The following is a 56,196-nucleotide window of genomic DNA, read 5'->3' on the forward strand; positions in this document are numbered from 1 at the left end:
GATCTCTCAACCACACTGGAGCGTTATGTCCTGCTCTACAACCAGCATCTGCCGCAGCTCGCCCTGCAGCACCGGACGCCGATTCAGGCCATGAAGGAATGGCAGAAACAGCGCCCAGATTTGTTCAAAAAACGCGTTTGCAATCGTCCGGGACTGGACACCTACCTTGCACCGCCGTTCTCCCATCCGGCTTTTACCTCACGTTCCCATTATTCCGTGAAGAACCACAAAAAAGGCAGCCCGCGGGCTGCCTTTTTCATCGCTGACGCAGGGCTCAGCTTTCGTGCAAGAGCGAGTGCTGGATCTCGGAGAAGGCCTGCGGCACGCGGATGAAGTTCAGCGAGATGCCGAGGCGGCGCGCCATCTGCGAGGTCGAGAACAGCCCGCACACCTCGTAGTGGCCGGTGTCGCGGTTCATCTCGACCACCAGCGCGTGCTGACGGCCGAGGCGCTTCATCGTCGCGACCATGTGGCCGACCTTGGCGTTGGCGATGTCGTCGAGCTTGAGCGCCTCGAGCTGCGCGCGCGGCGTCATCACGTCGCGCACCAGCACGTCGCTGTGGCGCTTGCCGTGTTCGAGCATGCACTGCATCGGACGCTCGCCGAGCACGTCGGTCGCGGTCATCAGGCCGGTCAGGCGACCGTCGTCGTCGGTGACGAACAACAGGCGGATGCCGCGGCTGACCATCTCGCGGTGGGCGTCGTCGAGCGGGGTATCCTCGTGGACGCTGACCGGGTCGACGGTTTTCAGGTCGGTCATCACCTCGAGGGCCGGGCTGTCCATCGCCACCGAGCGGCGCGGACGCGCGTCGAGGCGGATGAGGTCGGTCTCTTGCGGAAGGGCGATGGTGGGCAGGGACTGGAACTGGCTTTCCATGAGGGGTCTCCTCTGCGTATTTGTGGTTTTATCGCGGCCGGGTGCCGGGGCACCGCATGCGCCTGCACACCTGTCACGGCGGGGCTTTCGCCGGCACAACCGTGAAGACGCCCTCATTCTATGCACGTTTCCCGCCGGCATGAAAGCCCCCCCGGCGCGGGTGATTGTTACGAATTGACCAAACGCAAAAAACCCCGTCCCGCCTGGCGGCGGCAACGGGGTTGGCCCAGCTTTTAACCGCTCAGCGGCTGATCGGCTTGTAGCGGATGCGCTTCGGTTTCGCGCCCTCTTCGCCGAGGCGCTTCTTCTTGTCGGCTTCGTACTCCTGGTAGTTGCCGTCGAAGAAGGTCCACTGCGAGTCGCCCTCGGCGGCGAGGATGTGGGTGGCGATGCGGTCGAGGAACCAGCGGTCGTGCGAGATCACGAACACGGTGCCGGCGAATTCCAGCAGCGCGTCTTCCAGCGCGCGCAGCGTTTCGACGTCGAGGTCGTTCGACGGTTCGTCGAGCAAGAGCACGTTGCCGCCCTTGAGCAAGGTCTTGGCCAGGTGCAGACGGCCGCGCTCGCCGCCCGACAGCATGCCGACCTTCTTCTGCTGGTCGGCGCCCTTGAAGTTGAAGCGGCCGAGGTAGGCGCGGCTCGACATCTCGAATTTGCCGACGGTGACGAGTTCCAGCCCGCCGGCGACGTCCTCGAACACGGTCTTGTCGGCGTCCAGGCCTTCGCGGCTCTGTTCGACGAAGGCCATCTGCACCGTCTGACCGATCTTCACCGTGCCCGAATCCGGCGCTTCCTTGCCGGCGATCATCTTGAACAGCGTCGACTTACCGGCGCCGTTCGGGCCGATGATGCCGACGATGGCGCCGGCCGGCACCTTGAAGCTCAGGTTGTCGATCAGCAGGCGGTCGCCGAAGCCCTTGGAGACATTCTCGAACTCGATCACCTCGTTGCCGAGGCGCTCGGCGACCGGGATGAAGATCTCCTGCGTCTCGTTGCGCTTCTGCGTTTCGTAGCTCGACAGCTCCTCGAAGCGGGCGAGGCGCGCCTTGGACTTGGCCTGGCGGCCCTTGGGGTTCTGGCGCACCCATTCGAGTTCCTGCTTCATCGCCTTGATGCGGGCGCCTTCCTGCTTGGCCTCGGTCTCGAGGCGGGCTTCCTTCTGCTCGAGCCACGACGAGTAGTTGCCCTTCCACGGGATGCCCTCGCCGCGGTCGAGTTCGAGGATCCACTCGGCGGCGTTGTCGAGGAAGTAGCGGTCGTGGGTCACGGCGACCACGGTGCCCGGGAAGCGCACCAGGAACTGCTCGAGCCATTCGACCGATTCGGCGTCCAGGTGGTTGGTCGGCTCGTCCAAGAGCAGCATGTCGGGCTTGGACAGCAACAGCTTGCACAGCGCGACGCGGCGCTTCTCGCCGCCCGACAGCGGGCCGATCTTGGCGTCCCAGGGGGGAAGGCGCAGCGCGTCGGCGGCGATCTCGAGCTGGTGCTCGACGTTGTCGCCGGCGCCGGCCGAGATGATCGCCTCGAGCCGGGCCTGTTCCTCGGCCAGCGCGTCGAAGTCGGCGTCCGGTTCGGCGTAGGCGGCGTAGACTTCCTCGAGGCGCTTTTGCGCGCCCATCACGTCGCCCATGCCCGATTCGACCTCCTCGCGCACCGTTTTTTCCGGGTCGAGCTGCGGCTCCTGCGGCAGGTAGCCGATCTTGACGCCCGGCTGCCAGGTCACTTCGCCGTCGTACTCCTTGTCGGCGCCGGCCATGATGCGCAGCACGGTCGACTTGCCGGCGCCGTTCAGGCCCAACAGGCCGATCTTGGCGCCCGGAAAGAAGGAAAGGGAAATGTCTTTGATGATCTGGCGCTTGGGCGGCACCACCTTGCTCACGCGGAGCATGGACATCACGTATTGGGCCATGTCTGGGAATTCCGTTTCGCTGACAGTTAAGCGCCCAAGTGTAACAAACGCCGTACGAAAGGGTCAGGCGCGCGCGCCGCTGTTGCAAAAAAGCGCGCGGCCGACGCGGCGTGATCCGCTATCTTTAAAGCCCGGGCCCCTGCCCCGCCTCGATCCCGTCCCAGCCATCCTGCCCCTCGACCGAGGCGCGGCGCGCGCCCCAGCCCCTTAAGTTGAGGAGGACAAGCCATGACAGACGCCAAAGCGGAACGGAAAAGCTTCGACAAACCGGACGAGGTGCGCGAATTCCCGCTCGGGCGGGTCGAGCTCGTCACCATCGGCGGCGCGACCGTCGGCCGCGCGGTGTTCCAGCCCGGCTGGCGCTGGGCCGAATCGGTGCAACCCCTGGTGCACACCAAAAGCTGCGAGGCGCCGCACTTCCAGTACCACGTCTCGGGCGTGCTGATGGTGAAGATGGACGACGGCACCGAGATCGAATGCCGGCCGGGCGACGTATCGCTACTGCCCTCGGGCCACGACGCCTGGGTGGTCGGCGACGAGCCGGCGGTGGTGGTCGACTTCCAGGGCATGATCGACTACGCCCGCGCCCGATGAGGCGGGCCATCCGACCAACGACCAGCCCGACGCGGACGCGCCGGGCTTTTTTGCTGCCTCAGGGTTGGCCGAGCGGCTCAGGCGACCGCGCGCTCGGCGGGCAGCGCCGTCCCGATCGCCGCACCGAGCGCGTCGCCGACCAGGATCAGCGCTGGCGCCGGCATCTTGGCGGCGCGGCAATCGGCGGCGAGTGCGCCGAGCGTGGTGACGAGCTTGCGCTCGGACGACGTCGACGCGCAGGCGACCACCGCCGCCGGCGTCGACGCCGGCAGCGCTGCCAGCAAGCCGTCGGCGACCTCGTCGACGCGGTTGAGGCCCATATAGACCGCCAGCGTGGTGCCGGCGGCGGCCAAGGCCGCCCAGTCCGGCGCGCTGTGGTCCTGGCGGTGCGCGGTGACGAAGGTGACGCCGCCGACGCCGAAGTCGCGGTGCGTCAGCGACACCGTCAGGCTCGCCGCCGCCGCCAGCGCCGAGGTCACGCCGTTGACCACCTCGACCGCGATGCCGTTGTCGGTCAGGTAGGCGATCTCCTCGCCGGCGCGGCCGAACAGCAGCGGGTCGCCGCCCTTCACGCGCGCCACCGTCTTGCCCTGGCGCGCGTAGCGGCGCATCAGCCGCTGGATGAAGTCCTGCGGCGCCGAGCGGCAGCCGGCGCGCTTGCCGGTGGTGACGACGCGCGCCTTGGGCGCGAAGCGCGCGACCGCCGGGTCGACCAGCGCGTCGACGACCAGCACGTCGGCGCTTTCGAGCACGCGCGCGGCCTTGAGCGTCAACAGTTCCAGATCGCCGGGGCCCGCGCCGATCAGCCAGACCTTGCCGTATGCGTTTTCCATGATGCGTCCTCTACTTCAAAGCTTGGCCGAGCCAACGTCGGCGATGAACTAAACCGGCACGGATTCGGTATTCGTCAGCGTCGCCGCGGCGAGCCGCTTGCACTCGGGCAGGCACGACCCGCAGGCGGTGCCGCAGCCGGTCGCCTGCTGCGCCGCCGCCAGCGAGCCGCCGGCTTTGAGCGCCGCGACGATCGCGGACTCGGAGACGCCGTTGCAGTTGCACACCATGCGAGACGGCGCCGGCGCGCCGGCGGGTGCGGTCGCGCTCGGCAGGAAGGCCCACGGGCGCGGGAAGGCCCAGCCGCCGCCCTGGCGCATGATCTCGGTCAACCACGCCTCGGCGGCGGTTTCGCCAGCGAGCCGGAAGGCGACGAGCCGCCCGTCGCGCCACTGCGCGCGCTTGTCGACGCCGCGCTTGTCGTCGCGGTAGCCGAGACCGTCCGGACCGCCCGACAAGCCCAAGGCCGCGTCGAGTTTTTCCAGCCAGCCCTCGGGCGCCGCCTCGTCGGCGACCGTCAGCTTCACCGCCGGCCGCTCGCGCCCGACCAGGCTCAGGCTCGCGTAGCGGCAGCCGGCCAACAGCGGGCGTAAGAGCGCGAACAGGTCCTGCACGTCGCCGGCGACCACCGCGATGCAGCGCCAGGGCAGGTCGAGCTTCACGAGCTTGACCGCCGCGTGCTTGAGTTCCGGCTGCGCCGACTTGTCGCAGCGCGCCGGCGAGGTCATCAGGTTGACACCAGCGTCCTGCAGGAACTGGCCGTTCCAGTGCATCGGCAGGAACAGGCTGCCCGACGGCGTGCCGGCGGCCGCCTCGACCGGCAACACCAGCGCGCCGCGGCGGCTTGCGACCGCGACCAGGTCGCCGTCGGCGAGGCCGCGGCGCGCCATGTCGCCCGGGTTCATTCCCAGCCGCGCCTCGGCGGCGTGCTCGAACAGCTGCGGCACGCGGCCGCTGCGGCTCATGCCGTGCCACTGGTCGCGCAAGCGGCCGGACAGTAGGCGGAACGGGTAGCGCGCGTTCGGCACCTCGGCGACCGGCAGGTAGGGTACGGCGTGAAAGCGCGCGCGGCCGGACTCGGTGTTGAACACGCGGTCGGTGTAGAGGCGCGCTCGGCCAAGCTTTTCCCCCGCCGGCAGCGGCCACTGCTGCGGTGCGGCCTCCAGCAATGCGTAGCTGACGCCGCCGATGTCGATGTCCCGCCCGACGGTGGTCGCGCGGTATTCGACGAACACGGCCTCGGGGGAGTCGAAGTCGAACAGCGCGGGCTCGGACGGCGCGAGGCGCGCCTGCAGCGCCTGCGCGAAGTCGCGCGCGATATGCCAGTCGGCGCGCGCCTCGCCGGGCGCTTTCACGGCGGCGCGCACGCGAGAAATGCGGCGCTCGGAGTTGGTGACTACACCCTCCTTCTCGCCCCAGGAGCTCGCCGGCAACAAGAGGTCGGCGAACGGCGCGGTGTCGGTGTCGGCGAACGCTTCCTGCAGCACGACGAATTCGGCCTTGTTGAGCGCCGCCCTCACCTTGTTCAGATCGGGCATCGAATGCGCCGGATTGGTGCAGGCGATCCACACCGCCTTCACCGTGCCCGCTTCGAGGGCGTCGAACAGTTCGACCGCCGTCAGCCCCGGCTTGGCCGGCAGTCGTTCGGCCGGCACGCCCCACAACGCGGAAAGCTCGTCGCGGTGCGCCGGGTTGGCAAGGTCGCGGTGCGAGGCGAGCATGGTCGCCATGCCGCCGACCTCGCGTCCGCCCATCGCGTTGGGCTGGCCGGTCAGCGAGAACGGGCCGGCGCCGGGCTTGCCTATCTGGCCGGTCGCCAGATGCAGGTTGATCAGCGCGAGGTTCTTGTCTGTGCCGTGGCTGGACTGGTTGAGGCCCATGCAGTACAGCGACAGCGCGGCTTTCGCGTCGCCGAACCAGTCGGCGGCGGTGACGAGGTCCGCCTCGTCGATGCCGCAGATCTCGGCGGCACGGTGCGGCGGGTAGGCGCGCACTTCGTTCTTGAGCGCGTCGAAACCCTCGCTGTGCAGGCCGATCAGATCAAAGTCGAGCCGGCCTTCCCAGATCAGGTGGTGCAGCATGCCGTTGAACAGCGCGACGTCGGTGCCCGGCTGGATCGCCAGGTGCAGGTCGGCCATCGCGGCGGTGTCGGTGCGGCGCGGGTCGATCGCGATCCACTTGACGCCGGGGCGCGCGGCGCGCGCTTCTTCGAGGCGGCGGAACAGGATGGGGTGCGCGTAGGCCGCGTTGCTGCCGGCGAACAGCACCAGGTCGGCGGCCTCGAGGTCGTCGTAGCAGGTCGGCGGGCCGTCGGCGCCGAAGGCGAGCTTGTAGGCCGACACCGCGCTCGACATGCAAAGGCGCGAGTTGGTGTCGACGTTGGCGGTGCCGATCAGGCCCTTGGCAAGCTTGTTGAAGACGTAGTAGTCCTCGGTCAGCAACTGGCCCGAGAGATAAAACGCGACGGCGTCGGGGCCGTGTTCGCGGATGACGGCGGCGAAACGGTCGGCGGCGGTGGCGATCGCCGTCTGCCACGATACCGGCTGGCGCGCGTCGTCGCGGCCGTCGCGCAACATCGGCGCAAGCACGCGCCCGGCGTCGCCGGTGGTGAGCGGCAGCGTGCGGCCCTTGGTGCACAGCCGCCCATAGTTGGCCGGGTGGGCCGGATCGCCGTCGATGCCGACGATGCGTTCGCCGTCGGTGTGGATCAATACGCCACAGCCGACGCCGCAGTAGCAGCAGGTGGAGCGGACGGTGTGGGTCATGCTGTTCTCCTCGCGGGTTGGCCGGGCTCGGCCAACCTGGTTGAAAACGGTCTGGCGCGACGCTGCGCCAAACCGTTTTTCCTCAGTGCCTTGCCGCTGATAAAGCAATTGGCGGGCCAGGTTCGCTGCTCACACCGGCGACAGCCACACGACGCCGTCGACCACCTTCACCGGGTGCTTGCCGGTGCAGCCCTCGTCCGGCGCGCAGGCGTGGCCGTCCGAGAACTGGATCGCCCAGCCGTGCAGCGGGCAGACCACCGCCTCGCCGACCACCAGACCCTGCGAGAGCGGGCCGCCCTTGTGCGGGCAGCGGTCGGTCAGCGCGAACACCGCGTCGGTCTCGGTGCGAAAGAGCGCGATGTCGTCGCCGGCGGCGCGCCTGACGACGCGGCTGCCGAGCTTGGGGATGTCCGCGAGCGCGCAGACGGCTTTCCAGTTGTTGTTGGCTTCCATCACAGCACCTCCAGCGTCTTGAATTCGTGTTGCTGCGCGCCCTCTACGCGCTCTTCCCACGGGTCGGGCAGGCCGTCGAGCGAGAACAGCAGCCGCTCGTACAGCGCCTTGCGGTTCTCGGCGTCGTCGATCACCTTCGCCTTCGCGTGCTCGAGGCCGACGCGCGCCAGGTAGTGCACGGTGCGCTCGAGGTAGAAGCCTTCCTCGCGATACAACTGCAGGAAGGCGCCGGCGTACTCGCGCACCTCGTCGGCGGTCTTCACCTTGACGAAGAACTGCGCGACCTCGGTCTTGATGCCGCCGTTGCCGCCGACGTAGAGCTCCCAGCCCGAGTCGACGCCGATGATGCCGACGTCCTTGATGCCCGATTCGGCGCAGTTGCGCGGGCAGCCGGACACCGCGAGCTTGACCTTGTGCGGGCTCCACATGCGGCCGAGCATGGTTTCGAGGTCGATGCCCATCTGCGTGCTGTTCTGCGTGCCGAAGCGACAGAACTCGGAGCCGACGCAGGTCTTCACCGTGCGGATCGACTTGCCGTAGGCGTAGCCGGACTTCATGCCGAGGTCCTTCCACACGTTGACGAGGTCGTCCTTCTTGACGCCCAGCAGGTCGATGCGCTGGCCGCCGGTGACCTTGACCATCGGGATCTGGTACTTGTCGGCGACGTCGGCGATGCGGCGCAGCTCGTCGGCGTTGGTCACGCCGCCCTTCATCTGCGGGATCACCGAGAAGGTGCCGTCCTTCTGGATGTTGGCGTGCACGCGCTCGTTGACGAAGCGGCTTTGCGGGTCGTCGACCGCCTCGCGCGGCCAGGTCGACACCAGGTAGTAGTTCAGCGCCGGGCGGCAGCTCGCGCAGCCGTTCGGCGTGCGCCAGTTCATCGCGCGCATCACGTCGGGGATGGTGGTCAGGTGCCGGTCGCGGATCGCCGCGCGCACCTCGCCGTGGGTGTGCTCGGTGCAGCCGCACACCGCGCGGGTCTTGGGACTTTCCTGGAAATCGCTGCCCAGCGTGTTCAAGAGGATCTGCTCGACGAGACCGGTACACGAACCGCAGGAGCTGGCCGCCTTGGTGTGCTTTTTCACCGCGTCGACGCTCATCAGACCCTGCTCGGCGATCGCCTTGACGATGGTGCCCTTGCACACGCCGTTGCAGCCGCACACCTCGTCGCCGTCCGCCATCGCCGCGACGCGGCTCATCCCCTGGTGGCCGGCGTCGCCCAGGTGGAAGGCTTCGCCGAACATCAGCCGGTCGCGCGTCTCGGCCAACTCGCGGCCCTCGCGCATCAGCTTGAAGTACCAGCCGCCGTCGGCGCTGTCGCCGTACAGGCAGGCGCCGACCAGCTTGTCGTCCTTGATGACGAGGCGCTTGTAGAGGCCGGCGGCCGGGTCGGACAGCACGATGTCCTCGCAGCCCTCGCCGCCCATGAAGTCGCCGGCCGAAAAGAGTTCGATGCCGGTCACCTTCAGCTTGGTCGACAAGAGCGAACCCTGGTAGGCCGCCTCGCTCGGGCCGGCCAGGTGCTGCGCCAGCACCTTGGCCATCTCGTACAGCGGCGCGACGAGGCCGTAGGCGACGCCGCGGTGGTTGGCGCATTCGCCGAGCGCGTAGATCGAAGGGTCGGACGTCCGCAGCGTGTCGTCGACGACGACGCCGCGGTTGCAGGCTAGGCCGGCCGCCTCGGCCAGCGCGGTGTCCGGCCGGATGCCTACCGCCATCACGACGAGCTTGGCCGGCAAGAAGCGGCCGTCGGCGAGCTTGACGCCGGCGACGCGGCCCGCGCCGTCGTCGACGATGGATTCGGTCTGCGCCTCGAGACAGAAGTCCATGCCGCGCGCGGCGAGCGAGTCTTCGAGCAGGCGGCCGGCGGTTTCGTCGAGCTGGCGCTCCAAGAGCCAACGCCCGAGGTGCACGACGGTGACCTTCATGCCGCGCTTCATCAGGCCGTTGGCGGCTTCCAGGCCCAGCAGGCCGCCGCCGATCACCACCGCGTCGCCGCCGGTGGCGGCCGCGTCCATCATCGCCTGCGTATCGGCGATGTCGCGGTAGGCGAGCACGCCGGACAGCTCCTTGCCCGGCACCGGCAGGATGACGGGCTGCGAACCGGTCGCGAGGATGGCGACGTCGTACGGCGCCTCGGTGCCGTCCTGGCCGCGCACGACGCGGTTCTCGCGGTCGATCTGCTCGACCTTGCAGTTCAGGTGCAGGCGGATGTTGTGCTCGGCGTACCAGGCGAGGTCGTTGAGCACGATGTCGTCGAAGTCCTGTTCGCCGGCCAGCACCGGCGACAGGAGGATGCGGTTGTAGTTCGGGTGCGGTTCGGCGCCGAACACGGTGACGTCGTAGGCGTCGGGCACGAGCGCGAACAGTTCTTCGAGCGCGCGGACGCCGGCCATGCCGTTGCCGATGAGGACGAGTTTCTTGCGATCCATGATGCTTCCTTTCGTCGCGGGCGCTAGCGGGAGAGCGCCCACAGGTAAAACAGCAAGACGTTGAGCGAGAGCGACACCAGCGCGATGCGCTGCCACAGCGCGAGCGCGACGCGGCGGGCCGGCGACGGCGCGGGCGGCGCGTCCGCGTCGCCCCGGGCGAGCGCGGCGAGCCAGGCGGCGGCGCTCGGGTAGCGGGCGGTCGCGTCGCGCGCGACCGCCTTGAGGATCTGCGCCTCGAACCAGGCCGGGATGTCCGGCCGGTAGCGCGACGGCGGCACCGGCTTGGCGTCGGGCGGGCGCTGGAAGGCTTCCAGTTCGCCGTAGGGGTAGTGGCCAGTCAGCAGCCAGTAGACGGTGACGCCGGCGGCGTAGACGTCGGACGCCTCGGACACCGGCGCGCCGTCGAACAGCTCGGGCGCCATGAAGCTCGGCGTGCCGGCGGCGCGCGCCGGCTCGATTAGCCCGGCGACGCGCGCGGCGCCGAAGTCCAGCAGGCGCAGCGCGCCGTCGTCGGCCAGGTGCAGGTTGTCGGGCTTGATGTCGCCGTGGGCGACGCCCTCGCCGTGCAGCCAGGCGAGCGACTTGAGCAACTTGCCGGTCAGGCCCAGCGCCTGCGGCACGCTCCACGCCTCGCGGCGCGCGCGGCGCTCGGCCAGCGTGGCGCCGGCGTGCTGCGTCATCAGCAGGTAGCGCGCGCGGCGCGGCGCGTGCGGCCGCCATTCGGCGACGCCGGGGCCGGCGAAGCGGCGCAGCAGCCATTCCTCGGCGTCGAGCCCGGCGAGCGCGGCTTCGTCGCCGGCCAGGCGCGGCGAGAGCGTCTTCAGCAGGCACTCGGCGCCGTCCTGCGCCGCGACGCGCACCACGCGGCCGCCGGGGCTGTCGTGCAGGCGCTCGCGCACCGTCAGGCCGTCGATTTGGTCGCCGACCGCCAGACGGCCCGGCAGCGGCGCCCCGCCATCGGGCGCGTCGCAGACCGGCAGCGACAGCACGGTCAGCACCAGCGCGCTGGCGTTGTCCTCGCCGCCGCCGGCGAGCGCCGCCTCGACCAGCGCGTCGGCGGCGGCCTGCGCGTCGGGCAGAGCGGACAGCTCGGCCAACCTTGCGGGTTCCAGCGCCGACCACACGCCGTCGCTGGCGAGCACGAAACGCTCGCCCGGCGCGACGTCGAACTCGCGGCACGCCGGCGCCAGTTCGCCGGAAAGTCCCAGCGCCTGCGTCAGCACGTGGCGCATCGCCGGCGACGCGTGGACGTGGTCGCTCGTCAGGCAGTCGCAGCGGCCGCCGGACAAGCGGTAGACGCGGGTGTCGCCGACGTGGACGACCACCGCGCGGCGCCCTTCGAGCGCCAGCGCCGCCAGCGTGCTCATGCCCGCGTTGTCGGCGGCGCACAGCCGCAGGTGGCGACGCACGAACAGGCGCGGCAACAATTCGGCGGCGCGCCAGCGCTCGGGCGCGGCGTAGAAGTCGGCGGCGAGTTCCCTGACCGCCTCGCGCGCCGCGCGCCCGCCGTCGGCCGAGCCGCTGACGCCGTCGGCCAGCAGCGCCAGCACGCCGCGCCGCGCCATCGTCGCGGTCGCCGGCTCGGCGTCCGGCTCGACGACGAACCAGGCGTCCTGGTTGACCGGCTTGGGGCCGGCGGCGCTGGCGACGCCCCAGGCGATCGCGGGCAGACGGGTGGCGGGCGCGTTCACGGTGCGGGTCCTTACACGCGGGCCGAGGTCAGTTCGGACGAGCCCCAGGTGGTGCGCCAGCGACGCTTCACCTTGGAGAGACCGATCCAGCCGGACAAGAGCAGCACCGCGAACAGCGCGAGGCCGAGCGTGTAGCCGCCGGTGTGCTGCTTGACGACGCCGAGGCCCGCGGCGAGCAGGAAGCCGCCGACGCCGCCGGCCATGCCGATCACGCCGGTCATCACGCCGATCTCGCGCGCGAAGCGCTGCGGCACGAGCTGGAACACCGAGCCGTTGCCGGCGCCCAGCGCGAGCATCGCGACGATGAACAACGCGATCGTCGCCGCCGCGCCGCCGGCGACGCTGGCGCCGACGATGGCCAGCGCCGCGACGCCGTACACGGCGAGCAGGCTCTTGATGCCGCCGACGCGGTCGGCCAGCACGCCGCCCATCGGGCGCATCATCGAACCGGCCAGCACGCAGGCGGCGGTCGCGTAGCCGGCCTGTACCGGCCCCATGCCGAACTGGTCGTGGAAGTAGCCGGGCAGCGACGACGCCAGGCCGATGAAGCCGCCGAAGGTCAGGCAGTAGAAGGCCATGAACCACCAGGCGTCCGGGTCGGACAGCACCGACAGGTACTGCGACAGCGACTTGGGCGGCGGCGCGTTGGGCGCGTCCTTGGCGGCGACGGCGAACACCAGGAAGGCGAGGCCCAGCGGGATCAGCGCGAGGCCGAACACGTTCTGCCAGCCGTAGGCGAGCGCCAGCGCCGGCGCGAACAGCGCGGCGAACACGGTGCCCGAGTTGCCGGCGCCGGCGATGCCGAGCGCCGTGCCCTGGTGCTCGGGCGGATACCAGCGCGACGCCAGCGGCAAGGCCACGGCGAACGCGGCGCCGGCGACGCCGAGGAAGAGGCCCAGCAGCAGCGCCGCCTCGAAGGAGTTCACGCCGATCAGCCAGGCGGCGGCGAGCGCGCCGATCACGATCAGCTGCGCGATCAGCCCCGAACGCTTGGGCCCGATCTTGTCGACCAGCACGCCGAACACGATGCGCAACAGCGCGCCGGCCAGCGTCGGCGTGGCGACCATCAGCCCGCGCTGCTGCGCGGTCAGCGCCAGGTCGGCCGCCATCAGCACCGCGAGCGGGCCGAGCAGGTACCAGACCATGAAGCTCAGGTCGAAATAGAAAAACGACGCCAACAGCGTGGGCGTGTGGCCGGACTGCCAGAAGCTCTTGTTCATGACGCTCTCCCGAAACGCACAGCAATGAAAAAGGCGCCCTTGCCGGGTTCTCGCAAAGAGAACCGGCAGGGACGCCGTTGTCCTGTCGGGTCCGCCGTTGGACCCTGTCGAATTGTGAGTGCGGCTCGCCGTTGAGCCGGTGCGAGGACGCCGCCATCCGCATCCCGACATCAGCAGAGGAAACGGGATCGATCGGTTCGGCGGCCTCGCCCTAGCTTATGCAAGCGCCGTGCCAGCCCGGCGACGCGCCGCCGGGCACGAAAAAGCCCGCCCCGGGGAGCGGGCGGGCCGTTGCGGTGCACCATCGGCGTGCGGACGGCGGGTCGCCTGCACCAGCGCGCAGCATCAGCGTGGGCCGCCGGCCAGCCGCCACGGCGAGGCCGGCGCGAGGATGCCGAGCGCGTCGGCGACCTCCGCGTAGAGCGCAAAGCGGCCGACGCGACGCGCCAGCGCGTCGGCGTCGACCGACTCGGGCAGCCAGCCCCAGCGCCGCCACTCGTCGAGAAACCAGCGCGCGTCCGACCAGTACGGCGGGTTGACCGCGCCGCCGTCGTGGAACAGCAGCGGGTGAGGCTCGCGCCAGCGCCGGCCGCGTCCGTCGTCGTAGTCGCCGGCCAGCCGCGCCGCGATCGCGGCGGCCGGCAGGTCGAGGTAGTCGGGGCTGGCCAACAGCTCGGCCAACCTCGTCTTGTACGGCAGCGCGTCGAGCTCTCGGCAGGCGGCCAGCACCGTCGCGATCAGCGCGCGCGCGGCGTTCGGGTGCGCGTCGAGCCAGTCCTCGCGCACCGCCAGCACCTTCTCCGGGTGGTCGGGCCACACCGCCGGGCTGGTGGCGGCGGTAAAGCCGGCGCCTTGCGCGATCGCGACCGCGTGCCACGGCTCGCCGGCGCAGAAGCCGTCGATCGCGCCGGCCTTGAGCGCGTCGACCATCGCCGGCGGCGGCAGCGTCAGGATCTCGACGTCGCGCGTCGGGCTGATGTCGTGTTGCATCAGCCAGCGACGCAGCCACAAGGCGTGCGTGCCGCCCGGGTAGGTGTCGGCGAAGCGCGGCCGCGTGCGCGCGCGGCGCAGGTGGGCGGCGAGCGAGGCGCCGTCGCTGACGCCGGCCTCGGCCAGCCGGCTCGACAGCGTCACGCCCTGGCCGTTGCGGTTCAGCCCCATCAGGATCGACGTCGGCACGGCCGGGCCGGACAGGCCGAGCGTCATGTCGAACGGCAGCGTGTACAGCGCCTGCGCGGCGTCGAGCGCGCCGCTGGCGAGCCCCTCGGCCAACGCGCTCCACGACGGCTGGCGTTTGAGCTCCAGCGTCAGGCCGAAGCGGCGGTCGAGGCCGAGCACGACCGCGGCGACCAGCGGCGCGCAGTCGGTCAGCGGCAGGAAACCGACCGTCAGCCGCGTCGCCTCGGACGGCGCGAACGGCGAGACGGCGGGACGGGGGACGAGCAGGAAATCGGCGGTCATGGCGTTTCTTTCAGGACAGCAGTTGCGAGGCTTCGACGAGGCGACGCGCGACCTCGGCGACGCGCAGGCCCTGCTCCATCGCGCTCTTGCGCAGCAGCCGGTAGGCGGCGTCCTCCGAGAGACCGCGCTTGGCCATCAACAGGCCCTTGGCCTTGTCGATCCACTTGCGGTCGGCGAGCTGGCGGCGCGCGGCGTCGAGCTCGGCGCGCAGCCGCTGCTCCTCCTCGAAGCGCGCGATGGCGACGTCGAGCACCGGCGCGAGCCGCTCGGGCGCGAGGCCGTCGACGATGTAGGCGGTCACGCCGGCCCTGACCGCCGCGCGCATCACCGCCGGGTCGCGCTCGCCGGTGAACATCACGATCGGGCGCGGGCTCTCGGCGCTGACGGCGCACAGGCCGGCCAGCGCGTCGCGGCTGGGCGAGGCGGCGTCGACGATGATCACGTCCGGCGCGTGGCGCGCGACCGCGGCGGCGAGCGACAGCGCCGAACCGAGCTCGGCCACCACCTCGCAGCCGGCGGCGACGAGCGCGGCCGACAGCCGGTCGATGTGGATGGGCGTGTCGTGGATCAGAAGGACGCGGGTCATGGTTCTGCGGACGGGGTTGGCCGAGGGACAGTCCATTTCAAGCAAGCACCGTGCCCGGCTGCGCGAGGGGTTGCTCCGCGAGGGTTAACCTGACGCGCGGCCGCGCGACGCCCGCTGCTAGAATCGGCGGCTTTGAATACTGGCTATAAGGAATCGCTGATGAGACCGACTTCCCGTTCGGCCGCGCTGCTCCTCGGCCTCGCCCCGCTGGCCGCACGCGCGGCGGTCGACGGCGCGAGCCTCACGCTGCCGTGGGCGCTGCCGTTCGCCGGCCTTCTGCTGTCGATCGCGCTGATGCCGCTGCTGCTGCCGTCCGTCTGGCACCACCACTTCGGCAAGATCGCCGCCGGCTGGGCGCTGGCGCTGATCGTGCCGATGGGCGTCTCGCTCGGCTGGGGCACGGTCGCGCACGAACTGGCGCACACGCTGCTGTTCGAGTACCTGCCGTTCATCATCCTGCTGACCGCGCTGTTCACCGTCGCCGGCGGCATCTACCTGCGCGGCAACCTGCACGGCTCGCCGTGGACCAATACGCGCTTTCTGGCGGTCGGCACGCTCTTGGCGAGCTTCACCGGCACCACCGGCGCGGCGATGCTGCTGATCCGCCCGCTGTTGCGCGCCAACGACAACCGTCGCTACAAGACGCACGTGGTGGTGTTCTTCATCTTCCTGGTCGCCAACGTCGGCGGTTCGCTGACGCCGCTGGGCGACCCGCCGCTGTTCCTCGGCTTCCTCAAGGGCGTCAGCTTCGGCTGGACCTTCACCCACCTGCTGCCGTTCACGCTGTTCGCCAGCGCGCTGCTGCTGGTGGCCTTCTACGCGCTCGACCGCCACTTCTACCGCAAGGAGGAAGACCTGCCGCCGCTGCCTGACCCGACGCCCGACTCGCGCGTCACGCTCGAGGGCAAGGTCAACCTCGCCTTCCTGGCCGCCATCGTCGGTGCCGTACTGCTGTCGGGCACCTGGAAGCCGGGGGTCGCGGTGCCGGTGCTGGGCATGGAGCTCGAACTGCAGGATCTGGCGCGCGACGCGCTCTTGATCGCAATCACCGCCGCGTCGCTGGCGCTGACGCCGGGCCGCTGCCGCGCCGCCAACGCCTTCAACTGGGGACCGATGCTCGAAGTCGGCAAGCTGTTCGCCGGCATCTTCGCGACCATGATCCCGGTGCTGGCGATGCTCAAGGCCGCCCAGGCCGGCGCATTCGCGCCGCTGGTCGCGCAGGTCACCGACGCCTCCGGCGCGCCGATCGACATCGCCTACTTCTGGCTGACCGGCATCCTGTCGAGCTTCCTCGACAACGCGCCGACCTACCTGGTGTTCTTCAACCTCGCCGGCGGCGACGCGGCGCAGCTGATGAGCCACGGCGCGACGACGCTGGCGGCGATCTCGGTCGGCGCGGTGTTCATGGGCGCCAACAGCTATATCGGCAACGCGCCCAACTTCATGGTCAAGGCGATCGCCGAGGAACGCGGCGTCGCGATGCCGTCCTTCTTCGGCTACATCGCCTGGTCGGGCGCGGTGCTGATCCCGCTGTTCGTGCTGATGAGCTTCGTGTTCTTCTGAGCCCACGCCGGCAAGCCCGCGCGGCCATGAAAAAAGGCTCGGCCAACCTTTATAAGGTTGGCCGAGCCTTTTGGGCGCGCCGGATCAGATCCGGTAGCTCGCCGTCGTCATCAGCTTCGAGCTCAGCTTCATCAGCCCCTTGACCGGCGCCGGCAGCGGCGCCGCGCCGAGCGCGTGCGCGGTCTTGGCGTGTTCGGCTTCGTCGTCGCGCATCTGCGCCACGATCGCGCGGCTCTTGGCGTCGCCCTCGGGCAGCGACGCGAGGTGGCTGTCGAGGTGGGCGCCGACCTGGTGCTCGGTCTCCTCGAGAAAGCCGAGGTTCCACTTGTCGCCCAACAGGCCGGCGGCGACGCCGATCGCCAGCGAACCGGTGTACCACAGCGGGTTGAGCAGGCTGGGATGGCCGCCCAGCTCCCTGATGCGGCGCTCGGTCCACGCCAGGTGCTCCTCCTCCTCGATCGCCGCGTGGCGCAGCGCCTCGCGCGCGGCCGGGTCGCGCGCGGTCAGCGCCTGGCCCTGGTACAGCGCCTGCGCGCAGATCTCGCCGCAGTGGTTGACGCGCATCAGGCCGAGCGCGTGGCGCTTCTCGGCGTCGGTGAGCTCGGCCTCGGGCAGGTGCGCGTCCGGGTAGGGACGGCGGCTCGCCGCCGGCGCGAACAGCGTGCGTACGCCCTTGTCGAATTCGATGATCAGCTTGTCGAGCATCTTGTCGTCTCGTCGCAAAAGGATGGCAAACATTATACCCGCGCCGGCGCGCCGCGACCCGCCCGCCGCACGGCGGGCCGGCGCCGGACAGCGCCGCGCAAGCTGGTATAATCGTGAGGTTAACCGACCTCAACACCTAGCGAGAGGACTTAAGTCAATGAATCTGGAACGCATCGCCCCGGGCAAGGACATGCCGAACGACTTCAACGTCGTGATCGAAATCACCGCCAACAGCGCGCCGATCAAGTACGAATTCGACAAGGACTCGGGCGCGATCTTCGTCGACCGCTTCATGGGCACCTCGATGATGTACCCGGCCAACTACGGCTTCGTGCCGAACACGCTGGCCGGCGACGGCGACCCGGTCGACGTGCTGGTGGTGACCCCGTTCGGCCTGCCGCCGGGTGTGGTGGTACGCTGCCGCGCGCTGGGCCTGTTGAAGATGGAAGACGACGGCGGCGTCGACGCCAAGCTGGTCGCCGTCCCGGTCGAGAAGCTGTGCCCGATGTACAAGGACATCCAGAAGCTGGAAGACCTGCCGCAGCTCTTGCGCGACCAGATCGTCCACTTCTTCGAGCACTACAAGGACCTCGAAAAGGGCAAGTGGGTCAAGATCCAGGGCTGGGACGGCATCGACGCCGCCCGCGTCGAGCTCGAAGAAGGCGTCGCGCGCTTCAAGGCCTGATCGCGCCGCCACAGCAAGCCCGTCAAGCCGGTCCCGACGACCGGCTTTTTCGTGCGCACGGGCAGCGGCGCGGCGCCGGTGCGGCGGCCGGGCCGCTTCGCTTATACTACGCAGGCAAGATGACGGGGTGGCGACAAGGCCGCGCCCCGCCCGCCTGGCCGCACGGCGCGGCGGTGCCGATCCGCCGCCACGCCCGCCAGCCCCTCGCACACGACGCATAGTGGACATCGCCGCCCTGGGCCACGCGCCCCCTCTCCCCTGGATCCGGAACCGCCTCGCGGCCCGGGGCTATACGCTGGTCGGCGCCGACGCGACGCTGATGCCCGGCCAGCCCGACTGGCAGGGCCTCGCCGCTCCCGGCCTGCTGATCGACCTGGACCGACCGTCGCTCGAAACGGCGCGCTACCGCGCCGCGCTCGTGCGCGCGGTGCCGGCCGCCTACGTCGAGCTCGCCGGCGCCTGGCATCCGCTCGGCGAACACTACGGCTTCATGATGTGCGCCGCCGGCGACCAAACCGCGCTCGCCGCCGCTCGCCCGCTGCTCGACGCGCTCTCGCCGCTGCCGGGCGCCTGGCTCGCCGCCGGCCCGGCCGGCGCGGCCGGCTTCGTGCAGCGCTATCTCGACGCGCTCGCGCGCGCCTGCCTCACCCTGCCGCAGGACGCGTCGTTGCCGCTGCCCGACTGGCCGCGTCTCTTCGACGCGCAGCGCGCGTTGGCCGGCGAACTCGTCGCGCTATCGGATGCCTACTGGCGCAGCCTCGACGAAGCCGGACCGCCCGACGCCGCCCTGCTGGCCGAATTCGCCACGCCGCCGGCGCTGCAGGGCCACTACGCGCGCGCGCTGGCCGGCGCGACGCTGTACGCCTTCGGCGAGCGCGGGCTGTTGTGCGACGTGCTCGACCGGCTCTGGGGCCGGCAGGCGCCACCGCCCTGACCCCCCCCATCGGGCAGCCCACCCTGCCCGCGCCCTTCGCCCCCGAGCCGGCGCCGCCTCCCGTCACGCCAGCGCCGGACAAAAGAAAAAACGCCGCGACGAATCGCGGCGTTTCGGGAGGATCAGACTGGCTGTTTCAGGAGGCGAGTTCGCCGTTCTGACGGACGGTGCCGTCGACGCGCTCCCTCAGCTCCTTGCCGGCCTTGAAGTGCGGCACGTATTTCTCTGGCACGGAGACGCTCGAACCCGACTTCGGGTTGCGGCCGATGCGCGGCGGACGGTAGTTCAGATCGAAACTGCCGAAGCCGCGGATCTCGATCCGCTGCCCACGGGCCAGGCTGCTGGCCATCGCATCCAGGATGGTTTTGACGGCCAGCTCGGCGTCTTTGTAGACCAACTCGGAATCGCGCTCGGCAAGGCGGTCGGCCAGCCTCGCAATCAGCTCAGACTTGGTCATGACGCAACTTACTCGTTGTTGCCGCCGGACAGCTTGGCCTTCAGCAGCGCGCCCAGGCTGGTGGTGCCGGCGCTGACGTTGGCGTCGCTGGCAGCCGCGTGCGAACGCAGGGCGGCGCTTTCCTCGGCAGCGTCCTTGGCCTTGATCGACAGGCTGATGTTGCGCGACTTGCGGTCGACGGCGATGATCACCACCTCGACTTCGTCGCCGTCCTTCAGCACCGAGCGGGCGTCTTCGACGCGGTCGCGCGAGAGCTCGGAAGCACGCAGGTAGCCTTCGACGTCGCCGTCCAGCTGCACCACGGCGCCCTTGGCGTCGACGGTCTTCACGGTACCCTTGACCAGGGCGCCCTTGTCGTTCATCGCGACGTAGTTGTTGAACGGATCGCCTTCGAGCTGCTTGATGCCCAGCGAGATGCGCTCCTTCTCGACGTCGATCGACAGCACGACGGCCTCGACTTCGTCACCCTTCTTGAACTTGCGCACGGCCTCTTCGCCCGCGTCGCTCCACGACAGGTCGGACAGGTGCACCAGGCCGTCGATGCCGCCCGGCAGACCGACGAACACGCCGAAGTCGGTGATCGACTTGATCGCGCCGGTGATCTTGTCGCCCTTCTTGTAGTTGTCGGCGAATTCGTTCCACGGGTTGGCCAGGCACTGCTTCATGCCGAGGCTGATACGACGGCGGTCTTCGTCGATCTCGAGGATCATGACTTCGACTTCGTCGCCGACCTGAACCACCTTGGACGGGTGAACGTTCTTGTTGGTCCAGTCCATCTCGGACACGTGCACCAGGCCTTCGATGCCCTGCTCGATCTCGACGAACGCGCCGTAGTCGGTCAGGTTGGTCACCTTGCCGAACAGGCGGGTGCCCGACGGGTAGCGACGCGACAGGCCGATCCACGGATCTTCGCCGAGCTGCTTGAGGCCCAGCGAGACGCGGTTCTTCTCCTGGTCGAACTTGAGCACCTTGGCTTCGACTTCGTCACCGACGGCGAGCACTTCGCTCGGGTGCTTGACGCGGCGCCATGCCAGGTCGGTGATGTGCAGCAGGCCGTCGATGCCGCCCAGGTCGACGAACGCACCGTAGTCGGTGATGTTCTTGACGATGCCCTTGACCACGGCGCCTTCGCGCAGGGTTTCCAGCAGCGCCTTGCGCTCTTCGCCCAGGGTCTCTTCCAGCACGGCGCGGCGCGACACCACGACGTTGTTGCGCTTGCGGTCGAGCTTGATGACCTTGAACTCGATCTGCTTGCCTTCGTACGGGGTGGTGTCCTTCACCGGACGCACGTCGACCAGCGAACCCGGCAGGAAGGCGCGGATGCCGTTGACCATGACGGTCAGACCACCCTTGACCTTGCCACTGATCAGGCCGGACAGGATGCTGCCGGCTTCCAGGGCTTCTTCCAGCTCGATCCAGGCGGCCAGGCGCTTGGCTTTCTCGCGGGACAGTTTGGTTTCACCGTAGCCGTTTTCGATCGCGTCGATCGCAACGGTCACGAAGTCGCCGATGTTGACTTCGATTTCGCCCTTGTCGTTCTTGAACTCGTCGGCTGCGATGAGCGACTCGGACTTCAGGCCGGCGTTGACGGTCACGAAGTTGGAATCAACGGCCACGACTTCGGCGGTGATCACTTCGCCGGTGCGCATTTCCTGGCGGGAAAGGGACTCTTCGAAGAGTTCGGCGAAGTTTTCCATGGTAAAGGTCGTCATTAACAATAACTCGCGGTGCGCGCCCAAGGTCACGCTAGGTTGGTTGAGTACGGCCGCCCCTCCTTGGCGGGGCGGCGGATGGCATGGCGTTCAGCAGGGCGAACGAGAAAGCGACTGGTACCACGTCAGGACCGTTTCCACCGCTTGCTCGATGGAAAGGGCCGTGGTGTCCAGCCGCTGGGCATCCGGCTCCTGCCTGAGGGGGGCCACCGTCCGCGCCGCGTCGCGCGCGTCGCGGGCCTCGATGTCCTCCAGAATCTGCTGGAGGTTAGCAGATTCCCCCTTGTCGATCAACTGCTTATAGCGTCTTTGCGCCCTTTCGCCGGCGCTCGCGGTCAGGAAAATTTTCAGCGTAGCGTCGGGAAACACCACCGAGCCCATGTCGCGCCCGTCGGTGACGAGGCCGGGCGCTTCGCGAAAGGCGCGCTGGCGCGCCAGCAGCGCGGCGCGCACCGCCGGGTAGGCGGCGATCTTCGACGCGCCCATGCCGATCGCCTCGGAACGGATCTCGTCGCCGACGTCCTCGCCGAACAGGAACACGCGGTCGCCGTCGAAACGCGCCGGCAGTTCGGCGGCCAGCCCGGCCAACTCCGCCTCGTCGTCCCAGGAAATTTCCTCCTCGAGCGCCGCCAGCGCGGTCAGCCGGTACAGCGCGCCCGAGTCGAGGTAGTGGAAACCGAGCGCGGCGGCGACGCGCGCGGCGACGGTGCCCTTGCCCGAGGCCGACGGGCCGTCGATGGCGATGACGGGGATGGTCATGACTGGCGTCTCCATGAGGACGAATGCAAACCCCGGATTGTAACCGCTTGGGCACGGGGGGAGGTTGGCGATATGATTGACCGCTGATCGCCCATCCACAGAACACGACAATCCCGAGCCCCAACCAAGACATGGAAACCCTGGACCTCTCCCCCATCGCCCGCGTCGCCGGCAGCGTGAAGCTGCCCGGCTCGAAGAGCATCTCCAACCGCACCCTGCTGCTGGCCGCGCTGGCCGGCGGCACGACCCGGGTGCGCGACCTTCTCGATTCGGACGACGTGAGCCACATGCTGTCGGCGCTAGGCCTCCTCGGCGTGAAGATCGAGTCCCTGGGCGGGCGCGACTTCCTGGTCCACGGCGCCGGCGGCGCCTTCCCGGTCAAGAACGCCGACCTGTTTCTCGGCAACGCCGGCACCGCGTTCCGGCCGCTGACCGCCGCGCTGGCGCTGATGCACGGCCAGTACCGGCTGTCGGGCGTGCCGCGCATGCACGAGCGCCCGATCGGCGACCTGGTCGACGCGCTGCGCGAGGCCGGCGCCGACATCGCCTATCTGGGCAACGAAGGCTACCCGCCGCTGGCGATCGCGCCGGCCGAGGTGCGCGCCGGCAAGACCATCCCGGTCAAGGGCAACGTGTCGAGCCAGTTCCTCACCGCGCTCCTGATGGCGCTGCCCTTGACCGGCGAGGCGGTCACTATCGAGGTGGTCGGCGAGCTGATCTCCAAGCCCTACATCGAGATCACGCTGAACCTGATGGCGCGCTTCGGCGTCAAGGTCGAGCGCGAGGGCTGGCAGCGCTTCCACGTCGCCGGCGGCCAGGCCTACGTGTCGCCGGGCGAGATCATCGTCGAGGGCGACGCCAGCTCGGCGTCCTACTTCCTCGCCGCCGGCGCGATCGCCGGCGGGCCGGTGCGCGTCGAGGGCGTCGGCGCCGCCAGCATCCAGGGCGACGTGCGCTTCGCCGAGGCGCTGGCGGCGATCGGCGCGCGCGTCGGCTACGGCGACAACTGGATCGAGGTGTCGCGCGGCGACGCCGAAAAGCTGAAGGCCTTCGACCTCGACCTCAACCACATCCCGGACGCGGCGATGACGCTGGCTGTCGCCGCGCTGTTCGCCGACGGCCCGTGCACGCTGCGCAACATCGAGAGCTGGCGCGTCAAGGAGACCGACCGCCTCGCCGCGATGGCGATCGAGCTCAGGAAGGTCGGCGCGACGGTCGAGGAAGGCCAGGACTACCTGACCGTCACCCCGCCCGAGCGGCTGACCGGCGGCGCGGCGATCGACACCTACGACGACCACCGCATGGCGATGTGCTTCTCGCTGGTCGCGCTCGGCGGCGTGCCGGTCACCATCAACGACCCCAAGTGCGTCGCCAAGACCTTCCCCGACTACTTCGACGTGTTCGCGACGCTGGCGCGCTAAGCTCGGCCAACGTCGACCAAACGGCCCCGCCCCGGGGCCGTTTTTTTGTGCTCCGTCAGAAAAAGCACAACATATTGTGTTTTTTACTGAAGAAAACGCAAAATATCTGTTTGAACAAGGAGCACCCCATGAGCGATTTCGTCGCCGCGCGCCGCGACTTCATGCGCCGTTTCGATCTGCCCGCGCCGGCCTCGCCCCGCTTCGAGCCGGCCGCGCTGGCGCTGTGGTCGACGATGCTGACCGAGGAATGGGACGAATTCCGGCAGGCGCTCGCCGACTACGCAAGGTTGGCCGAAGCCGGCGGGGACGACGCGCGCCGGCGGCGCGCCGAGCTGGCCGCCGAGGGCGTCGACCTGATCAACGTGGTCATCGGGCTGCTGCTGTCGCAGGGCCTGCCCGTCGCGGCGATGTTCGATGCGATCCACGCCGCCAATCTCGCCAAGTGCGTCGACGGCCGCGTGCTGCGGCGCGCCGACGGCAAGATCCTGAAACCGGCCGGCTGGCAGGCGGCCGACAAGGAAGGCGTGATCGCCGCGGCCGAAGCCGGCGACCGACGTTGAAGCGGCGCGGCCGATTGGCTAGGCTGTCGGGTTCAAAAAACCACCAGAGACCGTCATGACCGCCCCCGCCCCGTCCCGGCCGCTCAACCGCCGGGACTACCAGACGCTGTCGCTCGCCGCGCTCGGCGGCGCGCTCGAGTTCTACGACTTCATCATCTTCGTCTTCTTCGCCGCGGTGATCGGCGAGCTGTTCTTCCCGCCCGACATGCCCGACTGGCTGCGCCAGTTCCAGACCTTCGGCATCTTCGCCGCCGGCTACCTGGCACGGCCTCTGGGCGGCATCGTGATGGCGCACTTCGGCGACCTGTTGGGCCGCAAGAAGATGTTCACGCTGAGCATCGTGCTGATGGCGCTGCCGACGCTGGCGATGGGTCTCTTGCCGACCTACGCCGCGATCGGCGTCGCCGCACCGCTGTTGCTGCTGGCGCTGCGCATCCTGCAGGGCGCGGCGATCGGCGGCGAGGTGCCGGGCGCCTGGGTGTTCGTCGCCGAGCATGTGCCGGCGCGCCACACCGGTTACGCCTGCGGCACGCTGACCTCGGGGCTGACCGCCGGCATCCTGCTCGGCTCGCTGGTCGCGACCTGGATCAACACCGCGTGGACGCCGGCCGAGATCCGCGACGGCGCGTGGCGGCTGCCCTTCATCCTCGGCGGCGCCTTCGGCCTGATCGCGATGTATTTGCGCCGCTGGCTGCACGAGACGCCGGTGTTCGCCGAGATGCAGGCGAAGAAGGCGCTCGCGGCCGAGCTGCCGCTCAAGACCGTGGTGCGCGAGCACCGGCGCGCGGTCGTCGTGTCGATGGCGCTGACCTGGCTCTTGTCGGCCGGCATCGTCGTCGTGATCCTGATGACGCCGACCTATCTGCAAAAGCAGTTCGCGATCGCGCCGGCGCTGTCGCTCAAGGCCAACAGCATCGCCATCGTCTGCCTGACCGTCGGCTGCGTGGTCGCCGGCCTCGCGATCGACCGCCTCGGCGCCGGTCGCACCTTCGTGTTCGGCAGCCTGCTGCTGGCGGCGTCGAGCTACGCGTTCTACGCCTCGCTCGGCGTCGCGCCGGCGCAGCTGTTCCCGCTCTACGCGCTGGCCGGCTTCGCGGTCGGCATCGTCGGCGCGGTGCCGTGGGTGATGGTGCGCGCCTTCCCGGCCGCGGTGCGCTTCTCGGGGCTGTCGTTCTCGTACAACCTCGCCTACGCGCTGTTCGGCGGGCTGACGCCGATGGTGGTCACGCTGATGCTGAAGTCCGACCCGCTGGCGCCGGCGCACTACGTGCTCGCGCTGTGCGCGCTCGGCGTCGCGCTCGGCGTCTACCTGTGGCGCAGCGAGCGACGCGGCTGGCTCAAGGCAGCCTGAGACCGCCCCGGCACGACAAAGCCCCGCAGCGGCGGGGCTTTTGGCATGGCGGGGCGGGGTTGGCCGAGCTCAGCGGCTCGCCTCGAAGCGCTCGTGCCACTTGACGCGCGCCTCGCGCGCCTCCTCGAACAGCCGCTCCATCGCCGCCGCGTCGGCGCTCTCGACCAGCGCGGTCAAGCGCGCCAGCGACGCCTGGTAGCTCGCCAACTCGTCGAGCAGCGCGGCGCGGTTGGCGAGCGCGATGTCGCGCCACATTTCCGGGTGGCTGCCGGCGATGCGGGTGAAGTCGCGAAAACCGGTGGCGGCGAAGTCGAAGTAGCGCTGCGCGTGGGCCTTGCCCGACACCATGTCGACGTAGGCGAAGGCGAGCAAATGCGGCAGGTGGCTGACAGCGGCGAACACCGCGTCGTGCTCCTCGGCGCTCATCGTCTCGACGCGCGCGCCGCAGGCGCGCCACAGCGCGTCGACGCGTTCGAGCACCTCGGGCCGCGTCTCGGGCAAGGGCGCGAGCACCACCTTGCGGTTGCGGTAAAGCCCGGCGCGCGCCGCCGTCGCGCCCGACTGGTCGGAACCGGCGATCGGGTGCGCCGGCACGCACCATTCGAGATGGCCCGGCAGGTGGGCACGGAACAGCGCGGTGACGTCGCTCTTGGTGCTGCCGGCGTCGGTGACGACGGTACCCGGTTTCAGGTACGGCGCCATCGCGTCGAACAGCCGCGCCATCTGGCCGACCGGCGTGGCGACCAGCACGATGTCGGCGTCGGCGACCGCCGCGATGTCGTGGCTGGACGCGTCGATCACGCCCAGTTCGAGCGCGGCGTCGAGGTTGGCCTTCGAGCGGCCGATGCCGATCACGCGGTCGACGAGGCCGGCCTCGCGCGCTGCCAGCGCGAAGGAGCCGCCGATCAGGCCGACGCCGACCACGGCGAGGGTGGATGGGGGGTGCGACACTGTATCCCTTCTTTCTTTTCTGCCCTGTCTCTTGTCGTCCAGGGTCGGAGCAAGCAAAGTGCACATGATAAGCCATCGCGCCGCCGCCGACGAAGCCAAGCGGTGCCGCCCGCCAGGAGGAAAACGATGACCGCCAGCCTCTACGTCTACTTCAAGGTGCCCGCCGGCGTCGCCGACGAGGTCGCGCGCCGCCTTTTCGCGCTGCAACGGCGCCTCGCCGCCGAGACCGGCGTCGCCGGGCGCCTCTGCCGCCGCCGCGACGACGAGAGCACCTGGATGGAGGTCTACGAGGGCGTCGCCGACCCCGACGGCTTTGCGGCGCACCGCGACGCGCTGTGGCGCGACGCCGACCTCGACGGCTTCGCGCTGGCCCCCCACCTCGAATGGTTCGCCCCGCTGGCCGCGCCACGAGCGCCGGACCGGCGCTGACCCTGCAACGGAGACACCCCATGCCGTACCTGCCCGAAGACCTCGCCGCCACGCTCGCCGCCAGGACGCCGACGCTGTGGCTCAACCCGCGCCTCGAACCCGCCGCCGCCGCGCTCGCCGCGCTGCCGGTCGGCGAGGCCGACGTCGCCGCCGCGCGCGAGCGCCTCGAACGTTGCGCGCCGCTCTTGGCGCGGCTGTTTCCGGAACTTGCCGCCAGCGCCGGCCTGATCGAGTCGCCGCTGCTGCCGGTGTCCGCCTTGGCCGAGGCGCTGTGCCCGCAAGGTCACCTGCTGATCAAGGCCGACCACGCGCTGCCGGTCGCCGGCTCGATCAAGGCGCGCGGCGGCATCCACGAGGTGCTCGAATTCGCCGAGACGCTGGCGCTCGAACAGGGCTGGATCGCGCCGGACGACGACAGGACGAGGTTGGCCGAGCCCGCCGTGCGCGAACGCTTCGCGCGCTACACCGTCGCGGTCGGCTCGACCGGCAACCTCGGCTTGTCGATCGGCATCATGGCCGCCGCGCTCGGCTTCAAGGCGGTGGTGCACATGTCGGCCGACGCCAAGCAGTGGAAGAAGGACAGACTGAGACGCCGCGGCGTGACCGTGGTCGAGCACAAAGGCCAGTACGGCGAGGCGGTCGCCGCCGGCCGCGCCGCGGCCGACGCCGACCCTTACGCCTACTTCGTCGACGACGAGCACTCGCTGCCGCTCCTGACCGGCTACGCGGTCGCCGCCGGCCGGCTCGCCGCGCAGCTGCGCGACGCGAATATCGCCGTCGACGCCGAGCACCCGCTGTTCGTCTACCTGCCGTGCGGCGTCGGCGGCGCGCCGGCCGGCATCGCGCTCGGCCTGAAGCAAGCCTTCGGCGACGCGGTCAACGTGTTCTTCGCCGAGCCGACCGCTTCGCCGTGCATGCTGGTGCAGTTGGCCAGCGGCGGGCTCGAGCCGGTCAGCGTCTACGACATCGGGCTCGACAACGTCACCGAGGCCGACGGCCTCGCGGTCGGCGCGGCGTCGCTGCTCGCCGCCGAGCTGATGGCGCCGCTATTGGCCGGCGTGTTCACCGTGCCCGACGAGGAGCTGTTCCGCGACGTGTACCGACTGCACAAAATGGAAAAGCTCGACATCGAACCGTCTGCCGCCGCCGGCTTTTCCGGCCCGCGCCGGCTGCTCGACTCCGCCGCCGGCCGCGCCTGGCTGGCCGCGCGGCATCTCGACGCCAAGCTCGACCAGGCGACGCATATCCTGTGGACCACCGGCGGCAGCTTCGTGCCGGCCGACGAGCACGCGCGCTTCCAGGCGCGCGGCGAGGCGCTGCTGGCCGGCTGAGCATGGTCCGGGCGACAAAAAAACGGGAGGCGACGCCTCCCGTTTTTTTGCGGTCATCCCGACGGCTCACGCCTTGTCGGCGGCCAGTTGCGGCACGCGGCCGCCGAGCTTGTCCAGCCACAGCGCGATCACGCCGTCGCCGGTGACGTTGCACGCGGTGCCGAAGCTGTCCTGCGCGAGGTAGAGCGCGATCATCAGCGCGAGGCTGGCCTCGGGGAAGTGCAGCATGCTGGCCAGGATGCCGAGCGCCGACATCACCGCGCCGCCGGGCGCGCCGGGCGCGGCGACCATGGTGACGCCGAGCATCAGCACGAAGGGCAGCATGGTCGCCCAGTCCGGGTCGGCCAGCGTCGGGTCCATCAGCATCACCGCGGTCGCGCAACTGACCAGCGTGATCGTCGAACCGGACAGGTGGATGGTCGCGCACAAAGGCATCGCGAAATCGGCGACCGGGCCGGACACCTTCAGCGCGCGCGCGCTTCGGAGTGCGACCGGGATGGTCGCCGCCGACGACATCGTGCCCAGCGCGGTGAAGTAGGCCGGCAGCATCGCGCGGATCAGCGCGAGCGGGTTGCGGCCGGTGGCCAGCCCGGTGAACAGGTAGAGCGCGGCCAGCCACGCCCAGTGCAGGCAGACCGCGAGCAAGAGCACGACGCCGAAGGTTTTGAGCGTGGCAAAGGCGCTGCCGTCGTACGCCATCTCGGCGAACACGCAGGCGATATAGGCCGGCAACAGCGGGATCAGCACGCGCGCGAGCACGCGCTCGACGATGTCCTTGCCCTGCCCGACCACCTTTTTCAATTCGGCAGCCCCGGTCACCGCGATCCCGGTCCCGAACACGAAGGCCAGCACCAGCGCCGTCATCACCTCCAGCGGCGGCTTGACGGCGAGCTGGAACAAGGGCGCGACCTCGGCCGGCTTGCTCGCGGCCTGCACGGCGGTATCGAGCAGTTGCGGCAGCAGCGCGCTGCCCGCCGCGAAGGCGACGCAGCCGGCGAGCACGGTCGAGCCGTAGGCGAGCGCGACCGTCAGGCCGAGCAGGCGGCCCGGAGCCCCGTCGAGCGAGGCGATGCCGTCCATGATGTAGAACACGATGATCAGCGGAATCAGAAAGCTGATGAACTGCCCCACCAGCATCTTGAAGGTCATCAGCGCCTCGACGGCGCCCAGCGGCAGCACCAGGCCGAGGATCAACCCGGCGGCCATGCCGACAACCAGTTTGAGTACGAGGTTCATCCCGTCTCTCCTGAGTCATAAAAGGGCGGAGTCTAGCAGCGGCGGCGCGTGGGACGAAGCGGGGGAAAACCCGCGAAAGCCGCGGAGAAAATCCGTAAAATCAGCCGCTTGCCGCGATCCGCGCGTTCAGCCGCGCGGCGAGTTCGAAGTCGCGCCAGCGCGCCTCGCCGCCGGCGTGGCGGTAGGCGGCCACCGGCCAGACGCCGATCAGCGAATTGGTCAGCAGCAGCGCGTCGGCGCCCAGCAAGTCGGCCTCGGCCAACCTTGTCTCGACGACGGCGAGGTCCAGCGCCGGCGCGGTGTCGATCAGCCAGGCGCGCAAGGCGCCGGCGACGCCGGCGCGATCGAGCGCGGGCGTATAAAGCGTGCCGTCCTTGAGCGCGAACAGATTGCTCATCGTCGCCTCGACCACCGTGCCGTCCGCGTCGAACAGCAGGCCCTCGTGCACGCCCGGTTCGGACCATTCGGAACGCGCCAGCACGTTCTCGAGCCGGTTCAGGTGTTTGGCGCCGGCCAAGGCAGGCTGGCGCGACAGCGTGAGTTCGCAGCGGCGCACCGTCACGCCGGCCGTATAGCGCTCGGCCGGGTAGCCGGCCCAGGCGCTGGCGGCGACGATGCGCGTCGGCGCGCAGTCCGCCGGCATCGCGTAGCCGCGTTGGCCGAGCCCGCGCGTCAGCGTGATCTTGCCGACCGCGCGCGCCAGCCCCGCCGCCGCCTCGGCGAGCTCGGCCAACAAGAGCGCCTCGTCGGGGCACGGCAGCTTGAGCTGCGCGCAGTCGGCGACCAGCCGCGCCCACTGCCAGCGCCACAGCCGCGGCGCGCCGTTCAGCAATTCAACCGTCCGGTAGACGCCGTCGCCGTAGGCCAGCCCCCTATCGAGCGCCGGGACGGTGTCGGCCGCGCGGCCGTCGATCAGCATCGCCATCGTCGTGCCCCGTGCGTGAATGCGAAGCTTGGCCGAGCCGCGCGCTTGCTCATTGCGCAACGCCGAGCGCGCGCAACAGGCCGCGCGCCTTGTGACGCGTTTCCATCAGCTCGCGCTCGGGGTCGGAGTCGGCGACGATGCCGGCGCCGGCGCGAAAACGCAGCCGGTTGCCTTCCTGCATGAAGGTGCGGATCAGGATGTTGAGGTCCATCGTGCCGTCGCGGTTGATGTAGCCGAGGCTGCCGGTGTAGGCGCGGCGCGGCGCGGTCTCCAGCTCGCGGATGATCTGCATGCAGCGCACCTTCGGGCAGCCGGTGATGGTGCCGCCGGGGAACAGCGCGCGCAGGATCTGCGCGGCGCTCACGCCCTCGGCCAACCTCGCGCGCACGTTCGATTCGATGTGGTGGACGAAGGCGTAGCTCTCGACCGCCATCAACTCGTTGACCTCGACCGTGCCCGGCACCGCGATGCGGCCGAGGTCGTTGCGCTCGAGGTCGATCAGCATCACGTGCTCGGCGCGCTCCTTGGCGCTGTCGATCAGCCTTTGCTTCAACGCGGCGTCCTCGACCGGGTCGGTCGAGCGCGGGTGGGTGCCGGCGATCGGCCGGGTGTCGACCCAGCCGTCGATCACGCGCACCAGCCGCTCGGGCGACGAGGAGACGATCTGGCAGTCGCCGAAGTGCGCCAACGCCGAGAACGGCGCCGGGTTGGCGCGGCGCAGCGCGGCGTAGAGGTCGGGCGCCGCGACCTGCTCGGCCAAGGTAGCCTCCCAGCCACGCGACACGTTGACCTGGAACACGTCGCCGTCGCGGATGTAGCGCTTGATCTTGACTACCGCGTCGGTGAAGGCGGTCGGCTCGTCCTCGCCGATCGCCACGAGTTCGACCGGGCGCGCCGCGAAGGCCGGCGCCTCGGCCAAGCTCGCGGCCAGTTCGGCCAGCTGCGCGGCGGTCTCGGCGACCGCCCACGCTTCGCCATCCGCGCGGTTCACCAGCACGCCGGCCGGCACGCGCGCGAGCACCGCGAGCGGAAAGTCGTCCGGCAGCGCGGCCGGCACCGAGGGCTCAAAGCTCGACAACAGGTCGTAGCCGGCGAACACGAACCAGCCGCCGGTGAACGGCAGGCGGTGCGGGTTGTCGACCGGCTCGCACCCGATCGCGGCGAGGTCGGCGACGAAGGCGCTCCCCTCGTCGCCCGCGTAGCGGCGCATCTCGCTCGGCAGCGCGAGCAGCATGTCCCAGCCCTTGTCGCCGGACGATTGCAGCAGGAAGGGGAAGCGCGCGGGGTCGTGCGCGGCGAGCGCGACGAGGTCGGGCGCGTGGTCGAGACGGTGGCTGTGCATGGGGCGCTCGGGCAAGAAAAAACCGCTGCGAGTGTAACGCAGCGGTTCGGGGTGTCAATGCGGGGGCCCGGCCGGGGGAGAACCCTCGCGCGGGCGCGCCGCTTATTTGACCTGCTTGAACACCAGCGTGCCGTTGGTGCCGCCGAAACCGAACGAGTTCGAGATGGCGACGCGGATCGGCATCTCGCGCGCGGTGTTGGCGACGTAGTCGAGGTCGCAACCGCCGGCGATGTCCTGCTCGAACAGGTTGATGGTCGGCGGCGACACCTGGTTATAGAGCGCCAGGATCGAGTACACCGCCTCGACGCCGCCGGCGCCGCCCAACAGGTGGCCGGTCATCGACTTGGTCGAATTGACCACCAGCTTCTTGGCGTGGTCGCCGAAGGCGATCTTCAGCGCGTTGGTTTCGTTGGCGTCGCCCAGCGGCGTCGAGGTGCCGTGCGCGTTGACGTAGTCGACCTCGTCGGCGTTGACGCCGGCGTCCCTGAGCGCGTTGGCCACGCCGCGGGCCGGGCCCTCGGCGTTCGGCGCGGTGATGTGGTGCGCGTCGGAGCTCATGCCGAAACCGGCCAGCTCGGCGTAGATGCGCGCGCCGCGCTTGACCGCGTGTTCGTATTCCTCGAGCACCAGCACGCCGGCGCCCTCGCCCATCACGAAGCCGTCGCGGCCGGTGTCCCACGGGCGGGACGAGGTAGCCGGGTCGTCGTTGCGGGTCGACAGCGCCTTCATCGCGGCGAAGCCGCCGATGCCGAGGCGCGAGATCGCGCCCTCGGCGCCGCCGGCCACCATCACGTCGGCGTCGCCGTACTGGATGATGCGCGCCGCGTCGCCGATGCTGTGCGCGCCGGTGGTGCAGGCCGACACGATGCCGTAGGTCGGGCCCTGGTAGCCCTTGAGGATGGACACGTGGCCGGCGATCAGGTTGATCAGCGAGCCGGGGATGAAGAACGGACCGATCTTGCGCGGGCCGCCGGCGCGCAGGTCGCCGTCGGTTTCCTCGATCAGCGGCAGGCCGCCGATGCCGGAGCCGATGTTGACGCCGACGCGGGTCTTGTCGAGGTTCGCGACGTCGTCGAGGCCGGCGTCGCCGATCGCCTGCAAGGCGGCGGCGATGCCGTAATGGATGAACACGTCCATGCGGCGCGCATCCTTGGCCGAGATGTACTGACCGATGTCGAAGTCTTTCACTTCGCCGGCGATCTGGCAGGCCAGATCGCTCGCGTCGAAACGGGTGATCTTGCCGATGCCGCTCTGGCCGGCCAGCAGATTGGCCCAGCCGGTGGCGACGTCGTTACCCACCGGGGACACATGACCGAGACCGGTCACTACGACTCTGCGTTTGGACACAGCGATTTCTCCGTGATCTGTAAAGCGGGGTCACAGTATGGCACACCATCATGCACCGGCTGTGACAGCGGGCGAAACGCGCCGGCGTTCAAACGGCCGTTTCGAATCCCGATTGCAAAAAGACCCCTGCCCGTGCGCGAGCACGGCGGCAGAGGCCCTGGGATACCTGAGGAATTACTTGTTCAGGTGGGCGGAGACGTAGTCGATCGCCTGCTGAACGGAGGTGATCTTCTCGGCTTCTTCGTCCGGGATCTCGCACTCGAATTCTTCTTCGAGGGCCATCACCAGCTCGACGGTGTCAAGGGAGTCTGCGCCGAGGTCGTCGACGAACGACGATTCGTTCTTCACTTCGGCTTCGTTCACGCCCAGCTGCTCGGCAACGATTTTCTTGACACGCGCTTCGATGTTTTCCATGAGGAACCCTTTACCTTATCTGTCGGGATTTCAAACCCCGCCATTCTACAAAAAAAATCCCGGATAGCCTACTTGGCCACGTCGGATTGTCTTACCAGAAGATCAGAACACCACAACCGGCCGCCCGCGGGCGGCCGGGAAAGCCTTACGGCATCAGCATCCCGCCGTTGACGTGCAGCGTCTGGCCGGTGATGTAGGCCGCGCGGTCGGAGGCGAGGAAGGCCACCGCGTCGGCGATGTCCTTGGCGTCGCCGAGGCGACCGAGCGCGATCTGGCCGACCAGCGCCTCGCGCTGCGCCTCGGGCAGCGCACGGGTCATATCGGTGTCGATGAAGCCCGGCGCGACGCAGTTGACGGTGATGCCGCGGCTGCCGACCTCGCGCGCCATCGACTTCGAGAAGCCGATGATGGCGGCCTTGGCGGCGGCGTAGTTGCACTGGCCCGGGTTACCGGACACGCCGACCACCGACGCGATATTGATGATGCGACCCGAACGCGCCTTCATCATGCCGCGCAGCACGGCCTTGGACGCCTTGAACACCGACTTCAGGTTGGTGTCCATGATCGCGTCCCAGTCCTCGTCCTTCATGCGCATCAACAGCGTGTCGCGCGTGATGCCGGCGTTGTTGACGAGCACGGCGACGGCGCCGAATTCCTTCTCGATCGCCTCGACCAGCGCCTCGATCGCGCCGCCCTGGCCGACGTCGAGCACGCGGCCGGCGCCGCCACGGGCGGCCAGACGCTCGTTGATCGCCGCCGCGCCGGCCTCGCTGGTCGCGGTGCCGATCACGACCGCACCGTCGGCCGCGAGGGCGTCGGCGATAGCGGCGCCGATGCCGCGGCTGGCGCCGGTCACCAGCGCCACTTTTCCTTGCAGACTCATCCGCTTGTTCTCCGTTTGCTCTAGAAGGTTGGCCGAGCCTCGGCCAAGCCCTGGGATTCGATCAGGCCGTCAGTTCGGCGCGGGCGGCTTCGAGTGCGGCGGCGTCGGTCAACGCGACGCACTTGACGTTGCCGTCGATACGCTTGGCCAGACCGGCCAGCACCTTGCCCGGGCCGCATTCGGCCATCTGCACGATGCCGGCCGCCGCGAGGGTCTGGATGGTTTCGGTCCAGCGCACCGGGCTGTAGAGCTGGCGCACCAGCGCGTCGCGGATCTGCGCCGGGTCGGCGTAGCCCTCGACGTCGGCGTTGTGCAGCACGGTCATGGCAGGCGCCTTGATCTCGATCGATTCGAGCGCGGCGGCCAGCTTGTCGGCGGCCGGCTTCATCAGCGCGCAGTGCGACGGCACCGACACCGGCAGCGGCAGCGCGCGCTTGGCGCCACGCGCCTTGCAGATTTCCATCGCGCGTTCGACGGCGGCCTTGGCGCCGGCGATCACCACCTGGCCGGGCGAATTGAAGTTGACCGGCTCGACCACTTCGCCCTGCGCGGCTTCGGCGCACGCGGCGCGGATGTCGTCGTCGGACAGGTTGAGGATGGCGGCCATCGCGCCCTGCCCCGCCGGCACCGCCGACTGCATCGCCTCAGCCCTGAGGCGGACGAGCTTGACCGCGTCGGCGAAGGCGAGGCTGCCGGCGGCGACCAGCGCGCTGTATTCGCCGAGGCTGTGGCCGGCGACGGCGGCAGGCAGCGCGCCACCGGTTTCGAGCCAGGCGCGGTAAGTCGCGACGCCGGCGGCCAGCATCAAGGGCTGGGTGTTGACGGTGGCGTTGATCGCGTCGGCCGTCTCGGCCTGCAGCATCGCCCACAGGTCTTCGCCGAGCGCGGCGGACGCTTCGTCGAAGGTCGCCTTGACGACGGGCAGGTCGGCGAAGCCGTCCATCATCTTCAGGCCCTGCGAGCCCTGGCCGGGAAAGAGGAAAGCAAAAGCCATCAATCGTCTCCTTGATCGGGGGCGGTTTGGCGCGCGCGCGCCGCCCACAGGAGGCGGCGCGCGCGGTAGAAAAGAAGGGGACTCAGAAGCGCAGCAGCACCGCGCCCCAGCTCATGCCGCCGCCGATACCCTCGAGCAGCACGGTCTGACCGCGCTGGATGCGGCCGTCCTGCACCGCGGCGTCGAGCGCCAGCGGGATCGACGCCGCCGAGGTGTTGCCCTGCTCGGGCAGCGTGACGACGACGCGCTCCATCGGCAGGCCGAGGTGCTTGGCGGTCGACTCGATGATGCGCACGTTGGCCTGGTGCGGCACCAGCCAGTCGAGCTCGCTCTTGTCGACGCCGGCCTCGGCCAACGTTTTCTCGGCGATGTCGGCCAGCGCCTTGACGGCAAACTTGAACACCGCCGGGCCGTCCATGTGCAGAAACGGCGTGCCGGCGACCTTGCCGTCGGCGATCTGCGCCGGCGTGTTCAGGATGTGCTGGTAGCGGCCGTCGGCGGCCAGCTTGGCGCGCAGCACGCCCGGTTCGTCGGACGCGCCCAGCACCACGGCGCCGGCGCCGTCGCCGAACAGCACGCAGGTGCGGCGATCCTCCCAGTCGAGGAGGCGGGTCAGCGTCTCGGCGCCGATCACCAGCACCGTCTTGGCGAGGCCGCTCTGGATGTGGCCGTTGGCGGTCGCCAGCGCGTAGACGAAGCCGGCGCACACCGCCTGCACGTCGAAGGCGGCGCAACCGGGGATGCCGAGCTTGTCCTGCACGATGCAGGCGGTGCTCGGGAACACCATGTCCGGCGTAGTCGTCGCGACGATGATCATGTCGACCGCGCTCTTGTCGACGCCGGCGTTCGCCAGCGCCTTCTCGGCGGCGCGCACCGCGAGATCGCTGGTCTTGTCGGCGGCGTCGGCGACGCGGCGTTCGCGGATGCCGGTGCGGCTGACGATCCAGTCGTCGCTGGTGTCGACGCGCTCGGCCAGCGCCGCGTTGCTCAGGATGTGGTCCGGCAGGTAGCTGCCGGTGCCCAGGATGCGGGAATAGGTCATGGCGGGTTCAGTGTGTCTCCACCGTGTCGGGCCGCTTGAGATTATCGATATGGCGCGCGACCCGGTCGGCAATATGACCAATCACGTCGGAGCGGGCCTCCTCGTAGGCCTGCTCCAGCGCGAAGCGGAAGCCCAGCGCGTCGGTGCCGCCGTGGCTCTTGACCACGATACCACGCAAACCCAACAAGCTGGCGCCGTTGTAGCGGCGGGAGTCGGTACGCGCCTTGAAACGCTTGAGCACCGGCATCGCCGCCAGCGCGCACAGGCGCGTCCACCAGCTGCGGGTGAACTCCTCGCGCAGGAAGGCGGCGATCATGTGCGCCAGCCCCTCCGAGGTCTTGAGCGCGACGTTGCCGGTGAAACCGTCGGTCACGACGACGTCGACGGTACCCTTGTAGATGTCGTTGCCCTCGACGTTGCCGTAGTAGTTGAGCCCGGAATCCTTGAGCAGTTCGCCGGCAAGCTTGGCCGTCTGGTTGCCCTTGATGTCTTCCGAGCCGATGTTCAGCAACCCGACGCTGGGATTGGCCTTCAGGCCGAGCGCGGCGACCAGCTCGGCACCCATGATGCCGAACTGCAGCAGCTGCTCCGGCGTGCAATCGACGTTCGCGCCCAGGTCGAGCACGCAGCTGGTGCCCTTCATATTGGGCATCATCTTGGCGATCGCCGGGCGGTCGATACCGGGCAGGGTCTTGAGCACGAAGCGGGCGGTCGCCATCAGGGCGCCGGTGTTGCCGGCCGACACCGCGGCCTGCGCCGCGCCGTCCTTGACCTGATTGATCGCCACGCGCATCGACGAATCCTTCTTGTTCTTGAGCGCGAGCTGCGGCGCCTCGTCCATGCCGACCACTTCGGCGGCGTGCTGGACGCGAATGCGTTCGAGCGGGGCGTTCGATGCCTTCAGCATGGCTTCGATAGCCACGGCATCGCCCACCAGAATCAGGTTGACGTCGGAATGCTGGGAGAGGAATTGGATGGACGCCGGGACGGTGACCTTGAGGCCAACGTCACCGCCCATGGCGTCAACCGCGACGGTGATGCTCATCAACGTATGCGGTAGAGAATCTACCTACCTGGTTATTTGCGATTGGGGTGGCAGGTGATCGGGAGGGTCGGGCTTATTCGCCCTTGGCCTTCACCACTTTGCGGCCGCGGTAGAAACCGTTCGGGCTGATGTGGTGACGCAGGTGGGTTTCGCCGGTGGTCGGCTCCTTGGCCAGCGCCGGGGCGGTCAGGAAGTCGTGCGCACGGTGCATGCCACGCTTGGACGGGGATTTTTTGTTCTGTTGAACGGCCATGATGGACTCCTAAATTTGGGTCAAACGGTTAATGGGTCTGGTTCTTCTTGAGCGTGGCCAACACCGCGAACGGGTTGGGCTTGTCCACCTTCACGGAGCCCAGCACGTCCCGTTCGCACGTCTCGTGCTTGGGCGACACCGGCAGACCCATGATGATTTCGTCCTCGATCAGCGCCATCACGTCGAGTTCCGCTTCCGCCATGACGGCGTCCAGGTTCTCGTCGGCCTCCACCGCGTCCTCGAGCTTCTGCTCGTCGGTGAAGAAGGTGATCTGCGAGACCAGCTCCAAGGCCTCGACCATCGGCTCCAGACAGCGCTGACACAGCACCGTCACCTCGCCCTCGATGCGGATCGAAAGACGGGGGCGCTGCAGCTTGTCGACGCTGCCGGCAAGCGTGTAGCGCAGCGTGCCGCGGGTATCGGCCAGGGCTTCGAGCGCGCGCTCACCCAGCGTGGCCACGGCCACGTCGCCGGATAGCGCGCCGCCTTCGCGGGCGAACGCGAGCGGATCGATCAAAATCGGTTCAGACATAAACCGTGGATGATATAATCCGCCGCGCGCTTTTGTCAAAAGAATCAACCGCCTCCCATGCCACTCGTTCTTGCCTCCACGTCGCGCTTTCGGCGCGAGCTGTTGTCGCGCCTCGCGCTGCCGTTTTTAGCCGTCGCCCCGGTGTGCGACGAGACGCCGCTGCCGGGCGAATCCGCGCTCGACACCGCGGTGCGCCTCGCGCGCGTCAAGGCGATGTCGCTGGCCGACACCCACCCGGATGCGCTCCTGATCGGCTCCGACCAGGTCGCGCTGCTCGACGGCGAACAGCTCGGCAAACCCGGCACGCTCGAGAAGGCGCGCGCGATGCTCGCCGCGATGAGCGGCCAGACCGTGCTGTTTCACACCGCGCTGGCGCTCTACAACGCGGCGAGCGGCCGTCTGCAGGAGGCGGTCGACGTGACCCGGGTGACGATGCGCCCGCTGACGCCGGCGCAGATCGACGCCTACCTCGCGCGCGAGCCGGACGCGCTGCACTGCGCCGGCGCGGCCAAGAGCGAGGGACTCGGCGGCGCGCTGATCGCGCGGATCGACTCGACCGACCCGAACGCGCTGATCGGCCTGCCGCTGTTCGCGCTGGTGACGATGCTGCACAACGAAGGCGTGGAGATCCTGTAAAGATGCCGACCCTGTTCCTGATCCCGACCCCGCTGGGCGACGCCGACACGCCGTGGCTGCCCGAGGCCGAGCGCGCGCGCGTCGCCCACCTGAGCCACTTCGTCGTCGAGGCCGAGAAGACCGCGCGCAAGCATTTGAAGGCGCTCGGCGTGACGACGCCGATCCGCGAGCTGTCGCTCGCTGTGCTTAACGAACACACGCCGGCCGCCGACGTCGCCGCGCTGCTCGCACCGTTGGCCGAGGGCCACGACGTCGGCCTGGTGTCGGAGGCCGGCTGCCCGGCGGTGGCCGACCCGGGCGCGCAGCTGGTCGCGCTGGCGCACGAGAAGGGCTACGAGGTAATGCCGCTGATCGGCCCTTCGTCGATCCTCTTGGCGCTGATGGCGTCCGGCGCCAACGGCCAGCGCTTCGCCTTCCACGGCTACCTGCCGGTGGACGCCGCCGAGCGCGACAAGGCGATCCGCGCGCTGGAAAAGGAATCGCGCGAGCGCGACGTCAGCCAGGTGTTCATCGAGACGCCCTACCGCAACAACGCGCTCTTGGCCTGCCTGATCGAGACGCTGTCGCCGGCGACCCGCCTCGCGGTCGCCTGCGACCTGACGCTGCCGACGCAGACCATCGTCAGCCGCCGCGTCGGCGACTGGCCCAGGAGCCGCCCCGACCTGCACAAGCGCCCGGCGATCTTCGTGATCCACGCCGCGCGCTGAGCGCCGACTTGCCAGAGTCATAAACATTGCGCACAATGCGCGCCGCATGACGTTTGCAAACGTTGTGTTATTTCCACGATCTTCTTCCTCCCAGCCGCGTGCGCTCCCCCGCCCGCGGCTTTTTTTCGCGCTTCGCCGCCGGCAGGCGGCATCCGCATCAGCGCGCGAGCCGCGCCAGCAGCGCGTCCCGCGCCGCGCCGTCGAGTTTCCCGTCGGCGAGCGCCACCGTCAGCCGGCCGAGCGCGCGGTAGGCGGCGGCATCGCCCGGCTCGGTCAGGACGGCGAGGTGGCGCGCGACGGTGCCGACGTCGCCGCGCACGATCGGGCCGGTCAGCGCCGCCTCCGGGCCGAGCGCGAGCGCGTTCTCGAGCGTCTGCCGCATCAAGGGGCCGAGCAAGCCGGGCACCGCCGCGTCGGGGACGCCGGCGTCCTTCGCGAGCCGGCCGGCCAGCGACGTCAGCGTGACCAGGTAGTTGGACGCGACCGACAGCGCCGCGTGGTAGGCGGCCTTGCCGCCGAGCGCGAGCCGGAACGGCGCGCCACCGATGGCGCAGGCCAGCTCGGCGAGCCGCGCGACCGCCGCGTCGTCGCCGTCTAGCGCGCACGGCGTGCCGGCGAAGGTCGCGACCGCGCGCGCCGGCTCGGCGAACGAGAAGGCCGGATGCAGGCAGCCGACCGCCACGCCGCGCGCCGCCAGCGGCGCGAGCAAGTCAAGCTCGCCGGCGCCGCTGGCGTGAAACACCAGCGCGCCGGCCGGCCAGTCGCGCGCGGCCAGCGCGGCGGCGACCGCGGCGATGCGCGCGTCGGGCACCGCGATCAGCGTCAGTTCGGCGTCGGGCAGCGCGGCGAAGTCGGCGCACGCCGTGCCCGCGCCGACGAAGGCGACCGCCGCCTCGGCGCGGGCCAGGCTGCGGCACAGCACGCCGCCGATGCGGTAGCGACCCGAGCCGGCCGCCAGATACGCGACGCTCTGGCCGAGCCGGCCGGCGCCGACGATGTTCAAGCCGATCATGATCGCTCCCCAAAAGCGCCATTATCGCCGCTTTGGCGCCGCAAAGGGCCAGCCCGGCCACGGCAGCCGTCAGCTGCCTATCCTGCCGCCGTCGTCCTTGGTGATCACCACGGTCGCCGAGCGCGGCCGGCCGCCGGCGCCGTCGTCGGGCCAGCGACTGAACGCGAGCGGGTGGCGCGCGAGGTAGTCTTCCATGCTCTGGCCCGCCGCCAGACCGGTCGGCTTGCGCGGATGCTCGCCGGCTTCGCCCGGGTGCTGGATGTTGACGAACATCGTCGTCGAATCGGGCGTGAACGACAGGCCGGTGATCTCGCAGCCGGACGGGCCGACGAGAAAGCGGCGGATCTCCTTGCTGGCCGGGTCGGCGCACAGCATCTGGTTGTTGCCCTGGCCGGCGTAGTGGCCGGCGTTGCTGAAGTTGCCGTCGGTCTGGATCCACAGCCGGCCGTCGGCGTCGAAGGCGAGGCCGTCCGGGCTGTTGAAGCTGTTGTCGGCGGTGACGTTGGCCGAGCCGGAGCGCGGATCGCCGCGGTCCGGGTAGGCGATCGGGTTGCCGGCCAGCACGAACAGGTCCCACTCGAAGCGCGTCGCGGTGTGGTCGCCGCCGGCCTCGCGCCAGCGCACGATCTGTCCCCAGCGATTGGCCGCGCGCGGGTTGGCGTCGTCGACCTGGCCGGCGGTGCGCGACGAATTGTTGGTCAGCGTGCAGTAGAGTTCGCCGCTGGCCGGATGCCGGGCGATCCATTCGGGGCGGTCCATCCTGGTCGCGCCGACCGCGTCGGCCGCCTGGCGCGCGCGGATCAGCACCTCGGCCTGGTCGGCGAAGCGCGCGTCGGCGGCGAGCGTCGCGTTGGCGTGCTTGTCCAGCAGCAACCACTCGCCGCTGCCGGCGAAGTCGCCGCCGGCGGCGCCGGCGTCAAAGCGCGCGACGTAAAGACGGCCGCGATCGAGCAAATCGCGGTTGGCGGCCGGCCGCCTCGGGTCGTAAACGCCGTCGGAAACGAATTTGTAGATGTACTCGAAGCGCTCGTCGTCGCCCATGTAGACGACGACGCGCCCGTCGGCCGCGACGACGACGCAGGCGTTCTCGTGCTTGAAGCGTCCGAGCGCGGTGCGCTTTTTCGGCGTCGACGCCGGGTCGAAGGGGTCGATCTCGACCACCCAGCCGAAGCGGTTGGGCTCGTTCGGCGTCGCGGCCAGGTCGAAGCGCGCGTCGTGCTCGTGCCAGCGGTAGCCGGCGCCGGCGGCGGAGAGGCCGTAGCGCGCCTCGGACGGTCCGGGCTTCCAGCCGGTCGCCGCGGTCGCGAAGTAGGCGTTGAAGTTTTCCTCGCAGCTCAGGTAGGTGCCCCATGGGGTGACGCCGTTCGCGCAGTTGTTCAGCGTGCCGCGCGCCGCGGTGCCGCTGGCGTCGGCGGCCGTTTTCAGCAGCGCGTGGCCGGCGGCGGGGCCGCTCAGCGTCATCGGGCTGTTGCCGGTCAGGCGGCGGTTGTAGCGCGAACCGCGCTGCACCTTCCAGACGCCGCCTTGCTTCTTGACGTGCACGACCGACACGCCGTGCGCGTTCTGCGCCTTGGTCACCTTGTCGGCGGTCCACGGCGCCAGATAGTCGCCGTCGCCGCCGGGGGCGAACAGGTATTCGTAGTTGCAATACTCGTGGTTGACGACCAACAGACCTTCGCTGCTGCTGGGACGACCGCCGACGGTCAGCGGGAAAAAATGCATGCCGTCGAGGTTGTCGCCAGCCTGCAGCGCCTGCTCCGCGCCGCTCTCGCCGGCGTCGCCGCGCCAGGCCGGCGAATGCGCGAACAGCGGATCGCCCCAGCGGTACAGCACGCGCGCGGTATAACCGGGCGGCACGACGACCTCGTCGCCGCTCGAGGCCGCCACCGCGGCGAAACCGAGCAGCGGCGCCGGAGCGGAGCGGGCGAGACCGGCGGCGCTCAGGCTGCCGCTCAGGCCGCCGAGAAACAGCGCGGCCGACAGGCCGGCGCCGCTCTTGAGCAGCGCGCGGCGGCTGAACGCCCGCTCCACCACGTCGTGGAAGGTGTCGTTGTGGCCGGGATTGGACGGGGCGGCGTGGTCGTCGTTGACGTCGAACATCGTGGCAAGACTCCATGGGAGGACAATCGGGAAGCCGCCGATTGTGTGCCCGCACGATGACCGGCCGGTGAAGAAGTCATGACATATTGTTAAACAGCCCCGACGGGCCGATACGCACCGGACAAACCCGCGCCGCATTCGGTAAACTGGCGCCTCGCCGGCGGCGCCGCAACCCCGACCGTCGGCCCTCGTACCAGGAGAACCATCATGGCCCAAGCACTCAAGCATTTGTTCGAAAACAACCGCCAGTGGGCGGAAAGGATCACCCGCAACGATCCGGAATTCTTCGCCAACCTGTCGCGCCAGCAGGCGCCGGAGTACCTGTGGATCGGCTGCTCCGACAGCCGCGTTCCGGCCAACGAGCTGATCAACCTGCTGCCCGGCGAGGTGTTCGTGCACCGCAACGTCGCCAACCTGATCGTACACTCCGACCTGAACTGCCTGTCGACGCTGCAGTTCGGCGTCGACGTGCTGAACGTCAAGCACGTGATCGTCACCGGCCACTACGGCTGCGGCGGCGTCGCCGCGGCGCTGGAGAACAAGCGCGTCGGCCTGGTCGACAACTGGCTGCGCCACATCCACGACATCAAGCACAAGCACGAGGAACGCCTCGCCGCGCTCGACCCGGCCGAGCGCCTCGACCGCCTGTGCGAGCTGAACGTGATCGAACAGGTGCTCAACGCCTGCCAGACCACCGTGGTGCAGGACGCCTGGCAGCGCGGCCAGGAGCTGGCGGTGCACGGCTGGGTCTACCGCCTGAACAACGGCCGCCTGCAGGATCTGAACGTGTCGATCAGCAGCACCGAGGAAGCACTCGACCGCTACAACGACGCGCTGGCCGCGCTCGGCCGCTAAGCGCCGGCTTCACATCACCAGGGTTGGCCGAGCCGACCGAGCGGGGCAAGCAAAGCGCCGCGAGGAAATGGCTCGGCCAACCTTTTTTGCACCCGCGCGCCACCGCCCGCTTCCGGGCTCGCCACCTCTCCCCCCCTCTTTACGCGATCTTTACGCGCCTCCCGCCTTTCTTGACGCCGTTTTGACGGCCGCCTTCCTAGACTCGCAGCGTGTTCAAAGCCGGAGTCTTGCCATGGACCTGACCTACCTGTTGCTGAGCCTCGCCGCGTTCGCCGCGATCGCCGGGCTGATCTTGCTGTGCCGCCGTCTCGAAGGAGGGCGCCCATGACCCTGCCGCTCGCCGCCGGCCTGCTCGCCGCGCTCTTGTTCGCCTACCTCGTCTACGCCCTTCTCTACCCGGAGCGCTTCTGACATGAAAGACACCATGCTGTTGCAAAGCGCCGTCTACCTCGGCCTGCTGACGCTCCTCGCGTGGCCGCTGGGCGCCTACATGAAAAAGCTGTTCGAAGGCGAGTACCGCTGGCAGGCGCGGCTCGAGGCGCCGGTCTGGCGCGCCTTCGGCGTGAGCCCCGGCGACGAGATGCCGTGGCCGCGCTACGCGCTCGGCCTTGTCGCCTTCAACGCGCTCGGCGTGCTGTTCCTCTACGCCCTGCAGCGCCTGCAGGGCGTGCTGCCCTTGAACCCGCAGGACTTTTCCGCGATCCCGCCCGACTCGGCGTTCAACACCGCGATCAGCTTCGTCAGCAATACCAACTGGCAGGGCTACGCCGGCGAGACGACGATGAGCCACCTGACGCAGATGCTGGGCCTGACGGTGCAGAATTTCCTGTCGGCGGCGAGCGGCATCGCCGTCGCGATCGCGCTGATCCGCGGCTTCGCGAGGCGCGAGGCGCAGGCGATCGGCAACGTATGGGTGGATCTCACGCGCGCGACGCTCGGTCTTCTCTTGCCGCTGGCGACCGTGATCGCGCTGATGCTCGCCAGCCAGGGCGTGATCCAGAACCTGGCCGCGAGCGTCACCGTGCCGCTGGTCGAACCGCTCGTCGTCAAGGAAGCCGTCGTCGACGCGGCGGGCGCGCCGCAAAAGGACGGCGCGGGCCGGGCCGTCACGCGCGACAGGACCGTCGCCGAGCAGACGCTCGCGCAAGGCCCGGTCGCCAGCCAGGAGGCGATCAAGATGCTCGGCACCAACGGCGGCGGCTTCTTCAACGCCAATTCGGCGCACCCGTACGAGAACCCCAACGCGGTCAGCAACCTGATCGAGATGCTGGCGATCTTGCTGATCCCGGCCGCGCTGTGCTTCGCCTTCGGCCGCATGGTCGGCGACGCGCGCCAGGGCGTGGCGATCTTCGCCGCGATGACGGTGCTGTTCGTCGGCATGCTCGCGACGCTCTACTGGGCCGAGAGCTCGGCCAACCCTAGCCTGACCGCGCTCGGCGTCGACCCGGGCCTGGGCAATATGGAGGGCAAGGAGGCGCGCTTCGGCATCGCCGCGAGCAGCCTGTTCGCGACCATCACCACCGCCGCCTCGTGCGGCGCGGTCAACGCGATGCACGACTCGCTGATGCCGATCGGCGGCATGGTGACCATGCTGCAGATGCAGCTCGGCGAAGTCGTCTTCGGCGGCGTCGGCTCGGGCTTCTACGGCATGCTGCTGTTCGCCGTCGTCGCGGTGTTCGTCGCCGGCCTGATGATAGGCCGCACGCCCGAATACCTCGGCAAGAAGATCGGCAGCTTCGAGATCCGCATGGTGATGATCGCCCTGCTGGCGACGCCCTTCCTCGTGCTCTTGGGCTCTGCGATCGCCGTCGTGTCCGACGCCGGCCTGGCCGGCCTGGCCAACCCCGGCGCGCACGGCTTCTCCGAGATCCTGTACGCGTTCTCGTCGGCCGCGAACAACAACGGCAGCGCCTTCGCCGGCCTGTCGGCCAACACGCCGTTCTACAACACGCTGCTGGGCCTGGCGATGTGGTTCGGCCGCTTCGCGATCATCGTGCCGGTGCTGGCGCTCTCCGGCAGCCTCGCCGCCCGCCGCGCGGTGCCGGTCACCAGCGGCACCCTCGCCACCCACACCCCGCTGTTCGTCGTGCTGCTGGTCGGCGCGGTGGCGGTGCTGGGCGCGCTGACCTATCTGCCGGCGCTCGCGCTCGGCCCCGTCGTCGAACACCTGAGCCTCTTCGGCATCCGTTGAGGAGAGAGCAATGAAACCCGAAAAACCGCAAACCCCCGACATCGTCGGCATCCCGCCGCACCACAAGCGCGCGTTCGGCCTCGTCGACGCCCGCTTCGTCAAGCCGGCGCTGCTCGGCGCGCTGACAAGGCTGGACCCGCGCGAGCAGGCGAAGAACCCGGTGATGTTCGTCGTCTTCCTCGGCAGCCTGTTCACCACAGCGCTGTTCTTCATCGGCCTGGCCGGCACGCTCGACGCGCCGCTGTCCTTCATCGGCGCGACGACGCTGTGGCTGTGGTTCACCGTGCTGTTCGCGAACTTCGCCGAGGCGCTGGCCGAGGGGCGCAGCCGCGCGCAGGCGGCGTCGCTCAGGGCGGCCAAGAAGAGCGTGGTCGCCAAGAAGCTGTCGGCGCCGCGCCGCGACGCCGGCATCACGCTGACGACGTCGACCGAACTGCAGAAGGGCGACGTGGTGCTGGTCGAGGCCGGCGACATCGTGCCCGGCGACGGCACGGTGCTCGACGGCATCGCGTCGGTCGACGAGTCGGCGATCACCGGCGAATCGGCGCCGGTGATCCGCGAGTCGGGCGGCGACTTCTCGTCGGTGACCGGCGGCACGCGCGTGCTGTCCGACTGGGTCGTCGTCGAGGTCACCGCCAACCCGGGCGAGGCCTTTCTCGACCGCATGATCGCGATGGTCGAGGGCGCGCGTCGCCAGAAGACGCCGAACGAGATCGCGCTGACCGTGCTGCTGGTCGCGATGACGCTGGTGTTCCTGCTCGCCTGCGCGACGCTGTACCCGTTCTCGCTGTACGCGGCGCGCGCCGCCGGCGGCGCGCCGACCTCGCTGACGGTGCTGGTCGCGCTCTTGGTGTGCCTGATCCCGACCACCATCGGCGGGCTGCTGTCGGCGATCGGCGTCGCCGGCATGGGCCGGCTGATGTCGGCCAACGTGATCGCCACCTCGGGCCGCGCGATCGAGGCGGCCGGCGACGTCGACGTACTGCTCCTGGACAAGACCGGCACGATCACGCTGGGCAACCGCCAGGCGACGCGTTTCCTGCCGGCGCCCGGCGTGTCCGACGCCGAGCTGGCGAACGCCGCGCAGCTGGCGTCGCTGGCCGACGAGACGCCGGAGGGACGCAGCATCGTCGTGCTGGCCAAGGAAAGGTTCAATCTGCGCGAGCGCCAGCTCGAGGAAATGCACGCGCACTTCGTGCCGTTCACCGCGCAAACGCGCATGAGCGGCGTCGACGTCGACGGCCGCCAGCTGCGCAAGGGCGCGGCCGACGCGATCCGCCAGCAGGTGCTCGAGCACGGCGGCGCCTTCCCCGGCGAGGTCGGCGCGCTGGTCGACGCGGTCGCCAAGCAGGGCTCGACGCCGCTGGTGGTGTCCGAGCTCGCGTCGGGCCGCGCGCGCGTGCTCGGCGTCGTCGAGTTGAAGGACATCGTCAAGGGCGGCATCAGGGAGCGCTTCGCCGAGCTGCGGCGCATGGGCATCCGCACCGTGATGGTGACCGGCGACAACCGGCTGACCGCCGCCGCGATCGCCGCCGAGGCCGGCGTCGACGACTTCCTCGCCGAGGCGACGCCGGAGGCCAAGCTCAAGCTGATCCGCGCGCACCAGGCCGAGGGCCGGCTGGTCGCGATGACCGGCGACGGCACCAACGACGCGCCGGCGCTGGCGCAGGCCGACGTCGCGGTCGCGATGAACACCGGCACGCAGGCGGCCAAGGAGGCCGGCAACATGGTCGACCTCGACTCGAGCCCGACCAAGCTGATCGAGATCGTCGCGATCGGCAAGGAGATGCTGATGACGCGCGGCGCGCTGACGACCTTTTCGCTGGCCAACGACATCGCCAAATACTTCGCGATCCTGCCGGCCGCCTTCGCCACGACCTACCCGCAGCTCGGCGCGCTGAACGTGATGGCGCTGGCGACGCCGGCCTCGGCCATCCTGTCGGCGGTGATCTTCAACGCGCTGGTGATCGTCGCGCTGATCCCGCTGGCGCTCGGCGGCGTGCGCTACCGGCCGGACAGCGCCGAGAAGCTGCTGCGCCGCAACCTGTTCGTTTACGGCGTCGGCGGGCTGATCGTGCCCTTCGCCGGCATCAAGCTGATCGACCTCGCGCTCGTCGCGCTCGGCTGGGCCTGAGCCGCAACGCCGCACCGTGATCAAGGAAACCACCATGAAGCAAACCGCAAAAGCCATCCTGCTGCCCTGCGCCAAGGTCTTCGGCGCGCTCGCGCTCGTCACCGGCCTGGCCTACCCGCTCGCCGTCACCGGCCTCGCGCAGGCGCTCCTCCCCAACCAGGCCAACGGCAGCCTGATCGTCGAGAACGGCCACGCGCGAGGCTCGGCGCTGATCGGCCAGCCCTTCTCCGACCCCGCGCACTTCTGGGGCCGCCCGTCGGCGACCGGCGGCGTGCCGTACAACGGCCAGGGTTCGGGCGGCAGCAACCTGGGCCCGCTGAACCCGGCGCTGCAGGCCGCCGTCGCCGGACGCGTCGCCGCGCTCAAGGCGCTCGACCCGGCCAACACCGCGCCGGTGCCGGTCGAACTCGTCACCGCGTCGGCCAGCGGCCTCGATCCGCACATCTCGCCCGAAGCCGCGCGCTGGCAGGCATCGCGCGTCGCGCGCGCCAGCGGCCTGCCTCCGGCCGAGGTCGAGGCGCTGATCGCCGCGCACGTCGAGGGCCGCGCACTCGGCTTTCTCGGCGAGCCGGTCGTCAACGTGCTCAGGCTCAACCTGGCGCTCGACGCGCGCGTGAAGGCCCTGCGGGCGGCGCGCGCCGATGCGGCATAATGGCACGATGACGCCCGACCGCCCCGACCCCGACGCGCTGCTGGCCCAGGTCCAGCAGGAGGCCGCGCGCGCGCACCGCGGCCGGCTGAAGGTGTTTTTCGGCGCTGCCGCCGGCGTCGGCAAGACCTGCGCGATGCTCGAGGCCGGCCGCGCGCAGCGCGACGCCGGCGTCGACGTGCTGGTCGGCCTGGTCGAGACGCACGGCAGGAGCGAGACCGCGCGGCTGGCGTCGCAGCTGCCGCGCCTGCCGGTGCGGCGCGTGCCCTACCGCGGCACCGAACTGAAGGAGTTCGACCTCGACGCGGCGCTGGCCCGCAAGCCGCAGCTGATCCTCGTCGACGAGCTGGCGCACTCGAACGCGCCGGGCAGCCGCCACCTCAAGCGCTGGCAGGACGTCGACGAACTGCTGGACGCCGGCATCGACGTCTACACCACGCTGAACGTGCAGCACCTCGAGAGCCTCAACGACGTGGTCGGCCGCATCACCGGCGTGCGCGTGTCGGAGACGCTGCCCGACTGGGTGTTCGCCGAGGCCGACGAGGTCGAGCTGATCGACCTGCCGGTCGACGAATTGCTGACGAGGTTGGCCGAGGGCAAGGTCTACCTGGCCGAGCAGGCCGAGCGCGCCGCCAGCCACTTCTTCCGCAAGGGCAACCTGATCGCGCTGCGGGAACTGGCGCTGCGGCGCACCGCCGCGCGCGTCGACGAGGAGATGCACGACTACCGGCGCCGCGCGGCGATCGGCGACGTCTGGCAGGTAACCGAGCGGCTGGTGGTGGCGGTCGGCGACGCCGACGGCGAACGGCTGGTGCGCGCCGGCAAAAGGTTGGCCGAGGCGCTGCGCGCCCAGTGGTGGGCGGTACACGTCGAGACGCCGCGCGGCCGCGCCGACGCCGCCGGCGTCGGCGCCGCGATGAAGCTCGCCGAGAGCCTCGGCGCGCAGGTGGCGACGCTGGCCGGACAGGACGTCGCCGCCGAGCTGGTCAACTTCGCGCGCAGCCGCAACGCGGCGCGGCTGGTGCTCGGCCAGGCGCGCGCGCGGCGCCGGCCGTGGCGGCGCGCGCCGCTGGCCGAGCGCATCGCGCAGCTGGCCGACGACGTCGACCTGACGCTGATCGCCAAGACAGCGCGCGAGAACGCCGCGCTGTCGGCGCTGCTGGCCGCCAGCCGCGACTACCTTGGCCTCGAACACCGCGACGCGACGCGGCGGCGCCGGCGCGGCACGCTCGCCTGGGGCCTTGGCCTGCCGGTGGCGGTGACCGCGCTGGCGTGGCCGCTGCGCGGGCTGACCGAGCCGATCAACCTGATCATGGTCTACCTGCTGGTCGTCGTGATCGCCGCCTACCGCTACGGCCACGGCGCGGCGCTGCTGGCCTCGCTGGCCAGCGTCGCCGCCTTCGACTTCTTCTTCGTGCCGCCGCACCTGACCTTCGCGGTATCCGACACCCAGTACCTGTTCACCTTCGCGGTGATGCTCGGCGTCGCGCTGACGATCAGCCGGCTGACCGCAGACGTGCGCCGCCAGGCGCGGCTGGCCGGTTTCCGCGAGCGGCGCACCGCGCTGATGTACGAGCTGGTACGCGCGCTGCTGGCCGAGGACGACGAGGACGGCGTGATCCGCGCCGCGGTGCGCCGCCTCAACGAACACCAGCAGGCGCAGGCGGTGGTGCTGCTGCCCGACGGTGACGGCCGCCTCGCCCACCCCGGCGGCGACGGCGTCGCCGGCTCGCTGCACGGCGCCGACCTCGGCGTCGCGCAGTGGGTGTTCGAACGCGGCGAAGCCGCCGGCCTCGGCACCGCGACGCTGCCGGGCGCCGACGCGTTGTACCTGCCGCTGTCGGGCGCCGAGGCCACACTCGGCGTGCTCGCGGTACGCCCCAAGGGCGGGGACAGCCTGACGCTGCCCGAGGAGCGCCGCCTGCTCGACGCCTTCGCCGCGCAGCTGGCGCTGGCGCTCGAGCGCGTCCGGCTCGCGCGCGACAACGAGACGGTGCGCGTCGCCGCGCACGGCGAGAAGCTGCGCAACTCGCTGCTGACGTCGATCTCACACGATCTGCGCAGCCCGCTGGCCGGCATCGTCGGCGCCGCCTCGACGCTGGCCGAGCGCGAGTTGCCGGCGGACCAGCGCCGCCAGTTGGCCGAGGGCATCGAAGCCGAGGCGCTGCGCATGACGCGGCTGGTGGGCAGCGTGCTCGACATGGCCAGGCTCGAGGCCGGCGCGATGCCGCTGGCGCCCGAATGGCTGCCGATCGAGGAGGCGTTCGGCGCGGCGGTCCACGCGCTGGGGCCGAGGTTGGCCCGGCATCCGCTCGCGATCCGGCTACCCGACGGCCTGCCGCTGGTGTACGCCGACAGCCGGCTGCTCGAACGGGTGCTGGTCAACCTGCTGGAAAACGCGGTCAAATACACGCCGCCCGGCAGCGCGCTGACGCTGTCGGCCGAGGTCGACGCCGCCGGCGCGACGCTGTTCGTCGACGACAGCGGCCCGGGCCTGGCCGTGCCCGACCCGGACAGTCTGTTCGAAAAGTTCGCGCGCGCCCGCCCCGAGGACAACGCCGGCGGCGTCGGCCTCGGGCTGGCGATCTGCCGCGCGATCGTCGAGGCGCACGGCGGTACGATCAGGGCCAGCCGCCGCGCCGAGGGCGGCGCGCGCTTCGCCGTCTTCCTGCCCAGCCCCGGCGCGCCGCCCACCGTAGAAGGAGAAGCCAAGCCATGAGCGCCGCCGCGCCCATCCTCGTCGTCGAGGACGAACCGCAAATCCGCCGCTTCCTGCGCGCCAGCCTGACCGCCGAGGGTTTCGCGGTACGCGAGGCGGGCAGCGCGCGCGAGGGCCTCGCCGAGGCGGCGCGCCACCTGCCGCAACTGGTGCTGCTCGACCTCGGCCTGCCCGACGCCGACGGCGAAACGGTGATCCGCGCCCTGCGCGAATGGAGCGCGGTGCCGGTGATCGTGCTGTCGGCGCGCAGCCAGGAGGCCGACAAGGTCGCCGCGCTCGACGCCGGCGCCGACGACTACCTGACCAAGCCCTTCGGCGTGGCCGAGCTGTTGGCGCGCATCCGCGTCGCGCTGCGCCACCGGCTGTCGAGCGCGCAGCCGTCCAGCCCGGTGATCGCGGTCGGCGAGCTGACGATAGACCTGGCCGCGCACACCGTCGCGCGCGCCGGCGAAGCGGTGCACCTGACACCGCTCGAATTCAGGCTGTTGGCCGAGCTCGCCCGCCACGCCGGCAAGGTGCTGACACACCGCCACCTCTTGAAGGAAGTGTGGGGACCGAGCGCCGTCGAACAGAACCACTACCTGCGCATCTATATGGCGCAACTGCGCCACAAGCTCGAGGCCGATCCCGCCAAGCCGCGCCACCTGCTGACCGAGACCGGCGTCGGCTACCGCTTCGCCGCCGACGCCTGAGGCCTGAGGCCTGAGGCCTGACGCCTGAGGCCTGAGGCCTGTGACGCGACGGTTTGACTTTGTCTTAACCTTTACGCATAAAAAAATCGTTAGCGCTTTCCAACCGGCCGCGCGCCGCCCCTTCAGGAAGGAGTGCCCGATGCCGATGCGTACCCTGCTACTCGCCCTCCTCGCCGCCTACGCGACCTACGGCGTCGCCGCCCCGGCCACGCCCGGCGGCGACACGCCTCTCAGCGCGGCCAAGAGCGCCCGCCCCGCCTGAAGCCGATCATCGCCAGGGCCGGCCGCCCGACACCGGGCGCCGGCCGTTTTTTCGCGCGCACGCCGCGCGCCGCCGCGACAAAGAAAACGGCGCCCCGCAGGGCGCCGTCGTGTTGCCGGGGTTGGCCGAGGCTTACACGTACTCGTCCATGCCCGGGCAGCTGCAGACCAGGTTGCGGTCGCCGTACACATCGTCGATGCGGTTCACGCTCGGCCAGAACTTGTTCTCCAGCACGTAGGAGAGCGGGAAGAAGGCCTCGTCGCGGCTGTACGGACGGTCCCACTCGCCGCCGATGTCGGCCTTGCTGTGCGGCGCGTTCTTCAGCGGGTTGTTGTCCGCCGGCCACACGCCGTCCTGCACCTTCTTCACTTCTTCGCGAATCGCGATCATCGCGGCGATGAAGCGGTCGAGCTCGGCCTTCGATTCGGACTCGGTCGGCTCGATCATCAGCGTGCCGGCGACCGGGAAGGACATCGTCGGCGCGTGGAAGCCGTAGTCCATCAGGCGCTTGGCGATGTCGACCTCGGTGATGCCCGACTCGGCCTTCAAGGGGCGCAGGTCGATGATGCACTCGTGCGCGACGCGACCGTTCTTGCCGGTGTAGAGTACCGGGTAGTGCTCGCCGAGCTTCTTGGCGACGTAGTTGGCGTTCAGGAGCGCGGCTTCGGTCGCCTCGCGCATGCCGTCGGCGCCCATCATCGCGATGTACATATACGAGATCGGCAGGATCGACGCCGAACCGAACGGCGCGGCCGACACCGCGCTCTGGCCGGCTTGCGCCCCCGGCACCTCGGCCACCACGTGGTTGGCCATGAACGGCGCCAGGTGGGCCTTCAGGCCGATCGGGCCCATGCCCGGACCGCCGCCGCCGTGCGGGATGCAGAAGGTCTTGTGCAGGTTCATGTGCGACACGTCGGCGCCGATGTCGGCCGGACGGGTCAGGCCGACCTGCGCGTTCAGGTTGGCGCCGTCCATGTAGACCTGGCCGCCGTGGCTGTGCACCAGTTCGCAGATCTCGCGCACCGCTTCCTCGAACACGCCGTGCGTCGACGGGTAGGTCAGCATCAGCGCGGCCAGGTCGTCGGCGTGCTCCTCGGTCTTGGCCTTGAGGTCCTCGACGTCGATGTTGCCGCTGGCGTCGCATTTCACCACCACGACCTTCATGCCCATCATCTGCGCGGTGGCCGGGTTGGTACCGTGCGCCGATTGCGGGATCAGGCACACGTCGCGGCGACCTTCGCCGCGCGCGGCGTGGTAGCGGCGGATCGCCAACAGACCGGCGTACTCGCCCTGCGCGCCCGAGTTCGGCTGCATCGAGATCGCGTCGAAGCCGGTGATCGCCTTCAGCTGCTCGGCCAGGCCGTCGATCATTTCCAGATAGCCGGCCACCTGGTCGCGCGGCGCGAACGGGTGGATCTCGGCGAATTCCGGCCAGGTGATCGGGATCATCTCGGCGGTCGCGTTCAGCTTCATCGTGCAGGAGCCGAGCGAGATCATCGAGTGGTTGAGCGCGAGGTCCTTGTTCTCGAGCTTCTTCAGGTAGCGCAGCATCTCGTGCTCGCTGTGGTGCGTGTTGAACACCGGGTGCGTCAGATAGGCGGTCTGGCGACGCAGCGAGTCGGGGATCGCGTCGGGCGTCTCGGCGTCGAGCGCGGCGACGTCGACGGCGCGGCCGGTGAACAGCTCGATCAGGCGCGACAGGTCATCGAGGCTCGCCGCCTCGTGGAAGGCGACGCCGAGGATGCTGCCGTCGACGCGACGCAGGTTGTAACCGGCGGCGAGCGCGTCGGCGTAGACCTTGTCGGCCTTGGCGCCCAGCTCGACCTGCACGGTGTCGAAGAAGCGGCCCGCCACCAGCTTGAAGCCGGCGGCCTTCACCGCGTGCGCGAACACGGCGGCGAGGCGGTGGATGCGGGTGGCGATGCGCTTGACGCCTGCCTGGCCGTGGTAGACGGCGTAGAAGCCGGCGATGTTGGCCAGCAGCACCTGCGAGGTGCAGATGTTCGAGTTGGCCTTTTCGCGGCGGATGTGCTGCTCGCGGGTCTGCAGCGCCATGCGCAGCGCCGGCTTGCCTTTCGCGTCGACCGACACGCCGATGATGCGGCCCGGCGCGGCGCGCTTCATGTCGTCGCGGAAGGCGAAGTAGGCGGCGTGCGGGCCGCCAAAGCCCATCGGCACGCCGAAGCGCTGCGTGTTGCCGAGCGCGACGTCGGCGCCCATCTCGCCCGGCGACTTCAGCAGCGCCAGCGCCATCAGGTCGGCGGCGACGACGGCGATGCCGCCCTTGGCCTTGACGGCGGCGATGTGCGGGGTCAGGTCGATCACCTCGCCGTTCTCGCCCGGGTACTGGAACAGCGCGCCGAAGTAGTCGCCGTTGCCGGCTTCTTCCGGGTGGCCCAGCACCAGCTCGAAGCCGAAGTATTCGGCACGGGTTTTCAGCACGTCGAGCGTCTGCGGCAGCACGCGCGCGTCGACGAAGAAGCGGTCGCCCTTCACCTTCGAGGCGCGGCGCGCCAGCGCCATACCCTCGGCGGCGGCGGTCGCCTCGTCGAGCAGCGACGCGTTCGCCAGCTCCAGGCCGGTGAAGTCGATCACCATCTGCTGGTAGTTGAGCAGCGCCTCGAGACGGCCCTGGGCGATCTCGGCCTGGTACGGCGTGTAGGCGGTGTACCAGCCCGGGTTCTCGAGCACGTTGCGCAGGATGACGGCCGGGGTCAGCGTCGGGTAGTAGCCGAGGCCGATGAAGGACTTGTTGACGACGTTCTTGTTGGCGACGGCCTTCAGCGCGGCCAGCGCCTCGGCTTCCGGCACGGCGTCCGGCAGCGCGAGCTTCTTGCCGAAGCGGATGTCGGCCGGGACGGTCTGCTCGACCAGGTCGGCCAGCGAGGCGACGCCGAGCTCGGCCAACATCGCGCGGGTATCGGCTTCGTCGATGCCGATGTGGCGGGCGACGAATTCGTTGCGGTTATACAGTTCGGAGAGCGACATGATTCTGTACCGTTTCTTGCGGGGACAAAAAGCCCTGCGCAAGGCAGGGCTGGTACGGCTGGATCAGGCGCCGATTTCCTGGGCGTAGGCGTCGGCGGACAGCAGGCCTTCGAGTTCGGCGGCGTTGGCCGGCTTGACCTTGAAGAACCAGGCCTCGCCGTACGGGTCGCTGTTGGCCAGCTCCGGGCTCGCCTCGAGCGCGGCGTTCACCTCGACCACTTCGCCGGCGATCGGTGCGTACACGTCGGAGGCGGCCTTGACCGACTCGACGACGCCGGCCTGCTCGCCTTCGGCGTAGGTCTTGCCGACCTGCGGCAGCTCGACGAACACGATGTCGCCCAGCAGTTCCTGGGCGTGGTCGGTGATGCCCACGGTCACGGTGCCGTCGGCTTCCAGGCGCAGCCATTCGTGGCTGGCTACGTATTTGAGTTCGGCCGGGATTTGGCTCATGAGTTGTTCTCCTGTCGATTCAATGTCGGTGTCCCACGCGGGTGCGGTCGTCGCCCAGCGTGGGGTAGTTTATTCGAATACGCGTTTGCCGTTGCGCACGAAGGGCAGTTTGACCACGCGCACGTCGACGAGCTGGCCGCGGATGTCGACTCGGGCGCTGTCGCCGGTGGTGGCCGGCACGCGCGCGATCGCGATCGAGCATTTCAGCGTCGGCGAGAAGGTGCCGCTGGTGGTCACGCCGTCGCCCGCCTCGGTCACGACCGTCATGCCTTCGCGCAGCACGCCGCGCCCTTCCAGCACCAGGCCGACCTGCTTCATCGCGACGCCGGCGGCTTTCTCGGCTTCCAACGCCTTGCGGCCGATAAAGTCGCGCTCCTCGGGCGCCCAGGCGACGGTCCAGCCCATGCCGGCGACGAGCGGCGACACGGTCTCGTCCATGTCGTGGCCGTACAGGTTCATGCCGGCCTCGAGGCGCAACGTGTCGCGCGCGCCCAGACCGCACGGCGCGACGCCCGCCCCGGCCAGGCTTTTCCAGAATGCCGGCGCTTGTTCGGCCGGCAGCATGATTTCGAGGCCGTCTTCGCCAGTGTAGCCGGTGCGCGCGACGAACCAGTCGCCGAACGGCAGCGCCGAAAACGGCTTGAGCGAGCGGACGCCGTCGGCCCAGTCGGCCGGCAGCACGGTGAGCGCCTTGGCGATCGCGTTCGGGCCCTGCACCGCGATCATCGCCAGCTCGTCGCGCACGGTAAGCCGCACGTCGCGGCCTTCGGACTGTTGCTGCATCCACGCGAGGTCCTTGTCGCGCGTGGCGGCGTTGACCACCATGCGGAAGCCCCAGGCGGTGCGGTAGGTGATCAGGTCGTCGATGACGCCGCCTTGCTCGTTGAGCATGGCCGAATAGAGCGCCTTGTTCGGCTCCTTCAGCTTGGCGACGTCGTTGGCGAGCAGATGGCGCAGCCACGATTCGGCGTCGGCGCCTTCGATGTCGAGCACGACCATGTGCGAGACGTCGAACATCCCGGCGTCAGTGCGTACCGCTTCGTGCTCCTTGAGCTGCGAGCCGTAGTGGATGGGCATGTCCCAGCCGGCGAAATCGACCATCTTGGCGGAG

General features: G+C 69.8%; 50 protein-coding genes and 1 pseudogene (1 of these 51 only partly in view). 20 read left to right on the forward strand and 31 right to left on the reverse strand.

What is annotated here, in order from left to right:
• A pseudogene (locus tag EV683_RS14565) lies at nucleotides 1-159 on the forward strand (IS481 family transposase); the annotation flags it as partial.
• A 115-nt stretch (nucleotides 160-274) separates the two neighbouring features.
• Here EV683_RS14565 and EV683_RS06445 read toward each other — a convergent pair.
• Complete coding sequence (locus EV683_RS06445) at nucleotides 275-877, reverse strand: CBS domain-containing protein (RefSeq protein WP_066611496.1); 603 nt, start codon at nucleotides 875-877, stop codon at nucleotides 275-277.
• Nucleotides 878-1,118: 241 nt separating this feature from the next.
• On the reverse strand, nucleotides 1,119-2,786 hold the full coding sequence (gene ettA, locus EV683_RS06450) for an energy-dependent translational throttle protein EttA (protein WP_131862237.1): 1,668 nt from the start codon (nucleotides 2,784-2,786) through the stop codon (nucleotides 1,119-1,121).
• A 228-nt stretch (nucleotides 2,787-3,014) separates the two neighbouring features.
• Here ettA and EV683_RS06455 point away from each other — a divergent pair, with 228 nt between their 5' ends.
• Nucleotides 3,015-3,380 (forward strand): cupin domain-containing protein, encoded by a 366-nt coding sequence (locus tag EV683_RS06455; RefSeq protein WP_066611500.1) that lies wholly within the window; start codon nucleotides 3,015-3,017, stop codon nucleotides 3,378-3,380.
• Nucleotides 3,381-3,457: 77 nt separating this feature from the next.
• Here EV683_RS06455 and cobA read toward each other — a convergent pair whose 3' ends face one another.
• The 8 genes from cobA to EV683_RS06495 all read right to left on the reverse strand — a co-directional run bounded on the left by cobA (nucleotide 3,458) and on the right by EV683_RS06495 (nucleotide 14,819).
• Entirely contained in the window at nucleotides 3,458-4,213 is a 756-nt protein-coding gene (gene cobA / locus EV683_RS06460; protein ID WP_131862238.1) for a uroporphyrinogen-III C-methyltransferase, read from the reverse strand.
• A 48-nt stretch (nucleotides 4,214-4,261) separates the two neighbouring features.
• Nucleotides 4,262-6,976 carry a nitrate reductase gene (locus EV683_RS06465; RefSeq protein ID WP_131862239.1) on the reverse strand — a complete coding sequence of 905 codons (2,715 nt, stop codon included), beginning with the start codon at nucleotides 6,974-6,976 and terminating at the stop codon, nucleotides 4,262-4,264.
• A gap of 129 nt (nucleotides 6,977-7,105) precedes the next feature.
• Nucleotides 7,106-7,429, reverse strand: a complete 324-nt coding sequence (gene nirD / locus EV683_RS06470) for a nitrite reductase small subunit NirD (RefSeq protein WP_066611506.1) — start codon at nucleotides 7,427-7,429, stop codon at nucleotides 7,106-7,108.
• The gene (gene nirB, locus EV683_RS06475) at nucleotides 7,429-9,861 is read right to left on the reverse strand and encodes a nitrite reductase large subunit NirB (RefSeq protein ID WP_131862241.1); all 2,433 of its coding nucleotides are present in this window, start codon (nucleotides 9,859-9,861) and stop codon (nucleotides 7,429-7,431) included. The genes nirD and nirB overlap by 1 nt, the downstream gene beginning before the upstream one ends.
• A 23-nt stretch (nucleotides 9,862-9,884) precedes the next feature.
• The gene (locus EV683_RS06480; protein WP_131862242.1) at nucleotides 9,885-11,552 is read right to left on the reverse strand and encodes a bifunctional protein-serine/threonine kinase/phosphatase; all 1,668 of its coding nucleotides are present in this window, start codon (nucleotides 11,550-11,552) and stop codon (nucleotides 9,885-9,887) included.
• An 11-nt stretch (nucleotides 11,553-11,563) separates the two neighbouring features.
• Complete coding sequence (locus tag EV683_RS06485) at nucleotides 11,564-12,772, reverse strand: nitrate/nitrite transporter (protein ID WP_131862243.1); 1,209 nt, start codon at nucleotides 12,770-12,772, stop codon at nucleotides 11,564-11,566.
• A 345-nt stretch (nucleotides 12,773-13,117) separates the two neighbouring features.
• Nucleotides 13,118-14,233 carry a CmpA/NrtA family ABC transporter substrate-binding protein gene (locus EV683_RS06490; protein ID WP_131862244.1) on the reverse strand — a complete coding sequence of 372 codons (1,116 nt, stop codon included), beginning with the start codon at nucleotides 14,231-14,233 and terminating at the stop codon, nucleotides 13,118-13,120.
• A 10-nt stretch (nucleotides 14,234-14,243) separates the two neighbouring features.
• Nucleotides 14,244-14,819, reverse strand: coding sequence for an ANTAR domain-containing response regulator (locus tag EV683_RS06495; RefSeq protein WP_066611516.1), 576 nt, complete (start codon nucleotides 14,817-14,819; stop codon nucleotides 14,244-14,246).
• A gap of 159 nt (nucleotides 14,820-14,978) precedes the next feature.
• On the opposite strand from EV683_RS06495, the gene EV683_RS06500 reads away from it, so the two are divergent.
• A complete protein-coding gene (locus EV683_RS06500; protein WP_066611518.1) occupies nucleotides 14,979-16,382 on the forward strand; it encodes a sodium:proton antiporter in 1,404 nt (467 codons plus the stop codon).
• A gap of 84 nt (nucleotides 16,383-16,466) precedes the next feature.
• On the opposite strand, the gene coq7 is transcribed toward EV683_RS06500, so the two are convergent.
• Nucleotides 16,467-17,087: a 2-polyprenyl-3-methyl-6-methoxy-1,4-benzoquinone monooxygenase gene (coq7, locus tag EV683_RS06505; RefSeq protein ID WP_066611520.1), complete on the reverse strand. Its 621-nt coding sequence runs from the start codon at nucleotides 17,085-17,087 to the stop codon at nucleotides 16,467-16,469.
• Between the two features lie 157 nt (nucleotides 17,088-17,244).
• On the opposite strand from coq7, the gene ppa reads away from it, so the two are divergent.
• Nucleotides 17,245-17,772, forward strand: coding sequence for an inorganic diphosphatase (gene ppa, locus EV683_RS06510; RefSeq protein WP_066611521.1), 528 nt, complete (start codon nucleotides 17,245-17,247; stop codon nucleotides 17,770-17,772).
• Nucleotides 17,773-17,992: 220 nt separating this feature from the next.
• Nucleotides 17,993-18,706, forward strand: coding sequence for a hypothetical protein (locus tag EV683_RS06515; protein ID WP_131862245.1), 714 nt, complete (start codon nucleotides 17,993-17,995; stop codon nucleotides 18,704-18,706).
• A gap of 136 nt (nucleotides 18,707-18,842) precedes the next feature.
• Here the strand turns inward: EV683_RS06515 and EV683_RS06520 are convergent, their stop codons facing one another.
• From EV683_RS06520 to cmk, 3 genes are all read right to left on the reverse strand, one after another.
• Nucleotides 18,843-19,163: an integration host factor subunit beta gene (locus EV683_RS06520; RefSeq protein ID WP_066611525.1), complete on the reverse strand. Its 321-nt coding sequence runs from the start codon at nucleotides 19,161-19,163 to the stop codon at nucleotides 18,843-18,845.
• 8 nt (nucleotides 19,164-19,171) lie between these two features.
• Nucleotides 19,172-20,860 carry a 30S ribosomal protein S1 gene (gene rpsA / locus EV683_RS06525; RefSeq protein ID WP_066612090.1) on the reverse strand — a complete coding sequence of 563 codons (1,689 nt, stop codon included), beginning with the start codon at nucleotides 20,858-20,860 and terminating at the stop codon, nucleotides 19,172-19,174.
• A 105-nt stretch (nucleotides 20,861-20,965) separates the two neighbouring features.
• Nucleotides 20,966-21,634 (reverse strand): (d)CMP kinase, encoded by a 669-nt coding sequence (gene cmk / locus EV683_RS06530; protein WP_131862246.1) that lies wholly within the window; start codon nucleotides 21,632-21,634, stop codon nucleotides 20,966-20,968.
• 131 nt (nucleotides 21,635-21,765) lie between these two features.
• Here cmk and aroA point away from each other — a divergent pair, with 131 nt between their 5' ends.
• The 3 genes from aroA to EV683_RS06545 all read left to right on the forward strand — a co-directional run bounded on the left by aroA (nucleotide 21,766) and on the right by EV683_RS06545 (nucleotide 24,966).
• Nucleotides 21,766-23,055, forward strand: coding sequence for a 3-phosphoshikimate 1-carboxyvinyltransferase (aroA, locus tag EV683_RS06535; RefSeq protein WP_131862247.1), 1,290 nt, complete (start codon nucleotides 21,766-21,768; stop codon nucleotides 23,053-23,055).
• A gap of 128 nt (nucleotides 23,056-23,183) precedes the next feature.
• Nucleotides 23,184-23,615, forward strand: coding sequence for a nucleoside triphosphate pyrophosphohydrolase family protein (locus tag EV683_RS06540; RefSeq protein WP_131862248.1), 432 nt, complete (start codon nucleotides 23,184-23,186; stop codon nucleotides 23,613-23,615).
• 55 nt (nucleotides 23,616-23,670) lie between these two features.
• Nucleotides 23,671-24,966 carry an MFS transporter gene (locus EV683_RS06545; RefSeq protein WP_131862249.1) on the forward strand — a complete coding sequence of 432 codons (1,296 nt, stop codon included), beginning with the start codon at nucleotides 23,671-23,673 and terminating at the stop codon, nucleotides 24,964-24,966.
• A gap of 69 nt (nucleotides 24,967-25,035) precedes the next feature.
• On the opposite strand, the gene EV683_RS06550 is transcribed toward EV683_RS06545, so the two are convergent.
• Nucleotides 25,036-25,917 carry a prephenate dehydrogenase gene (locus EV683_RS06550; RefSeq protein WP_066611539.1) on the reverse strand — a complete coding sequence of 294 codons (882 nt, stop codon included), beginning with the start codon at nucleotides 25,915-25,917 and terminating at the stop codon, nucleotides 25,036-25,038.
• 126 nt (nucleotides 25,918-26,043) lie between these two features.
• On the opposite strand from EV683_RS06550, the gene EV683_RS06555 reads away from it, so the two are divergent.
• Together EV683_RS06555 and EV683_RS06560 are read left to right on the forward strand one after the other, a co-directional pair.
• Nucleotides 26,044-26,346: a DUF4936 family protein gene (locus EV683_RS06555; RefSeq protein ID WP_131862251.1), complete on the forward strand. Its 303-nt coding sequence runs from the start codon at nucleotides 26,044-26,046 to the stop codon at nucleotides 26,344-26,346.
• A gap of 20 nt (nucleotides 26,347-26,366) precedes the next feature.
• Nucleotides 26,367-27,677, forward strand: coding sequence for a D-serine ammonia-lyase (locus EV683_RS06560; protein WP_131862252.1), 1,311 nt, complete (start codon nucleotides 26,367-26,369; stop codon nucleotides 27,675-27,677).
• Between the two features lie 66 nt (nucleotides 27,678-27,743).
• On the opposite strand, the gene EV683_RS06565 is transcribed toward EV683_RS06560, so the two are convergent.
• The 11 genes from EV683_RS06565 to EV683_RS06615 all read right to left on the reverse strand — a co-directional run bounded on the left by EV683_RS06565 (nucleotide 27,744) and on the right by EV683_RS06615 (nucleotide 37,675).
• On the reverse strand, nucleotides 27,744-28,913 hold the full coding sequence (locus EV683_RS06565) for a dicarboxylate/amino acid:cation symporter (protein ID WP_066611542.1): 1,170 nt from the start codon (nucleotides 28,911-28,913) through the stop codon (nucleotides 27,744-27,746).
• Between the two features lie 100 nt (nucleotides 28,914-29,013).
• Nucleotides 29,014-29,838 carry an aminodeoxychorismate lyase gene (gene pabC / locus EV683_RS06570; RefSeq protein ID WP_131862253.1) on the reverse strand — a complete coding sequence of 275 codons (825 nt, stop codon included), beginning with the start codon at nucleotides 29,836-29,838 and terminating at the stop codon, nucleotides 29,014-29,016.
• A gap of 49 nt (nucleotides 29,839-29,887) precedes the next feature.
• A complete protein-coding gene (locus EV683_RS06575) occupies nucleotides 29,888-31,180 on the reverse strand; it encodes an aminodeoxychorismate synthase component I (protein ID WP_131862254.1) in 1,293 nt (430 codons plus the stop codon).
• A 102-nt stretch (nucleotides 31,181-31,282) separates the two neighbouring features.
• Nucleotides 31,283-32,527, reverse strand: coding sequence for a beta-ketoacyl-ACP synthase II (gene fabF, locus EV683_RS06580; protein ID WP_066611546.1), 1,245 nt, complete (start codon nucleotides 32,525-32,527; stop codon nucleotides 31,283-31,285).
• A gap of 174 nt (nucleotides 32,528-32,701) precedes the next feature.
• On the reverse strand, nucleotides 32,702-32,941 hold the full coding sequence (acpP, locus tag EV683_RS06585; RefSeq protein WP_066611547.1) for an acyl carrier protein: 240 nt from the start codon (nucleotides 32,939-32,941) through the stop codon (nucleotides 32,702-32,704).
• A gap of 145 nt (nucleotides 32,942-33,086) precedes the next feature.
• The gene (gene fabG / locus EV683_RS06590; RefSeq protein ID WP_131862255.1) at nucleotides 33,087-33,824 is read right to left on the reverse strand and encodes a 3-oxoacyl-ACP reductase FabG; all 738 of its coding nucleotides are present in this window, start codon (nucleotides 33,822-33,824) and stop codon (nucleotides 33,087-33,089) included.
• Between the two features lie 61 nt (nucleotides 33,825-33,885).
• Complete coding sequence (gene fabD / locus EV683_RS06595) at nucleotides 33,886-34,818, reverse strand: ACP S-malonyltransferase (RefSeq protein ID WP_131862256.1); 933 nt, start codon at nucleotides 34,816-34,818, stop codon at nucleotides 33,886-33,888.
• Nucleotides 34,819-34,900: 82 nt separating this feature from the next.
• Nucleotides 34,901-35,860, reverse strand: coding sequence for a beta-ketoacyl-ACP synthase III (locus EV683_RS06600; RefSeq protein WP_066611551.1), 960 nt, complete (start codon nucleotides 35,858-35,860; stop codon nucleotides 34,901-34,903).
• Nucleotides 35,861-35,867: 7 nt separating this feature from the next.
• Complete coding sequence (plsX, locus tag EV683_RS06605) at nucleotides 35,868-36,905, reverse strand: phosphate acyltransferase PlsX (protein ID WP_066611552.1); 1,038 nt, start codon at nucleotides 36,903-36,905, stop codon at nucleotides 35,868-35,870.
• 73 nt (nucleotides 36,906-36,978) lie between these two features.
• Nucleotides 36,979-37,158, reverse strand: a complete 180-nt coding sequence (gene rpmF, locus EV683_RS06610; RefSeq protein ID WP_066611554.1) for a 50S ribosomal protein L32 — start codon at nucleotides 37,156-37,158, stop codon at nucleotides 36,979-36,981.
• Nucleotides 37,159-37,186: 28 nt separating this feature from the next.
• Nucleotides 37,187-37,675, reverse strand: coding sequence for a YceD family protein (locus EV683_RS06615; RefSeq protein ID WP_243694733.1), 489 nt, complete (start codon nucleotides 37,673-37,675; stop codon nucleotides 37,187-37,189).
• 72 nt (nucleotides 37,676-37,747) lie between these two features.
• On the opposite strand from EV683_RS06615, the gene EV683_RS06620 reads away from it, so the two are divergent.
• Complete coding sequence (locus tag EV683_RS06620) at nucleotides 37,748-38,326, forward strand: Maf family protein (RefSeq protein ID WP_131862257.1); 579 nt, start codon at nucleotides 37,748-37,750, stop codon at nucleotides 38,324-38,326.
• A gap of 2 nt (nucleotides 38,327-38,328) precedes the next feature.
• A complete protein-coding gene (locus EV683_RS06625) occupies nucleotides 38,329-39,033 on the forward strand; it encodes an SAM-dependent methyltransferase (RefSeq protein WP_131862258.1) in 705 nt (234 codons plus the stop codon).
• 157 nt (nucleotides 39,034-39,190) lie between these two features.
• Here the strand turns inward: EV683_RS06625 and EV683_RS06630 are convergent, their stop codons facing one another.
• Both EV683_RS06630 and EV683_RS06635 read right to left on the reverse strand, forming a co-directional pair.
• Nucleotides 39,191-40,045, reverse strand: coding sequence for a Rossmann-like and DUF2520 domain-containing protein (locus EV683_RS06630; RefSeq protein WP_131862259.1), 855 nt, complete (start codon nucleotides 40,043-40,045; stop codon nucleotides 39,191-39,193).
• Nucleotides 40,046-40,114: 69 nt separating this feature from the next.
• Nucleotides 40,115-42,145: a PhoX family protein gene (locus EV683_RS06635; protein ID WP_131862260.1), complete on the reverse strand. Its 2,031-nt coding sequence runs from the start codon at nucleotides 42,143-42,145 to the stop codon at nucleotides 40,115-40,117.
• A gap of 207 nt (nucleotides 42,146-42,352) precedes the next feature.
• On the opposite strand from EV683_RS06635, the gene can reads away from it, so the two are divergent.
• The 8 genes from can to EV683_RS14700 all read left to right on the forward strand — a co-directional run bounded on the left by can (nucleotide 42,353) and on the right by EV683_RS14700 (nucleotide 51,647).
• On the forward strand, nucleotides 42,353-43,000 hold the full coding sequence (gene can, locus EV683_RS06640) for a carbonate dehydratase (RefSeq protein WP_066611562.1): 648 nt from the start codon (nucleotides 42,353-42,355) through the stop codon (nucleotides 42,998-43,000).
• Between the two features lie 297 nt (nucleotides 43,001-43,297).
• Complete coding sequence (gene kdpF, locus EV683_RS06645) at nucleotides 43,298-43,411, forward strand: K(+)-transporting ATPase subunit F (RefSeq protein ID WP_197457419.1); 114 nt, start codon at nucleotides 43,298-43,300, stop codon at nucleotides 43,409-43,411.
• A gap of 1 nt (nucleotide 43,412) precedes the next feature.
• On the forward strand, nucleotides 43,413-45,191 hold the full coding sequence (gene kdpA / locus EV683_RS06650) for a potassium-transporting ATPase subunit KdpA (RefSeq protein WP_131862261.1): 1,779 nt from the start codon (nucleotides 43,413-43,415) through the stop codon (nucleotides 45,189-45,191).
• 10 nt (nucleotides 45,192-45,201) lie between these two features.
• Entirely contained in the window at nucleotides 45,202-47,325 is a 2,124-nt protein-coding gene (gene kdpB / locus EV683_RS06655) for a potassium-transporting ATPase subunit KdpB (protein ID WP_131862262.1), read from the forward strand.
• Between the two features lie 34 nt (nucleotides 47,326-47,359).
• Nucleotides 47,360-47,977, forward strand: coding sequence for a potassium-transporting ATPase subunit KdpC (kdpC, locus tag EV683_RS06660; RefSeq protein WP_131862263.1), 618 nt, complete (start codon nucleotides 47,360-47,362; stop codon nucleotides 47,975-47,977).
• 7 nt (nucleotides 47,978-47,984) lie between these two features.
• Complete coding sequence (locus EV683_RS06665; RefSeq protein ID WP_131862264.1) at nucleotides 47,985-50,693, forward strand: sensor histidine kinase; 2,709 nt, start codon at nucleotides 47,985-47,987, stop codon at nucleotides 50,691-50,693.
• Nucleotides 50,690-51,385, forward strand: a complete 696-nt coding sequence (gene kdpE / locus EV683_RS06670; RefSeq protein ID WP_131862265.1) for a two-component system response regulator KdpE — start codon at nucleotides 50,690-50,692, stop codon at nucleotides 51,383-51,385. The genes EV683_RS06665 and kdpE overlap by 4 nt, the downstream gene beginning before the upstream one ends.
• A gap of 139 nt (nucleotides 51,386-51,524) precedes the next feature.
• Nucleotides 51,525-51,647 carry a hypothetical protein gene (locus EV683_RS14700; protein ID WP_279432276.1) on the forward strand — a complete coding sequence of 41 codons (123 nt, stop codon included), beginning with the start codon at nucleotides 51,525-51,527 and terminating at the stop codon, nucleotides 51,645-51,647.
• Between the two features lie 132 nt (nucleotides 51,648-51,779).
• On the opposite strand, the gene gcvP is transcribed toward EV683_RS14700, so the two are convergent.
• The 3 genes from gcvP to gcvT form a co-directional block, all read right to left on the reverse strand.
• On the reverse strand, nucleotides 51,780-54,635 hold the full coding sequence (gene gcvP, locus EV683_RS06675; RefSeq protein WP_131862266.1) for an aminomethyl-transferring glycine dehydrogenase: 2,856 nt from the start codon (nucleotides 54,633-54,635) through the stop codon (nucleotides 51,780-51,782).
• A gap of 63 nt (nucleotides 54,636-54,698) precedes the next feature.
• On the reverse strand, nucleotides 54,699-55,085 hold the full coding sequence (gene gcvH, locus EV683_RS06680; RefSeq protein WP_066611574.1) for a glycine cleavage system protein GcvH: 387 nt from the start codon (nucleotides 55,083-55,085) through the stop codon (nucleotides 54,699-54,701).
• 69 nt (nucleotides 55,086-55,154) lie between these two features.
• On the reverse strand, nucleotides 55,155-56,196 hold the 3' portion of the coding sequence (gcvT, locus tag EV683_RS06685) for a glycine cleavage system aminomethyltransferase GcvT (RefSeq protein WP_131862267.1). 50 nt of this gene lie beyond the right edge of the window; the window shows 1,042 of its 1,092 coding nt (coding positions 51-1,092); its start codon lies off the right edge, out of view — the gene reads right to left on this strand; it ends in the stop codon at nucleotides 55,155-55,157.

It is taken from the genome of Crenobacter luteus (genome assembly GCF_004345725.1).
In the GTDB taxonomy this organism is placed as follows: Bacteria; Pseudomonadota; Gammaproteobacteria; order Burkholderiales; family Chromobacteriaceae; genus Crenobacter; species Crenobacter luteus.

Coding starts and splice junctions, on each gene's coding strand:
- EV683_RS06445 (WP_066611496.1), bottom strand. CDS start 877: ATGGAAAGCCAGTTCCAGTCCCTGCCCACCATCGCCCTTCCGCAAGAG.
- ettA (WP_131862237.1), bottom strand. CDS start 2,786: ATGGCCCAATACGTGATGTCCATGCTCCGCGTGAGCAAGGTGGTGCCG.
- EV683_RS06455 (WP_066611500.1), top strand. CDS start 3,015: ATGACAGACGCCAAAGCGGAACGGAAAAGCTTCGACAAACCGGACGAG.
- cobA (WP_131862238.1), bottom strand. CDS start 4,213: ATGGAAAACGCATACGGCAAGGTCTGGCTGATCGGCGCGGGCCCCGGC.
- EV683_RS06465 (WP_131862239.1), bottom strand. CDS start 6,976: ATGACCCACACCGTCCGCTCCACCTGCTGCTACTGCGGCGTCGGCTGT.
- nirD (WP_066611506.1), bottom strand. CDS start 7,429: ATGGAAGCCAACAACAACTGGAAAGCCGTCTGCGCGCTCGCGGACATC.
- nirB (WP_131862241.1), bottom strand. CDS start 9,861: ATGGATCGCAAGAAACTCGTCCTCATCGGCAACGGCATGGCCGGCGTC.
- EV683_RS06485 (WP_131862243.1), bottom strand. CDS start 12,772: ATGAACAAGAGCTTCTGGCAGTCCGGCCACACGCCCACGCTGTTGGCG.
- EV683_RS06490 (WP_131862244.1), bottom strand. CDS start 14,233: ATGACCGCCGATTTCCTGCTCGTCCCCCGTCCCGCCGTCTCGCCGTTC.
- EV683_RS06495 (WP_066611516.1), bottom strand. CDS start 14,819: ATGACCCGCGTCCTTCTGATCCACGACACGCCCATCCACATCGACCGG.
- EV683_RS06500 (WP_066611518.1), top strand. CDS start 14,979: ATGAGACCGACTTCCCGTTCGGCCGCGCTGCTCCTCGGCCTCGCCCCG.
- coq7 (WP_066611520.1), bottom strand. CDS start 17,087: ATGCTCGACAAGCTGATCATCGAATTCGACAAGGGCGTACGCACGCTG.
- ppa (WP_066611521.1), top strand. CDS start 17,245: ATGAATCTGGAACGCATCGCCCCGGGCAAGGACATGCCGAACGACTTC.
- EV683_RS06520 (WP_066611525.1), bottom strand. CDS start 19,163: ATGACCAAGTCTGAGCTGATTGCGAGGCTGGCCGACCGCCTTGCCGAG.
- rpsA (WP_066612090.1), bottom strand. CDS start 20,860: ATGGAAAACTTCGCCGAACTCTTCGAAGAGTCCCTTTCCCGCCAGGAA.
- cmk (WP_131862246.1), bottom strand. CDS start 21,634: ATGACCATCCCCGTCATCGCCATCGACGGCCCGTCGGCCTCGGGCAAG.
- aroA (WP_131862247.1), top strand. CDS start 21,766: ATGGAAACCCTGGACCTCTCCCCCATCGCCCGCGTCGCCGGCAGCGTG.
- EV683_RS06540 (WP_131862248.1), top strand. CDS start 23,184: ATGAGCGATTTCGTCGCCGCGCGCCGCGACTTCATGCGCCGTTTCGAT.
- EV683_RS06545 (WP_131862249.1), top strand. CDS start 23,671: ATGACCGCCCCCGCCCCGTCCCGGCCGCTCAACCGCCGGGACTACCAG.
- EV683_RS06555 (WP_131862251.1), top strand. CDS start 26,044: ATGACCGCCAGCCTCTACGTCTACTTCAAGGTGCCCGCCGGCGTCGCC.
- EV683_RS06560 (WP_131862252.1), top strand. CDS start 26,367: ATGCCGTACCTGCCCGAAGACCTCGCCGCCACGCTCGCCGCCAGGACG.
- EV683_RS06565 (WP_066611542.1), bottom strand. CDS start 28,913: ATGAACCTCGTACTCAAACTGGTTGTCGGCATGGCCGCCGGGTTGATC.
- pabC (WP_131862253.1), bottom strand. CDS start 29,838: ATGGCGATGCTGATCGACGGCCGCGCGGCCGACACCGTCCCGGCGCTC.
- EV683_RS06575 (WP_131862254.1), bottom strand. CDS start 31,180: ATGCACAGCCACCGTCTCGACCACGCGCCCGACCTCGTCGCGCTCGCC.
- acpP (WP_066611547.1), bottom strand. CDS start 32,941: ATGGAAAACATCGAAGCGCGTGTCAAGAAAATCGTTGCCGAGCAGCTG.
- fabG (WP_131862255.1), bottom strand. CDS start 33,824: ATGAGTCTGCAAGGAAAAGTGGCGCTGGTGACCGGCGCCAGCCGCGGC.
- fabD (WP_131862256.1), bottom strand. CDS start 34,818: ATGGCTTTTGCTTTCCTCTTTCCCGGCCAGGGCTCGCAGGGCCTGAAG.
- EV683_RS06600 (WP_066611551.1), bottom strand. CDS start 35,860: ATGACCTATTCCCGCATCCTGGGCACCGGCAGCTACCTGCCGGACCAC.
- plsX (WP_066611552.1), bottom strand. CDS start 36,905: ATGAGCATCACCGTCGCGGTTGACGCCATGGGCGGTGACGTTGGCCTC.
- rpmF (WP_066611554.1), bottom strand. CDS start 37,158: ATGGCCGTTCAACAGAACAAAAAATCCCCGTCCAAGCGTGGCATGCAC.
- EV683_RS06620 (WP_131862257.1), top strand. CDS start 37,748: ATGCCACTCGTTCTTGCCTCCACGTCGCGCTTTCGGCGCGAGCTGTTG.
- EV683_RS06625 (WP_131862258.1), top strand. CDS start 38,329: ATGCCGACCCTGTTCCTGATCCCGACCCCGCTGGGCGACGCCGACACG.
- EV683_RS06630 (WP_131862259.1), bottom strand. CDS start 40,045: ATGATCGGCTTGAACATCGTCGGCGCCGGCCGGCTCGGCCAGAGCGTC.
- EV683_RS06635 (WP_131862260.1), bottom strand. CDS start 42,145: ATGTTCGACGTCAACGACGACCACGCCGCCCCGTCCAATCCCGGCCAC.
- can (WP_066611562.1), top strand. CDS start 42,353: ATGGCCCAAGCACTCAAGCATTTGTTCGAAAACAACCGCCAGTGGGCG.
- kdpA (WP_131862261.1), top strand. CDS start 43,413: ATGAAAGACACCATGCTGTTGCAAAGCGCCGTCTACCTCGGCCTGCTG.
- kdpB (WP_131862262.1), top strand. CDS start 45,202: ATGAAACCCGAAAAACCGCAAACCCCCGACATCGTCGGCATCCCGCCG.
- kdpC (WP_131862263.1), top strand. CDS start 47,360: ATGAAGCAAACCGCAAAAGCCATCCTGCTGCCCTGCGCCAAGGTCTTC.
- EV683_RS06665 (WP_131862264.1), top strand. CDS start 47,985: ATGACGCCCGACCGCCCCGACCCCGACGCGCTGCTGGCCCAGGTCCAG.
- kdpE (WP_131862265.1), top strand. CDS start 50,690: ATGAGCGCCGCCGCGCCCATCCTCGTCGTCGAGGACGAACCGCAAATC.
- EV683_RS14700 (WP_279432276.1), top strand. CDS start 51,525: ATGCCGATGCGTACCCTGCTACTCGCCCTCCTCGCCGCCTACGCGACC.
- gcvP (WP_131862266.1), bottom strand. CDS start 54,635: ATGTCGCTCTCCGAACTGTATAACCGCAACGAATTCGTCGCCCGCCAC.
- gcvH (WP_066611574.1), bottom strand. CDS start 55,085: ATGAGCCAAATCCCGGCCGAACTCAAATACGTAGCCAGCCACGAATGG.